Genomic DNA, 55935 nt, shown 5'->3' on the forward strand with positions numbered 1-55935 from the left:
GCCGCGCTCGAGGTCTGGAACCTGCACTACAACTATCACCGTCCCCACGGCACGCACGGCGGACAACCGCCAGCTTCCGCGACGCCGGCACGTGTCAACAACGTCCTGGCCTCGTACAGCTAGGTCTCCGACCCTGCAGGTTCTGCGGAAGGCCGCCCGTTCTGCTGGTAGAGGTGCAAGCCTTGGGCTCCCAACTTCGCCCAGTCCCGACCCATGATCTGACCAAAGTTTGAGAATCGCATGCGCGGAGACTGAACTCGCTGTAGGGTCACTCCAATCTCCGGCTTCGGAGGGGTGGAGCGGCCGTGTGGCCGCCGGTGGGCGAAGGAGCCTGCGATGTTCTTCCCTGTTCTCCGTGGTCGGCCTCTGTTCTGGATCTCCTGGTGCGTGAGCGTGCTGCTCGTGGGCGCGTTCATGGGCGTTGCGGCATTGAGTCCTGCCCGCGCGGAAGGTCCGGCGGCGCCGCCCGCAGCTCCTGCGGCTCCCGCCCCGCCGGAGCTCGTCGACTTCCCGTCCGCCCGGGTGCAGGCGAAGGCCACGGGGAAGAAGGTTGAGGTCACCGCAGAGAAGACGGACACGTCCTCGACGTGGGTGAATCCCGATGGCACGGTGACGACGGAGCAGTTCTCGGCTCCCGTGCGCTTCCAGGACGAAGCCGGCACCTGGCAGAGCGTCGACACGACGCTGGTGAAGCAGTCGGACGGCACGATCGAGCCGAAGAGCGTGGATGGCGGCGTGGAGCTCGCTCCTGCTGTGGCGGGCGCGGAGGGTGACCCGGCCGAGGTCGCGTCCCTGGAGGCGCCGGATGATGCCCCGTGGAGCGTCGCGCTCGGGTGGGAAGGAAAGCTGGGGGCACCTGCCCTCAAGGGGTCCACTGCGACGTACCCCAATGCGTGGCCGGGTATCGATCTGACGGTTCGGGCATCGCGTGACGGGTTCGAGCAGTCGTTCGTCGTCAAGGACCGTGCCTCGGCGGAGGCTTTCGCGAGCACGCAGACGGGCCCGACGGTCCTATGGGAGCTTCCGATCCTGGCGCAAGGCGTGAATGCCCGCGAAGTGGATGGGGAGCGGATCGAGTTCGTCGACCGCAACGGCGCAGTCGTCTCGACGTTCGAGGCTCCCATGGCGTGGGATGCGAAGGTCGATCCGGCCTCGCGGGAGCACGTGAACCATGCGGCGATGGGGGTCGCGATCACGAGCCAAGGCGATGGTGTTGTGACCTTGGGGCTCACCGTGGATCGAGGCTGGCTGCTCGCGTCCGATCGTCATTTCCCGGTGACCATCGACCCTGTCTACGCAGCAGCGTCGGCGACGGCGACGTTCGATGCCTACGTGCAGTCGGGCATCACCGCTGATCGTTCGAGCGAGCAGGAGCTGAAAGTCGGGACGTATGACGGCTCGACCGTCGCGCGGTCCTTCGTCGGTATCCCGAATGCGCAGTTCCAGAACCAGCAGATCATCTCGGCGACCTTCAACGTCTACGAGACGTGGTCGTGGTCGTGCACGCCCTCCGTGCTCGAGGTCTGGAGCACCGGCCTGGCGAGCTCGTCAGTGCGGTGGACAAGCCAGCCGAACTGGATCTCGAAGGCGGGCTCCGCGAATGTCGCCAAGGGCGGTTCGAGCGCGTGCGGTGCTGGATGGGTGAACATCGATATCACTGCGATGGCGCAGGGATGGTCCTCGAACCCGGATCCGCGGATGACGATCGGCCTGAGGGCGGGGTCGGAGACGTCCACGAATGGCTGGAAGCGGTTCGCGTCCATGGAGTCGACCACTCCTCCGTCGGTGACGTTCACGTACAACCGCAAGCCCGCGGCTCCTGAGATGCCGACGATCTCCGGCTCGATGCAGTTCGGTGATTCGCTCTACGTGGGCGACGCCGCTCCTACGGTCACGGCAATCATCTCCGATCCTGACGCGAACGACGTCCGCTCGGTGATCCAGGTGTTCACAGGGACCGATGCGACGACCAAGGTCGCGGAATGCGTGACCGGCTGGGTCGCATCCGGCCAGCCAGCATCCTGCACGCTCAGCGCCCTCCCCGATGAGCGGACCCTCTATGTTCGAGCGTCTGCGCAGGATGGTAACGGCCTCTGGGCCGGGGCCGCGTCCCCGTGGCGCTCCATCAAGACCGCGCAGGCGACCCCCGTCGCCCCCTCGATCGCCTGCCCGGCCCTGACGAGCGGGAAGTGGGCAGCAGCTGTGCCCGGCTCCGACGTGGTGTGCACGGTGACCGCGCCCTCGAAGCAGGGCAACAACCAGGCCGTCCGGATCGACTACCGCGTCGATGGGCAGGCGCTCGGCACTTCCGTGGCGGTGACCCCGGGGCAGTCGTTCCAGGTGACTCTCCCGAAGGCAGAAGGCGGGCATCAAATCCGCGCCCGAGTGTTCACGGCATCCGGGAAGAGTGATGTCGGCGTATTCACCACCGGCTGGGGCGGCCCCTCCGTCATCTATCCCCAATCCCTCGCGGCCTCGAACGGGAAGTTCGCCGTCAAGGTGCTCGCACCCCCTCGCATGGCCGCAGAGACGACCGTCAGCGCGCAGATGAAGTGGCGCCCGGCCGGCACGCAGAGCGCGTGGACCAACGCGGGCAGCGCCACCAACGTGACGACCGCCCCGGGCACGGCGATCGACTTCAACACCACGTTCGATGCTGCAGCAGCCCTGGCCGCAGCGAGCAGCACCTCCCGTGGCGCACAGCGACTGGAGTTCCAGGTGTGCTTCGCCTACTCCGGGGTCGAAGAGCTGTGCACGGGCCAGACGCGCCCGACGACGCTCGTGCGTGTTCCCCACGCCTTCGGCAGCGGATACCCCACCGCCGAGGTGGAAGCAGGCCAGGTAGCTCTCTACACCGGTGAATTCCAGGCCTCAGCGACCGACGCGACCGTGCCGGGCTACGGCTCGGACATCACCGTCTCCCGTTCCCATCTGTCCTACACCAACACTGGGTCCGGCGGAGTGAAGGAGTGGCCTTCGGATCCGGTGACCGGAGTGTTCGGACCCGGGTTCACGGCGAACCTCGAAGGGGACAGCGCCGTCGGCCTGGCGGGACTGCAGGTGGTGGATCGCCGCAAGACCGACGCGACGCTCTCCCTCGTCGCAGAGGACGGCGATCCGCTGGTCTTCATGAACCCCGACGGCGCGCTCGGCACCCCTTCCCCGGCGACTCTGCTCCCCGCTACGGATGACACCGCTACCTCAGGTATCACGGCCGCGATCGTCGCCGGTCCCTCAGGGCAGCTCTTGGAGGTGAAGGAGGACGACGGCACCATCACCCGGTTCATCCCAACCGCCGCCGCTCCCGCCCCGGATCTCGTCTGGCGCCCCCTCGAGATCGCTGAGCCGGGCCAGGTGGGAAAGACGACCTTCGGCCACGATGCGAACACGGGCGCCGTCACCCGGATTGTCGCTCCGCTGCCGGATGGTCTCGAGGGCACGGCATGCGCGACCGCAGGCCAGCTCGCGCCGGGATGCCGCGCATTGGACCTCACATACATCTCCGTCACGGGACCGGATGGCAAAGCTGCACAGCGGGTCTCGCAGATCTCCGCGGTGATGTTCAACCCCGCAACGGGTGCAGTCGAATCCAAGCCGATCACCTCGTACACCTACGACTCCCTCAGCCGCCTGAGCGTCGTGACCGACGTGCGCTCCGGACTGAAGACGACGTACACCTGGGAGGGTGAGACAACGCGAATCTCCACGATCACCCCCTCGGGGCTCGCACCCTACGAGCTGCACTACGCAGCGAACCCGGATCCCTCCGTGCCCACGCAGATGCTGAAGAACGTGCAGCGCGGGCCGCAGACGGCAGGGGCGAACAATGTGCAGCTCGCCTCGATCGTCTACAACGTCCCCGTCTCCGGCCCGGGGCTCCCTGACCTCTCGGAGAACGCCGTGGGAGCGTGGGCTCTGGAGGCGAAGACCTCCACCGAGTTCATCGGGCAGAAGCCCGTCACCGGATACGCAGTCTTCGGATCGGATCACCCCGTCTCTGCTCTCCTCGGCAGCGAGCTGACTGCGGACGACATGCAGTACGCATCCCTGCAGTACGTGAACTCCGAGGCGTACACGATCAACTCCGCGGTCTACGGGGCCGGCACGTGGAACATCACGGCCAGTCGCTACGACGCGCTCGGCAACATCACCCGGACGCTGGACGCGAAGGCGATCGCGACCATCACCTCGCGTGCTGCAACGACCACCCCCCTCCAGGCCGGGGAGGTGGATGCGATGTCGACGCAGAGCGTCTACAACGAGGACATCAAAGACGCGGCAGGGAAGGTCCTCACTCCGAAGGGCACCCTCATCACGGACACGTACGGCCCCGCCCGCACCGTGTTGCTCGCCGATGGCACCACGAAGACGCGCGCTCGCCCGCACGTGCACACCACGTTCGATGAGAAGGCTCCGAACGGGGGCATCAACCCGGCGACGGGCGCCCCGTACCGGCTGCCGACGACCGTCGCGACCGACCTCGTGGACACTTCGCTGGTCTCGGGCCAGACCCCGCCGGCCGTCATCGAGAAGCTCTCGGTCACGACGAGCGGATACGACGCGATCGACGGGAAGCCGGCGACAGACCCCACCTCGGGGTGGGTCCTCGGGGCCGCGACCACGTCGACGGATGCGGTGGGGCGAGTGACCTCTCAGCGCTTCGATGCTCGTGGGAAGGTCGTGGAGCGCCGCCAGCCCGCTTCGAACGGCTCTGATGCGGGGACGACGCGGACGATCTTCTACACCGCGGCAGCCAACAGCGAGGATGCCGCCTGCGGGGCCAGCGCGCAGGCGAAGGCCTGGGCAGGACTGCCGTGCCGGTCGTTCCCGGCCGGACAGCCGAACCAGGGTCCCACCATGCCCGATACGCGAGTGACGGGATACGACTACTGGCTCGCACCCACAAGCACTGTGGAGACCAGCGGCGCGGCGACACGCACCTCTCAGATCCGCTACGACGCCGCGGGGCGACCGATCTGGTCGAAGATCTCGACGGCCGGTCTTGCGGGGTCGAAGGCTCTCGATGCGACGTTCACGCAGTACAACGCCACCACGGGCCTCGTGGATGCCGTGGGAGTGTCGAACGCGGAGGGCACTGGCATCGCCGGCGCCAAGCAGATGACCACCTACGACCTGTGGGGGAAGCCGATCAAGGAGATCAACCAGCTCGGCGACATCACCACGACGACCTATGACGACAAGGCCCGGGTGACCAGCGTCGCTGATGCGAAGGGCACAACGGCCTTCGAGTACAACGGCACCGATGCGAACGGGAAAGCCGAGCGGCGCGGCAGCGTCACGAAGCAGACCGTGTCCCGTGCGGGCACGACGCCCCTGGTCTACACCGCGGCCTACGACGCCAACGGCGCGATGACCACCGAGAAGCTTCCTGGTGGGATCGTCGCGACACATGTCGTGGACGAGGCCGGGGAGGAAGTAGGCCTGTCGTACGCGGGTCAGGTCGCCGCGGCCGATGGTACGAAGAGCACGGGCGAGTGGTTCGCCTGGTCCCAGGTCAACGACGGCGCGGGCCGCGTGCGCACGGACTCCGCGACATACACCGTGGCGGGTACTCCGGCACCGCGTGCAGCGAGCGCGGACAGCTTCGACCATCGGTACAGCTATGACGCTGCGGGCGCTCTGGTGAAGGTGGAGGACCGCACCGGGGCACCGGTGGCGGGCAGGACGGTCAGCCCGTTCACGACGCGGGAGTACGCGTTCACGAAGAACGGGGCGCGAGCCTCGCTGCGGGAGTCGGTGCGGGCTGATGGGACCGCGACCGGGCGTGCGGTGGCGGGGGTGTCGCAGGATCTGGTGTACGACACGGCTGATCGTCCGGTGGGCGGGTATGTGTATGACCTGTTCGGTCGGCAGACGACGCTGCCGGCGAAGGATGCTCCGTCTCCTGCGGGCGGGGATATCGCACTGGGGTACTTCGACAACGATCTTCCGGCTTCGGTGTCCCAGGGCGGGACGTCGACGGTGTTCACGCTGGATGTCGCGAAGCGGCGTCTGGTGCAGTCGGCGACCACGGCGGGGCAGACGACCACCACCACCCGCCACTACACCGACGGTTCGGACAACCCCTCCTGGATCGAAGTTACCTCCCCAGCCGGGACGGTCTCGACGACCCGGTTCGTCTCCTCGATCTCGGGGAGTCTGGGTGCGGCGATCACCTCCGATGGGGTGACGCGGCTGGAGCTGTCGAACATCCACGGCGACATCGTGACCACCGTGGAGATCCCTGCCACCGCGCAGTCGGATGTACCGGCGACGGGGATCACGGGGTGGGCCGCGTACACGGAGTACGGGACCCCGATCGACCCGGCGCAGGCGAAGAACGTGGGGACCGCAGCGGGGTACGGGTGGATAGGTGCGAAGGGGCGCTCGACGACGGATGCGACCGCGCACCTCACGCTGATGGGGGCACGGTTCTACAATCGAACCACGGGCAGTTTCAGCGGCCCGGACCCGATTCCCGGCGCCAACTCTACGTCATTCCAATATCCTACTGATCCGATTAACGTTTGCGATGCAAGCGGCCTCAAGCCTCAAGCCTGCAATGGGATTCGTACTTTTGTTATAAGTCGATCAAAGTCGAAGACTTCAACCGGTTCGTGGCAGCCTCAGGCGCTCACGGCGGCACTTGTCAACCTCTTGTGGTCCAAATTGGGGTTCTGGTTGGCAGATTTCCAAATTCAAAGTGCCTATAAGCAGAGCAGGACAAGGACGTGGACCGAAGAGCAGTGCGCCTATGGGCGACGGGTCACGGTTCACTTTTGGGCAACAGAAGATCGCTATAAGGCTACGTACACTACTGGCAGTGGAAATCAACCTTGGTTGGAGAAACGGCATACCTCTGTTTCGGCCTGGATAGTCCGCGGCACTTCCCATTGGTAAACCCCTTTGTTCGATTCCGGGCTTACCCCCGAATAGGTGCACCGATGACCGAGTTTTGATTAAGCCTCTCGGAGGTGGCGCACTCGGCATTTGAGGATCGCATAGGCTTAGGGAGGCGCCGCCGCAGTGCGGGTCTCCCCATAGGCCTCCTTGGCGAATGACTACTGACACCACAAGGAGAGAGTCCCTAGGTGGCCCATATCTGACAAACGCGAAAGCGTGCAACCCACTACCGACCCACGTTCATTTAAAATGGAGCGAAATGAAATCTTCCGAGACGGACGGCAATTATTCCCAGAGGATTCGCAGGAATATTTGGATAGCCGCCGCTGCAGCCTTGCTGATTGGTGGAGTCCTGCCGATATTGGTGCTGTTTTCGGCCTTCGGTTCACTCGGCGACAACCCTCGCCGAGCAGAGGAACTCACCCATGTCGCCTGGCTCCTCATTGTGCTTGAATTGGTAGCCTTCGGGATATTTTTATATTTACATTTTAGGATGTAGTTCATTGTGGGAATGATTGAGTTTCGAGATTGCATGATATTCCAGTTGTTGGCGCCGGGGCCATAGCGTCGTAGCAACATTTAAGATTGGGGGGGCTGGAGAGGTAGGGCGGGGGATGAAGCCTCCCGCAGGACTGGCGGACAACGACAAGTCAGAGATCTCAACCGGCGCCTAGCGCGGCTAGGTGAACAGCGTGATGATGCGCATGTCTTGCCCGGTGGTCGGGAGACTCACGCCGATGTAGAAGGCCCGGCGCATCCAGATCACACCGCAGCGCGCCGCACGGATCCGCGAGGCAGAGCAGATGCTGGGCGCCACGATCCTCGGCACCCTCGCCGGCCAGAACCACGAGCTTCGCCGCGGAGACTCGGTGATCCTCCCGGAGCGCCCGACGGAGACGGGACGTCCCCGCTCGGCGACGTTCGCGAAGGCACTGGCCGAGCACGCTGGTCTGAAGGTTCCGAAGCTGCGCCTGTCCAAGGCAGTCCATGTCGTCCCCGACGTCGATCCTGCGCCCGAGGACGCAGAGTGGAAGTTCGTGCGGGAGAGCGCGTTCTGGACGTTCGCGAGGGGTGCCGTCCAGAGCTGAACCACGGTGGATGCGGAACCAGCGGCCTCCGAGGCGCGCAGCGGACGGACTCCGGTGCGAACGCGCGGGACATAGCAGGGCATGGATCAGCCATCAGCCCCTGCCGCCGTCCCCACCCGCCGCATTAGCCTTGAGTACCACCTCCACGTCGCCCGCGGCCGCACGCGCGAGAAGTACGTGCTGCTGCGTCCCGTCGAGCTCTCGATCATCGACGCCGCCCCCTCGGATTAGCGCTACGCAGACACGGGAGTGCGCGTGTCGCCGAGCGGCACCATCTACCGCGGAGGCCGGCTCCTGTCGGGGACCAGCGAAGAGCAGGTGCGGCATGCGACCGCAGACGGCTTCGAGCTCGAGCACGTCCTCACTCCCGGCGGGCGAGTGCTCTCGAGGAAGCTCGTGTCGGCCGGGGCCTGATCCCGGCGATCCGGTCCAGCATCGAGACCAGCGCACCGCACCCGACGGCAGTTCCTGCGCCCACGAGAATCCAGGCCGCCGCGAAGATCCCCGGAAGGGCGATCGCGCAGATGATCAGCGCGAGGCCGGCGATCGCTAAGGCCAGGGCGATGTGCGCGAGGATGCTGCGCAGACGCCGATCACGGCGCCTCGCGGAGCACATGCGGCCGCCGCTCAATCTCCGTCGCCGCCGTTGTTCTGCGCGATCGGGGTGGCCTGCACCGACTGCACCTCGTAGCGCCCGGAGTCCCCGCGCTTCCACGTCACCGTCACGTCAAAGGACCCGAAGTACGTGGGATCGTAGGCATCGACCCAGGAGCCGAAGAACTGCGCCTGCGGGTCGCCCTCGGCGGTGGCTCCGGTGAACGCCATGCCCGTGGTCTCCACGGTCATCGCGTAGCCGCCGTCGCGCGAGGCCGGCGGCTGGATCTGCATCGCGGGGCCGGTGTCCTTCATCAGCAGGGCGAGACGTGCGGCACGGGCCTGCGGCGTCTCGCCCGGCACGTAGCGCAGCACCTCGTGTGCCACATGGTCACCGGTGGTCACCATCGCGGTCACGTCCGTCGAGCTCATCGGAGCGACCTTGCCGTACAGCGGGCCGGGCGCGTCGACGTCGCCCAGCATCTCGGGGCCCCAGTCCAGCGCGTAGACGCGGCATCCGCCGCCGGTGTGCCCCTCCTCGGCCGGCAGGCACTGCACGTACAGCTCGTAGAAGGCGCTGGTGCCGGTCGCACGGACCGTGAAGCGGGTCGCCTGGCCGAGCGCGTTGTCGTACGTCTCGCCGAAGGACAGATCGAACCCGGTGGCGCCGGTCAGCGGCGTGCGATCAGCGCCCTCGAGGGACGCAGCGAACTCACCGGTCGCGAGGTCCGCGGTCGCCGCGCGCAGATCAGCGACGGACAGATCCCCGAAGGTGTCCGCGAACGCCTGCGCCACCTCCCGAGGAGCCGATGCGTCGAAGCCCGAGACGTGAGAGGGCTGCGCGGCGGGATCGGAGCTCGCCGCGTCAGGGGAGGGCTCGGCCGAGGGGGACGCGGAGGGCGTCCACTGCGCGGCCGGACCCGACGGCGCCGGCTCGACCGTGTCCTCCCCGGCGCGCAGGCCATGCAGGAGGAGCATCACGATAGCTGCGATCACCGCCGCGGCGATGACGGCGATGACAGTGAAGCGTCCGCGGTTTCTCATGACGATCAGCCTCGATACTCGGGAATGCCGCGCTTGGCGGCGTTGGAGGGGATGAACTCGATGTGCCAGAACTCCCCGTTGTGGATGTACATGCCGTGCTTCAGCCCGAGGTCCCGCAGCTGGATCCAGCGCTGTAGGCCAGGGCCGGAGCCCGGGTAGTAACAGGAGTTCTCGGGCGTCTGCGTCGCGCCGCAGTTGCCGCGCTCGTAGCTCGGCTGGAAGCCGCCCATGTCGAAGGCCATGCCGAACTCGTGGTTGGACCAGCCGGGAGGGGCCGCGTTGCCGGTCCGCGCCGCCAGGACGACCTGCTCCTGATGGGTGCGCCACGTCGAGTTGATCGACATCTCCAGGCCCATCGCCTTGCCCTCGGCGTAGAACGAGAGGAACTGCGAAGCGATCGTCGCGTTCATCTTGATCGGGCGGCCGCTGGTGTCGGTGACACCGTCCATGCTGCAGATGCGCACCTGGACCGGGTTGCCCTCGATGTACGCCGAGTGAACCCCCGCGTCGCTCGTGCCGGCCGGGCAGATCAGGCTCGCGCTCGGCGCCGTCAGGGCCGCGAAGTTCACGCACCCCGCCGGCGACCCGTCCGGGCACGGGGTCACGCTGCCCGCGGCGATGGTCCCCGGGATAGAGCTTCCGCCGCATGCGCTGGCGGCGCCGCCCGCCGGGATGGTCGCAGTGCCCGCGATGATGGAGGACAGGTCGAGCCCTGACATCGCCGCGACCAGCTCCCGCGCCTTGGCGAGGTTGTTCGTGTAGACGAAGTTCGTCTCGGCGGTGTTGCCCTGGATCTTGTGGATCAGGTCCACCGGGTCCATCGACTTCCAGTTCGGGTAGCTGGAGAGCGACTTCATGGTGCCGGCGTGGGTGGTCACGCCGTTCAGCCACGCGGTCGTCGACCACACGGGATCGCGCACCTGGGCTTCGGTGCCGTAGTACGCGCCGTCGCGCTCGATGACGCGCATCTGGTACAGGCCCGTGTCGCCGTCGCCGTTGATCTGGTCCATCGACGACTTGTCGGCCCCGAGGGTGGACTCGCCGATCGCCGTGGTGATCGCGAGGATTCCCGCTTCGTCGGGGTAGCCGAGGGCGCGCGCGGTGGCGAGGATCGTCGCCGCAGTGCGGACCTGCTCGGCGGAGAAGCCTGCGACCGCGGGGATCGCCGCGACGACGGTGGAGCCGTCCGCCGCCGGGGGCACGACCGCTGACCCGCCACCGGGGGTGTAGACGGGCGCCGGGGCCGCGGGAGCTGCGGGAGTGGTGGGAGTCGTCGCTGCGGGAGTCGTCGCGCCCGTGCCGCCCGGGCCGTACAGCGCCATGTACTTGCGGGCGTTCTCGAGGCGCCCGGCTTCGTTCGCGTAGTCCTTGTGGGGCCGCTCGTACTTGTTCATGAACGAGCGCGTCGCGCCCTCCACAGTGGTCTGCGTCTTGAGGTCGGCGCCGGCGGCCTTCTCGTTGGTCTGCAGCTCCATGATGATGTAGCGCATCTGGAACAGCACCAGGGCGTCGATGTCGTCCTGGGTCATCGACGCGGGCATCGTCTCGTAGCCGGGGGCGGCGATGTAGAACCGCTGTCCGAGCGATGGGTCGGCGATCACGGCGTCGCGGATCTTCAAGTGCCGGTCAGCGGTCCACTGCACCAGGCCCCAGCCGCGGGAGGTGTTCGGAGTGGATGAGAGACCCTCCGTGAGGAACGGATTGAACTTGCTCTCCTGCCACACGTTGCCCATGACGCCGGCGGTCTGCTCGGGGGTGTAGCCGGCTCCGATCATGTAGTTCCAGACCTTCTCGTCCACGGAGTTGCCGACGACGGTGCCCGTGCCCGCGGAGATGGTGCTTGGCTGGCACTCGTCCTCCTGGCTCACTGAGAACATCGAGGTCAGCAGGACCGAGGCCATGATGACGTTGAAAATGCCGAGCATCGCCGGCAGCGACAGCAGCAGCGCCATGATCGCCAGGTTCCGCTTGAGGTTCTTCGACCCCACGAACCTCGTCGCGACGTCGCTGGCGACCCCCGCCGCAGCGCCCGCGCCCACGGCCGTGAGACCAGCACCGACCGCGGCACCCGCTCCGAGTGCCGCGGCCTGCTGTGCCTTCTCCTTGATCCCGCCGTCTCCGGCAAGGAGTTTCCCGGCAGCCTGCGCCTTCGCATTCTTCGACCGGGACAGGGCCTCACCGGCGACCTTCGTGGCCGCCTCCGACTTCGTCGACGACGACGCCACATTCCGGGCAGAGGATGCCGCCCCGGAAGCCGCGGCCTTCGCGCTCGCGGCCTTGGCCTTCACGGAGCTGGCCTTGGAGGGGGCGGAGCTGGCGGCGGCGGAAGCGGCGGGGTCGGAGGTGGAAGCCATGGACTCGGCAGTGCCGCCCTTGGCCGAGGTGCTCGAGGCAGACGCCGTCGCTGAGACCTTGCCTGCTGCGGGCGCCGCGGGCGCTGTGGATGCGTCGGGCGTGGGAGTCGCCGTCGAGGCCTGTGCAGGATCAGAGGCGGGGGAGGATCCGCCGGGACGGAGGCTCTCCCCGTCGCCGGCGGACCGGTTCGAGCTCGCCGGGCTCATCGGCCACCGCCCTTGCCTCCGCTATCGCGCTCAGAGCCGCGAGACTGGCCGGGCTCGAGCGGGCGCGGGGACTCACTACCGCGGACACCCCCGGCACCGCCGCCGAGGGCTCGAGCGCCCGGCACTGTGTCCGCACGGCGTGCGCCCGCCCGGCCGGCATCCGCCGCGCGCGCAGTGCCGCGGGCCCGGTCGACGCGGGGCTCGGCCGGCCGCTCCGGAGCGCGCGACGATGCGGGAGCGGGTGCCGGACGGTCAACGGCCGCGCGGGCCGGGGGAGTCCGGTGAGTCTGAGGACTCGGGGCGGGCTCCAGGTGCACGGGTGCGGGAGCCGAGACCGGAGCGGGCGCCGGTGCAGGTGCGGGAGCCGGGAGGGGTGCTCGAGGGGGCTCGTGTGTCCGGGCGGGCTCGGGTGCCTGACGCGGAGCCTGAGACTCCACCGCTGCTCGCTCCGAGGCAGGGCGCTGCGGCTGCGCGGGCAGCGGGGTGCGCGCGGGCTCGAGATGGACCGGGGCGGGCGCCGACACCGGAGCAGGAGCCGGGGCGGGCGCAGGAGTACGAGAAGCCTCGATCGGGGCGGGGTCAGTGGGCGTCGGGGCCGACACCGCGGGTGCGGGTGCGGGGGCCACCGGGAGCTCCGCCGAACGCTCGGACCCGAGATCCACGCGCGCCGAAGCCTGAGGGGCCTCCACCTGAACGGCTTCATCGAACCTCGGCGCGGGGATCTCCGCCGCCGGAGCCGACGGCACAGCCGGAACCTCAGCGACACGAACCGGCTCCATCCGTGCAGGCTCCACTTCCACCGCGCCGCTCATGTCCGGCACGTCATGGCGCATCGGTGTTCCGCCCAGCTCCAGCTGAGACGGGGAGGAGTGGGCGGGCGGAAGCGCGGACTGGTGGGCAGGAGCGCGCTCGGCGACCTGCCGGGGTTCGACATCCGGGGCGTACTCGCCCGGATCCGGCATCGGAGGCTCCAGCATCGGGTCGAACTGGGGCGCCTGAGCCTCATGCTGAGCGGCCAGAGCGTCGAAGGAGCGACCATCGGGTCGGACGATCTCGGGCGTGGCAGACGACTGCTGTCCCACCTGCGATGCGGCGGACTGCTCGATCTGCTCGACCCGTCCGGAGCCCTCGCGCTGGACGGGCGCCCCGCCCTGGCCGGACGCTGCGATCGCACCGGACGCGAGGCCCGCTCCGGCCGCGAGGCCCGCGCCGCCAGCGGCAACCGCGGACGACTGCGAGTTGATACGGTCCGACAGGAGCTGCGCAGTGCGAGTCCTGCCGCCGAGCAGACCCTCGCCCGGCGCAGACCTGGGCGCACGTGCCCGCACGCGCTCGGCCTCGCCGCTGGCGCGCTTCGCATCCGCGGTCAGGCCGCGCTGATGCTTCGAAGCGGCCGAGTCGAGCTTGGCCTGCACCCGCTCCTGGACGGCGCCGCTGCCGATTGCGCCCTGCGCCGCCAGACGGCGAGTCTCCAGGCGCGCGGCACGGCGGTTGTCCCGCTCCAGGCGCGCATCGGCGCTGCTCGCGCGAACGCCCGCCTTCGACAGATGCCACCCGGCCGCCGTCGCACCGAGCGCCGCCGCCGCGGGCAGGCCGACGCCCGTCAGCGCCAGAGCACCAGCGCCCGCGTACATCGCGGCCTGCTTCTTGTGGTCCATGGCCCAGCTCGCGGCCTTCGCCGCACCGCGCACGCCCGCACCGAGACCATCGCGCACACCAGGCGCAGCGATCCGCGCAGCATGAGCGGCCGAACGAGCACCGCCCAGAGCTGCACCGGCGCCCGCGCCCGCCTGTCGGCCCAGCGCCCGCAGATCGCCCGTACGCGCGCTGTGAGCCGCCATGCCGATGCCAGCGGTTGCCGAGGACAGGCCAGTGCGAGCGGCCTTCGTAGCTGCAGCGGTGCGCTCCGAGAACGCTGCCCGGCGCTGCTGGGCGAGGGCGAGCTTGTCGGTGCGCTTGACCTCGGAGAGCTCGCGGGTGACCTTTCGGCGATCCTCGGCCGACATCGCATCGAGCTGTCCGCGCGTGACGGCCGCGCCCTTCTTGTTGTAGCCGATGACGCGGCCCGCCGCGATGCTCTTGGAGCTCGCGCCCTCCTGGAGGGCCGCAGCAGAGGCGCTGCGCTCCGCCTCCAGCTGGGCACCGCGCATCCGGCGCCGGCCGCCACGAGAGGCGAGACCGGCCGCCGCCGCAGCCGCGCCTGCACCCGAGAGCGCCTGCTCGCCGCCCTCTGCGCCAGCGACCGCGCCCTTGGCCGAAGCATCGCTCGAGACGCTCATACCCTGCACGCCGTCGCTCTTGCCGGTGCCGCCGGTGACCTTGCTCCCCGCGCTGTTGTAGGCATCGCCCTTGCTGGCGAGGTTGCGGACTCCCTGTCCGACGCGGCTCATGCGCGAACCGACAGCCCCACCGAGCGCGCCGATTCCCGCCATCATGCCCGGCGAGAAGCCGGAGGAGGCCATCGCCTTCGCGCCCTGGATCGTGAACGGGCTCGCGCCCATGAGGGACTTCGCGCCGAAGTGCAGCAGCAGGATCGTCAGCAGGGGAGCGGCCGCCGCCCAGATCGCCATCATGCTCGAGCTCGTGAAGAACGCGCTCCCCATCCCGACGATGATCATGCTCAGCACCGCGATGACCACGAAGATCGCCTGCGCCGCCGCGGTGAACAGCAGCACCCCGAAGGTGCGATTGCCGAAGCGCTTCAGCCGCGAGGCCGAGTCTGCCCACATGCCGATGATCAGCGCGCCGAGCAGGAACAGCCCGAGGACCACCGCGCCGAGCTTCGCGACCATGATCACGATCGCGATCAGGCCGTAGACGAGCAGGGCGACGAAGCCCGAGAGGGCGAGCGCGAGCCCGGAGGACCACGACGGCTCGCTCGGCGCGTGGATCTGGAGGAGAGCCTCGCGCAGGTCGGGGTCAGCGACCTCGAGGATGGTCTTCGACTTGCCCGGGTCGATCTTCAAGGCGCTCGGGACCGCGTCATCGCTCCACCAGCTTGAGCACGTCGCATTGTCGACGTTCGGCAGTCCGCCGTCGCCCGTGGCCTCGGGGATCGCGGTCCATGCGCCGTCGGCGCCCGGCCGGCAGATCATCCAGCCCACCAGCGATGCGTCCTCGTTCTCGAGGGTCTCGCGTGCGTCGGCGCCGCCCCATGCGAAGCGAGGCCCAGGCCCCGCATCCTTCACATTGGCGAGGGGAGCGCCGCTGGTCGAGTAGAGCGTGAACTCGGGCGTCGGCGCGGCGTTCAGCACGGTGTCGGTGTAGAGGCCGGCTTGGTAGTCCTGGAGCCGGCAGAAGGAGGCGAGCCCGATCGAGTTGTCGCCGGAGCCGTACTGCGAGTCGACGTAATAGCGCAGGCCGGGCTTCTCCCAGAGGGTGGAGACGGCGCTGATCGCGGGGCTGCCGCCGGGCTGGAGACGCCACTGCGCCATGCTCTCCGAGCACGATCCGTTCTGGTCGGAGGCGACGGCCTCACCGGCCGACTTCGGGGTCAGGTCGTCCTGGAGGTACATGACGCCCTGAAGCGGGGCGTTGGCGATCGCTGCCAGGGCGTCGGAAGACTTCGTCATGATCCAGCCGGGGCTCATGAAGCCCGGCACGTACGGGCCGTCGTCGCTGGCACTCGCGGGAGTGGAGGACATCGCGCCGTTGGTGACCATGACCAGGAGCGCACCCATGAGCACCGGCATGAACAGGGACTTCGCGCCCTGGATGAGCGACCCGGGACCCATGCGGGAGGCGCGCACCATGCGCAGCACGACGAGCACGAGCGTGATGATGAGCAGGAGCGCGCCGATGCCGCTGTCGACGACGGTGCGCCCGATGGTCGCTGCGAAGCGGTCGATAGGGGGCCCGGCCTGCCGCAGGGGGCAGAACTCGATGGAGAAGCCCACCAGCTGCGCAGACCAGCCCCACATGGACTGCCCGAGCGCGCCCGGCATCTCCGTGGCGACGGAGCGCGCGGATGCTGCGACGTTCTCCGCGGCCTTCAGCCATCCGTCATCGAGGAGCTGGTGGTGCTGGTCGATGGACTCGGTCCAGCGCACGAGCGGGATGAGGTCGTTGTCGCTCGCGGATCCGCAAGCGATATTCGCGGTCGGATCGGTCTCATCGCCCACCTGGACCGGTCCGGGAGGAGCCATCGGCGCCATCGGAGCGAGGGCGTAGGTCCCTCCCTGGGAGACGACGACCCCGCCGATCTGCAGCGACCCCTGACCCGCGGCGATGGCCGTCGACGGGATGAGGATGGACAACGCCATCAGGAGTACAGGCGCGATGAGCGCGATGATCCGCCGCGACAGCCGGCTCCGGCGCACGCTGCGCACAGTCGCCTGCATCAGGTCGCGGTCGATCCCGGAGTCCTGCTCCTGGTGGTCGTGCATGTGCTGGTCTCCTCCGGTGGCGCGAATGCTCCTGGTGGGGACCATGCGCACTTTCGAGGCGATCACCGAGCAACGGGTGCCGCGATCGGAGAGGTGGGCGCTGAGGCTCACCGCCGACGCTTCACCGGATCCTCGAGCGTGCCCACGACACGGGACTCCAGCCATCGCTCGATGTCCTGCTCGCGGTAGCGGACTATCCGTCCCTCGCGGATGAAGCGCGGGCCGCGCGCAGCGGAGCGCCAGGAGCGCAGAGTCTTAGGTGCCACGCCGATGAGCTCGGCGGCGGTCTCGGTGTCGATCGTCAGGGGGGTTGGCATGACCTCCTATGTCCCGCGCGATGGAGGTCCAGACCGGGCGAGGGTGGAAGGCTCTCTCGGAGGAGGCTCGGAGGCGGACCGGACTGGAACCGGTGCCGGCGGTACATGCATGAGTGCGGGCGCTTCGGATGCCCGTGATGCAGGTCAGCAAGTTTGGGCCCCGCGTGAGCGGGGATGAGCCCGTGGCAGCCAGTGCTCGCTCTGTCGCCACCGATTGGGCCCCGCGTGAGCGGGGATGAGCCCGTCCGGGCCAAGTCCGGGATGAACCGGGCGATGTAGGCCCCGCGTAGCGGGGATCTCGCTGATCGCCGCCGCTTCGCCCGCCCATGCGCGAGCGAAGCGGAGGTGCATCCCAAATCCACCACCAGAACGCTGTCCGTAGCAGGACAGCACACCCGTCCCACCCTGAGGAGTAGCGATGTCGACGAAGCTCACCTCCGCCGAGAGGAAGGCCGACCGATCGCTCTGCCCGGTCCCCATCTCCAGCAAGCTCGACCTGCGCGTGCACGATGTCGCCGAGGCGATGCGCGCGGCCGGCGAGACGCAACAGCTCACCATGGACGACCTGAAGTCCTGGCGCCGGGACCCCGAGTCTGTGCCTGCGTGGCTCGTCGTACTCGAGGCCGAGCGCGAGCTCCGTCGTGCTCGAAGCAGTGCCAAGGCTGAGGCGCGCAGGGAGCGGGAGGCTGCACGGACGTTCGAGCGGAAACATGAGCGAGTCATCCGCACTGCCCACGTCATTGAGCGGCTTGAGCGAGGTGCCACGCGATTCCGAAGCGAGCTGGACCGGGAGATCGTCGAGGGCCTGGCCTTCGAGGTCTCGAAGGAGCTCGTGCGCGGGACGGATCCCTCGGAGCTCGACGCTGCGGCCGTCAACGCCCTCAAGGCCGTCGGCGTGAGCGCCTTCAAGCACAAGGAGTGGATCGTCCATGCGGGAGGGTGCGAGGGCACCGGTCGCACGTGCATGGACGACGCGATTGCGCGCCTCCAGTTGGGGAAGACAGACGACCTACCCTAGAGCCAGGCCGCGAGATGCTTGCGCCAACGGGATGAACTTCCGCCCGGTGGAGAAGCCACGGGGCTGCGGGAAATCCTGGCGAGAGGGGGTGGCCATGGGAGACCTGGACGGCGCTCAGGACGGCCTGCGCAATCTGCGCCGATCGCGCCCGCTGGAGGTCGAGACCGTGGTCCTGCCCAGCGGCAGCGAACTGACGATCCCGACGCTGGACGAGTGCCTGCGGGTGAAGGGTTTCCAGGTGTGCCAGCGGAACCAGATGCGGGATTACCTGGATGTGGCCGCCATGGCTTCCTTGGACATCGACGGTGCAGCCTCTGCTCTGCGCAGCATCGACGACTTCTACGAGGAGGAGACGAAGACCCGCGGTTCCGTCGCGACCGACCTGGCGGAGCGCCTGGCCGATCCGTCCCCGCGGGACCACCGCACGATCACGGGTCTCGCCCAGTACAAGGGGCTCGCGCCACGATGGCACGACTGGGATGCGGTCGTCGAGACCTGCCGAGATGTCGCAGAGAGGATGCTGGGACGATGACCATCAGTCGGCACATGTTCCGGAACGTTTCCACAACCCCGGACGACCCGGTTTCCACCTGGCCCCATGAGGTCGTGCGCGCGGCGATCGAGTACGGCCAGATCACCGACTGGGATCCCATCGCGGCCGAGGTGCGCCAGCAGCCTTTCGGGGCGATGGCGACGACCCTCGAGGAGACTCTCGAGTTCGTGGATCCCTGCGGCGCCGCGACGATCCTCCGGCGCGTGCTGGAGCGGGCGCGGCGGGAGGCGAGTGCGGCGGCCGGCGAGCGGTAGGTAGGTGGGCACCGGGCGCCACAGGTCACGGCTCTCGGACTGGCGCGTTGTCCCGCCTGGATGGACACCAGATGGCTAGAATCGAGGGCAGTAGCACCGAGCTGATCGCGCTTCAACGGTGCAGCCGCTTCGGCGATGATTCAGGTGAGATGGGGTGATGCAGATGCTGGTCTTCCAGATCGCGCGCCAGCAGGCGAAGAGCCTCCTCGAGACAGCCTGGGACGGGGAGTTCCCCGTGAAGCTCGGCGGCATCTCGCAGACCCTCGATGCCGAGGTCCTGCATGATCACCTGCCTCCGGAGCTGTCCGGCTTCATCGTCAAGCGCGAGGGCGAGGACACGGTGCACATCATGCTCAACTCGACCGAGTCGACTGAGCGCCAGCGGTTCACATGGGCGCACGAGCTCGGCCACCTCATCGAGCGCGCCACCCTCGCGGGAGACGATGACTACTCGTTCGTGGAGACACGGATGCCCGAGCGCTACGACCTCCACGAGTTCTTCGCCGACGAGTTCGCCGGGACCCTGCTGATGCCGGCACCCAAGATCCGGGAGCTCCAAGCTCGCGGGATCACGGCGGCTGGGATGGCAGCGTTCTTCGGGGTCTCGTTGAAGGCCATGCGCAAGCGGCTTGATCGCCTCAAGAAGCAGCCTGATGCCGACTGACGACTTCGACAAGGTGGACTCGGACGACCTTCCATCCATGGATGAGACCGCGGGCGCGGGAGAGTCGGTCTCGGATCTGACAGACCCGCCATCTACGAGTGCGGAAGAGGCAGCGCGGACACCGAGCGTCCCGGCTCCTCGCAGGGCGCCTCGGGTCCGCGCTCGCACCTCGCGGTCAGGCTATGCGGCGGATGTGGCGGCCGATGATCACGTGTCCAAGCTTCTCGCGCAGACCCTCCAGGATCGCAAGCAACGCTTCGACCAGCGGGCCAGCGTGTTCCGATGGGTGATGCGGATCGTGCCCAGTTCGCTGGTGGCTACCATCGCCCTAGTGGCCTGGCTTGCAGTCCACGGCAAGGTCGGCGATGCCGTCTACATCGCGTTCATCTCTGCGATGGCCGCGCAGTCGTTCGCGCTCATCCTCACGCTCGTGACCAGCCTGTATCGGTCCGAGCAGCAGGCGGCAGCGAAGGCGGAGAAGACTCCGAAGTAGGCGTCGCGGCACCAGGTTGACTAACGCGGTTAGCCTATCCCTTACACTACGCTTCACCAGCTCATTGCCCAAGAGCGTAAAGCTCGGCACCGTGCGAACTCTCAACAATCGAGGGTTGGCAAGAGTAGGCCTGTCATGCCCAACAGTGAGCAGTCGCGGCAAACACTGAAGTCGACCCCTATAAGGGTAATGAATCGTGCCGAACGACTTGGTATACCAGATCGGCTGGGATTTGGAATATGGCTAAGGCTAGAATAGTAACTCCGATCGAAACGCCCGCAACAGCAAACGAATGAGACCCCGAAGTCGAACGGAAGCTGGCAATGCCAAAACTAATCGCCACTAATGAAAGGACATAACTGAGCGTTGGCGCTAAAAAACTGGGCAGATCTGAGACGGGGTGCCCGGCGTTCATTTCGATCGCATCGACAAAAGACACGAAAAGGTCGGCGGAAAGCATGGCGATGATCGCTCCCACGCCCGCTCCGACGGAAATCCGGCCGGACGCACTCGCGAACCTTTTGTCCTTCAATTCGTTTGTTTCCATGCCGCTATCATAGCAGGCCGGAACTCGCCATCCGGTCGCCGACTACTCGTAGCCGCCCTTTGGGAAGAGGCGCGTCAGGGGAGTTCCCCTCCCGGGGGCTTCACGGGATACCCCTGACCCCTTGCGCCTTCCGGGTAGTGTGTGCTACATTACAGCATAGTATGTAGCAAAGACGCACACACACAGACACAGGAGAAGACACGTGGTTTCGATCCTTCCCAGGAATAACTGGACTTCTATCCCGAGCCAGGCACCCGCCATTAAGGCGAGTCAGACTGCTGTCTACCTTCATTACCCTAGTGCCTGGATGGCAATCGGTCTGGAGTCTAGGCAGGGGGTGATCGCGCGACTTCAGAGCATCCTCGATGGCCACATGAATCACCCGACTGAGCCATATGTTGACATTGCCTACAACTGGGCTGTCGATCAGGTCGGTCGCATTTGGGAGCTGAGGGGAAAGAGGCAGTCGGGCGCAAATGGCACCAGTGAATCAAATCGCGTGGGCCAGTCAATTTTGTGTCTCGTGGGGAACACGGAAGCCCCCACAACTGAATTGGTGGCTTCGGTTAATCATCTGATCACATACATTAGGGAATGGCAGCCTTCCGCCCTGTCCGTTTTCGGTCATCAAGATTCCGTTCCAACTCAATGTCCCGGTCAGCAGATCATGAAGCTCATTGCCGCGGGCGCATTTGGGGGCGTTAGCCCGATCCCGAAGTTCGATGATGGGAACATCGGAGTGCCGATTCCGGAGATCCCTGGGATGCAGGTGGGAATCAATGTGGATGGGCGCCTCGGTGAATGGACCGTGAAAGTTCTCCAGCGACGCCTCGGCATTACGGCCGACGGCAGGGCGGGTTCGGGTACTTGGCGAGCCCTCCAATCATTCCTTGGTACGCCTAGTGACGGCATTGTTGCGAATCAGTCGTACACGGCAGATGAGCTCGGCAATGGCATTAGCGGGGGCTGGCAGTTCACTGGAAGGAATTCTTCAGGATCGAGCATGGTCCGAGCGCTCCAGGCATATATTGGTGTTTCTGTGGATGGCGTGTGGGGTGAAGGCACCACAGCGGCATTGCAGCGGTATCTCAATAATCACGAAAGCGCCTTTACCGGACCTGGTGTTCTCAGAACAGAGCTTGGGATAACTGTCGATGGGCGATTTGGTCCATCCACTGTCAGGGTCTTGCAGGCGCGACTTGGGGTGGTGTCTGATGGGAAAGCTGGTTCAGGGACGTGGCGTGCCCTACAGTCGTTCCTCGGCACCTCGGTCGACGGTGTTGTGTCCAACCAGTCATACGCGGCAGAAGAACTCGGGAGCGGGATTACCGGTGGCTGGCAGTACACTGGTCGAAACTCTTCCGGTTCAAGCATGGTGCGAGCGCTTCAGGCATATATCGGCACAAGTATCGATGGAGTGTGGGGCACGGGGGTTACTTCCGCGCTGCAAAGGCATCTCAATCGATACGACTCGGCATTTCGTTGAGGATTGAGGGGTGGGTGCCGGGAGGGGTGTCTACTATGGGGCTCCCGCTGTCGCAACTTTGCTGAGAGGCGCACCTCGCTAGGCCGCACTTGGTCGTCAGTGCGGCATTCCAATGACCCGGCCCTTCGCGGTCGGGTCATTGGTCTCTAGAGCCCAGCCCGACGCCGCATGTCCGCCAGGTTCGTGGGCCTTGTACATCCGCCCTTGGGATGGGCGTACATGTCGACCCAGATCTGGAAGGCCTCCTGGTGGAAGGTATGGCCCCGCTCCACCATGAGTTCGCACAGCACATCGACCGATGTCATGGCGCGGATACTCCAGAACTCGGCGAGCTCGCACGAGTCCACGTCATCCGATAGCCACACTGCACCTCGAAGCGCGGAACGCTCCCGCAAGACGAACAGTGTGTGCGCCTCGCCAAGGTGATCTCTCGGCCTTTCCTCCGTGCCGCCGAGCCGGTTTCGACGGATGTCCTCGGCGGCATCGCTCTCCGTCCGGCTGAGCTTGATCGGCACGCCGAGGGCGTCGATGAGGTCGCGCATCTCCTGGTGCTCTCCGACGTGGTCCTTCATCTCCAAGTCAACGGCCTCGCAGACCATTCCCCGGTCTCGGATCCACTCGAGCAGCAGGTCCATCTTCCCGACGATGGCGAAGTCGATCGCCACGGAGTTGTCGGGGAAGACTGCGGTCACGCTGCGGCCGACTGGGAGATGAGTGCTCGCGCGCGGCGACGGGCATCTTCCATGTCGTCGATCCCGGCGACCTGGGCGAACGGACGAACCGTCGCCTCGCCGGAGGTGTAGGCCTCCGCGAGGTCGTGGAGTAGCCGGCGGGGAGGCCGCTCCACGCAGTTCTGTGCTTGCCAGGCATCGTAGGTGGTATCTGCGGTAGAAGCAGGCCATGCTTCAGCGAGGGTTCCGAGCTCAGCCTGATACTTCCGGGCCCGCACTCGTGCGGCGAAGGTGGAAGGTGCAACGCGGAAGCGATGGGCTTCACCACGGATCTGCTGGGTGCTCCATTCATCGCGCAGCGGGATACGTGCGCGCGGTATCAGGATCATGCCGGCGATCTCGTTCGCCCGTCGCTCGATGCCGCTCTCGCCGTCGAGATCCACGCGGTGGGGCTCGTTGGTGGTGTCGTCGCCCAGCACAAGGTGGGCGAGCTCGTGAGCGAGAGTGAACCGGATCCGCTGGGCCGGAACCTTGGAGGTGGCGACGATGCCGTGGACACCGTCTGCCGCGGCGTGGACGCAGTAGCCGTCGATTCCTTCGGGGAGGGGCCTCACCCAGACGTCGACTCCGAACGCCTTCTCGATGGCGGATGCGAACTCGTCGACCTCCGTCATGACCCAAGGACCGCCTTGCGCCTCGTTCAGCGCGGCGACGATGCGATCAGCGATCGCCTGGTCCGATGCGCAGTCGGAGATGTCGGGGAGAGCGCTGGGGCTGCCGACGTCGAGCTGGTGCAGTCCTCGGCGCCGCTCGTAAATGAGCCGGGCGATGTCGCTGACCTCCGCGTTCACGTGAGCATCGGCCGTGCTGGTCGCACGGGCTGCGGCCATGAACGGGAGTGTCTGCGGGCGCCCGATGAGCCCGTCGACGCTGGTGCCGACGAGGTCCGCGATCCATGCGAGTTCGAGGAACTTGAACGCCCGCTGGCCTGAGAGGGAGCGCGAGAGGGCGGCGGTGTCCATGTGGACTGCGCTCGCGACGTCGGCCTGCGTACGGCCGGAGTCCTTGATCGCCTGGCTGACGGCGGCGCCGATGCTCTTGTCGTCCATGAGTGCGATCCTACGGAAGATTGCGCTGAGCGCAATAGCACGGACCGTCTGGAGCGCAGTGAGGTGATGAAGCGCGGGAGCAACAGCCTGAGACGAATAGCAGCGAACACGCCCTTCATCGCGTCGAAGGGCTCGAGCCAGTCAGGTTGAGACTCCGGCAACATGAGGCGCACCCGCGCGAGTCGGCCTCCAAGGAATCCCGGTCTGCGCCCCTCATCCGCGGGACACTCCACGGTGTCTGCACGACCGCCGTGCCGCCCGCGAGCCGAAGGAGTCCGCCCATGCCGCCCCTCGATGACCGTGAGCTCTCCGTGGAGCTCGCTGCGATCCGACACATCGACGCAATGGCCGAGCGCGCCCGCCAGAAGGCCATGGTGCTTGAGGCCGCCCGCGAGGATGGGATCCTGCGCCTGGTCGTGGAGTCCGGCTTGTCCCACCGGGAGATCGCGGGGATACTCGAGGTGACCCCTTCGGCCGTCCGCAGTGCTGTGGCGGCCGCTCGCAAGCGCGGGACGGCCCCGAAATCCTTCGTCGACCCCGTGACGCAGGGCGCCTGGGTGCGGGAGTTCCGCAAGCGCGCAGGCATCTCCACAGCCGAGCTCGAGGACCGGGTCGGCGTGCCTCGGGGCTGGGTCCGCGAAGTCGAGCGAGGCATCACCTCGCGGCCCGGCAAGCTGCCGGTGCTGTTCGCCGAGCTCGGGATGAACCCGCAGAGCATCGCGTCGAGCAGATGATCCGCGCGCTCGACATCTGGCGGGGCGGCCGGCACGATGCGACGCTGTCCATCGCCGCATCCGGTGAGGTGGCGATGAAGTACACGAGCCCCGATGCGCCGCGGATCTCGGCCTCCCTGCCGAACGACGGCATGCGGCCGAGCCCCGAGACGGTCCGCCACTTCTTCGAGGGACTCCTGCCGGACAGGGCGGAGGTCCGCTCAGGATGGGCAGACGTCCTCAGTGAGGGCTTGGGGGCGCCGGTCGATCCCGCGGACCCATTCGCGCTCCTCCGGTACCTGGGGAGCGATGTCGCCGGCGCGCTGCAGATCCTGCCCTCAGGCGAGACCCCGGGCCGCGTCGATCCGCTCGTGCGCGTCGATGACCGGGAGATCGCCTCGCGTCTGCGTTCCCGCAGCGTGTCGTCCGCATCCACAGCGGGTGCCCGCGCATCTGACCGGAGCAACGTGGGCTGGTTCGCCCTCGCCGGGGGACAGTCCAAGCTCGCGCTGACCAGCTTCGACGGCGGTAGCTCCTGGTACGAGTCCACTGACTGCGCTCCGAGCACGCACATCCTCAAGCCGTCGGCGGCTGGTCACCCCGGGCAGGCGCTGATCGAGCACCTGAGTCTCGAGGGTGCCGCGCGCCTCGGGCTGGACGTGGCCCGCAGCGAGTACCGGATCTTCTACGGGACCCCCGCGCTCATCTCCGAGCGGCACGACCGGGCCGTCGCCGACGACGAAATCATGCGTCTGCACCAGGAGGACCTCTGCCAGGCCCTCGGTGCCGCGCCAGCCCGCAAGTACGAGTCCGACGGAGGCCCTAGAGCGCACGAGTTCGCTCGACTCATCCTCGATGATGCCGGCCACCACGATGCCATGCAGTTCGTGCGCTCGTTGGCTTACAGCGCCGTGATCGGGAGCGCTGATGGCCATGCGAAGAACTACGCGCTTCGCCATGGCGAGGACGGATCGGTAACTCTCGCGCCGCTCTACGACGTCTGCTCGTTCCACCCGTGGGCCTCCAGCCGAAGGCCAACGGGGACTGAGCTTCCAGGTCTGCACCTCGCCTTCGCGGTCGGGAGCACGAGCCGGATCGAGAGCATCACAGCGGGGGACTGGGAACTTCTCGCGAGGAGGTCAGGTCTCGAGGAGGGCGAAGTCGTGGCGGCGGCCGCGGAGGTCATCGCTGCGGCGCCGGACGCGATCGCGGATGCGGTGAGGTCCGCTCGCGGGAGCCTGCCGGTCACGGTGGAGGACGAGCGGCGGATGGCCCGGCTGGTCGGTGGGACTGCGCACCACGCCCGGATGATGCGGGCGGGGATCCGAGGCGGGGCCCAGTGAGAACGGGCGCCGAGCATGAAGAACGGGCACCCAATCCGAAGGATGGATGCCCGCTTCGCCTGACTCTACCAGTTCTCAGCGCTTCTTGCGCCGCGCGTTCGCCCGCTCGTCCTCGAGGTCCCAGACTGCCTCGGACTCTGCCTTGTGCCGGCGGGTCGTGAGGTCGACGCCGGAGATCTGGCTGGAGAGCCGGGAGACGGCTGCGGTCATCTCGCGGCGCAGGGCCTCGATGTCTTCGCGCTCGAGCTCGGCGGTCGTGGCGAGGGCCCGTTCGCGCAGGGCGGGATGGCGGATGCCCCAGAAGTCCTGGAACGCCGCGACCGTGGTGGGGTTGCGCTCGGGATTGAACTTCACGGGGGAGGACCGCAGCTCCTCGCGCTCCTGCTCGGGGAGGTCGCGGGCGTCCTGAGCCATGCGCATGACGCGGACGGCGGTGCGCAGGTAGGGGCGGGGGAGCGACGGACGCTGCGAGCGGAACTCCGCCTCGGCTGCGGCGCGAGCGGCCTCGTGGGCGTTCGACTCCTCGAAGAGCATCACCTCTTTCGTGGGATGCGTCCGATCCCAAGCCGCCAGTTGCTCCTGCACGCTCTGCTCGAGGTCTGCTGCGTAGCACCGCTCGTAGGCGGTGATGGCGACGTCGGGCACGTGGACGGTCGCCCAGAAGGCCCTGACCTGCCGGGCGGACCGGGGCACCGGCGGATAGTCGAAGGACCCGCCGGCGTTGTACTCGTCATCCGGCAGGTTCGGGTCGTCGGAGAGCTCGAAGGCGATGGGGTTCACAGCCACAGGGTAGGGGACCAGATGCACATCGGAGCGCATGTGGGCCTGCTCAGCGAAGCGTCCGCGCGTGTCGCGCTCCACCTGCTGCTCGTCGAAGCTCGTGGTCATGCCGCCGCCCCTTCCATCCGAGCCCCCGTATCCGCCCCGCCCGCCCCGCCCGCCCCGGGCACCGGCAGCCCCATCCGCTCGGCGCGGACCCGGGCGATGTGCCCCTCATACCAGCGGGCGTAGTCCTGCTGTTCGCGCATCTGCTGCCACTGCATCGCATCGACCTCGAGGAGGCTGCGGCGGGCGTGGATCGCGCGTGCGCTGAGACCGCCGGATGCTGTGCGGGAGGCCGCGGGCACGTAGGTGCTCTCCTCGGCCGGGGCGAGCTCGAAGTCGACGCCTGCGAACTCGCGGCCCTCCTCGGGCAGGAACCCGGGGATGTCCTCCACATCGACGCTGCCGCGGGTGATGGTGCGGATCTGCACCTCGAGCGGATCGTAGAGGCGGTTGCAGTGCAGGAACAGGCCAGTCGTCTGGCCGGCCTGGAGACGGTCGATGGTGCGCCGGAGGTAGGTGACCTGGAGGCCGTGCCGGGATCGCCCGCGGACCAGCCACGTGATCAGCGGCGTGCCGGCCAGTGGGATCAGCAGCGCGTACCCGCCGATCGGCAGGACCGACCAGGCGATGAGCGCGGTGATGATCGTGAGGATGAGGGAGACGATGAGGACGACCGCGGTGCGGTTGTTGACGTCCGTGGTCGCGATGACCGTCTCGCGGGACTCCTCGGCCTTCTTGCCGATCATGTCCGTGAGCGTGAACATCATCATGGGGCGCTGCTGGTCGGCGGGCGCCTCGTGGATCGCGGTCATCGTCGTCTCCTTCCTTGGTCCTGGTCGTGCTCAAATGCCGGTCCCACGCGCCCGGGCCCGCCCGAAGGCTCACCCGGGCGCATGAGGATCAGCCTCGCGAGGTGCTGTTCACCAGGGCGATGAGGCCGTTGGCGACCCAGTCGATGATGCGGAGGATGCCGGGGATGATCGCGCCGGGAGCCGCCATCACCGCGCCGATGAACAGCACGACGAAGACGCCGCCGAGGCCCTGCATGTTCGCGCCGCGCCGCTTCTGGTAGATCCAGGCGAGGACGGAGAAGAGCACCATCAGCATGCCGATGACGGTGAGGAGGGTAGCGACGCCGCCGAGCTGGCCGCTGACGGCACCCCAGACGGTGTCCCACCCTCCGGCGAAGTTCACCTTCGTGTTCATTGCAGACCTTTCAAGTCCTGACCGTCCGGTGCGTCCGGACGGAAGTCGTTCACGGGAGACCATGCGCATTTGCGCGAGGCCTCAGCGCACCGCTTTGTCGTCACGCCGTGCCCTGGGGGCTGGGAGTGGCGAGGAGGCGGTGCATGTGCCCCTCGAAGGGGGTCATCTGGCCCCACAGTCGGGAGAGGGCGCTGTCGGTGAGCGCTCCCTCGAGGACGGTGGTCTCGGGTTCGACGTCCACGCCGCCGAAGCCGTGGAGCTGGCGGGCGGTTCCGTCGAGGCGGCCTCGGGCGCTGGGCTGCGAGTAGTCCTCGGTGAGGGCTCGCGCGGCGCCGTCTCCGCCGAGGGTGACGTCGGCCCGTTCGGAGGGCCACGTGGAGAACCGGCCGTCGGTGGCGCGGGGCTGGTCGCCGGCGCGCGCGGGGCCGCGGGATCCGCGCGGGGTGCGTCCCTTCATGCTGCCCTCCTTCCGAGGCCGTGGCGCCGGCCTGCTGCCGGAACCTCCTGGACTGCTATGTGCCGCACCTTCGCGAGATCGCTGGTGGCGGTGATCTGTGGCACCTGTGCCCGTGCGTTGTGCCTGCATGACGGCATCCGTCTCACACCTCCGCCAGCACGGACCGCAGCTTCTCGTGCGCATCGGACGCATCGGTGCGGGCCATGGCGACGGAGGACGTGAACAGGGTCTGGGCCATCTGGGAGCCGTACCGGTCAGCGGAGTCGACCAGGAAGTTCGCGACGAGCTCGCGCTGGTGCTGATCGGCATCGGGGAACGCGGCGAACAGGGCCTCGGTCTCCCGCTCCGGCAGGTTGCCGTCGAGGTAGGTGCGGGCCACCGTGTCGGCGCCGCCGGCCTTCGCGACCACCGCGATCAGGCGAGTGGAGCGACTGCCGGAGAGGCTCTTCGGCTGCGGCTCCGGGATCTCCTCCCGCCACGGCTCGCTGAGGGAGACGACGCGGCTGACGCCGAACCACGGGCGCTCGCGCATCGTCCGCGCGGACAGCTCCCCGTTCTCCAGTGCCTGCTCGATGCGATCGACGGTCTGCTCGATGCGGCGCTCAGATTCCGTGGTCAGCGACCGGTCGAAGGGGTCCGGCGTCGACATGGTGAGGCTGTCTCCCTCAGAGGCGTCGATGGAGAGCGCTGGAGCGAGGCGATGGAAGCCCTCGGAGGGGCGGTTGCTCACGGGCATCGACATGCGCACCTCGTGGGCCAGGTTGTCCTCCTGGACGCGGGTGAGGCTGTGCCCGAGCCGGGCCTCCTCCTCTGCGCGGCGACGTGCGTACTCGGAGCGGCCGGTGATGTTCCGGCTGGCCTTCTCGCCGGTGGAGCGAACCGCCTTCGCGTGCATGATCGTGCGTGCGAAGGAACTGGCGACGTGGCCCGTACCCGCCTCCACGAAGCCGCGGTCTCCGCGCGCGATGCGCTGGTGGATCTCGACGGCGGCCTCGGAGACGAGATCATCCGCATCCATGGCGGGCGCCATGGGGACGCTGCTGGCCTCCACAGCGGCGACGCGGCGCATGCGGGCGATGAAAGCGGGGGTGAAGACGTCCTGGTCGTAGGCGTTCTCCCGCTCGCGCAGGTCGGAGATGGAGGGCAGGGATGCCAGGCGCCGGGCGCGAGCTTCCGCGCGAGCCGCTTCCTCCGCATCCGGCCGGCTGTCATCGGCGTCGTCCTCGCCGCGGCGCTCGGGGATCTCGCCGAGTCCCTCGTCCTCGAGGATCGCCGACCACACTTCGACCTCGTCGGCCATCTCGCGCGCACGGGCCGAACCGGCGGCGCGCCTGGCGGTCTCGACCTGGAAGTCGCGCTCGGCCTCGGCGACGGCCATGCGCTCCCGGGCCCGCTCGAGGGCGATCGGGTCGACGGCGGGGGTGTCCTCGCCGAGCCCTATCCAGTCGTCGGTCCCGTACAGGTCGACGGCGGAGCCCGCGGATCCCGCGAGGTCGACGGCGTCTGCGCGCTCGTACTCGTAGCTGCCGAACTTCCCATCGGCCTTGCGCGCGGACTCGCGGGCGGAAGCTGCGCGTGCGCTGATCTTGGTGCTCATGCACGGCTATGTGCCGCGCGTTCGCAGGAGGGGCGGAGGGGGCTGGATCAGCGGATTGCGTAGCGCCTCAGCGGAAGCAGATGCGCACGATAATGAGCACTGAAAGGTCTAGGGTTGTTCTAGCTGACACACAGAGGAGGCCGATGTCGTGTGATGATCCGTCCTGAAGCCCAGAGCACGCTCGAAGTGCTCGGCCACACCATCGAAGTGGCCCGCATTGAGAAGCAGTGGACGCAGCAGCACCTGGCCGCAGTCCTCGGCGTCTCCCGGGCTACAGTCGCCGCGATCGAGAAGGGCAGCGGATCCGTCGCCATCGGCACGTTCCTGAGTGCAGCCGACGCGCTCGGGATCAGCCTGCTCGGCACCGACGACATCGGGCGAGATGCCATCCGATCCGTCCTGCGCCGCGAGCTCCAGCTCATGCCGTCGCGAGTCTCACGTAGGCGGAAGGACCGCCGGGACGACGACTTCTAGGCCTCACCGCGTGGGGATGACCGCCCCGGTCATGTAGTCGATGTTCCAGCCGTTCGCGGTGTTCGAGACGATGACGCGCTCGTCGATGGCGTGGTCGCAGCTCATGATGTCCACGGTGACGGTGCGCGGCAGGAGCTCGCTCCCGGTGTAGTTCGGGGTGGCCGCGTAGTAAAGCGGGCACTCGGCTCCCTTGCCGGACGCGAGGTACTCGCGAGCCATGCGTTCGGTGTGGGCCATGCCGCCGGCGTACTGGCCGCCGATCTGCGTGGTGCCGACGTTCTGAGTGCGGGTGCCGGTGACAAGGTTGCCAGCGACTTCGGGGCCTCCGAGGGAGTCGGCGATCAGGTGGCTGCGGTTCATCATCCAGCCCTTGTACTGCTTCGACCCGTCCACGCCGTCGGAGGCGAGGATGGTGACCTTCGCGTTGTTCTTGGGCCAGCCGGCGGGATCGGGGAGTTTGCCTTCGGAGTCACCCTTCGCAGGGGCCGTGAGCAGTCCGTAGGCGCACTGCGCGCGTCCCAGCGAGTCGAGGTCGCAGGTCGTCACCTGCCCGGAGACGGGTGTGCGCTCGACGACGGCGGTCCCGGTGATCGTGTAGTAGTCGCCGACCACTGCAGCAGAGGACCCCGGGCTCGCAGGCGCAGCGTTCGCAGGCGCGCTCGATGCCGGCCCGGCCGTCGACGTCACAGCAGCCGAAGGCGCAGCCGTGCTCGGAGCGGCCGGATCGCTGCTCGGCGCCGGCGCGGCCGTGGGCAGGCCCGGGATCTCGGGGAAGCCCTCGGGGAGGTGCTCGCTCGCCTCGATCATCCACTCCCGCATCTGGGGGCCGGCGGGGGAGTAGGCGTACACGATCCCCATGAACAGGCCTATGATCACGAGGCCCAGGAGGGCGCGCATGATGCGGGAGGGCAGGAGGGAGATGAACTCGGCGAGATACTTCATGACCGGGTATGTTCCGCGCGGCGGCGGGTGAGTCCGGGCAGCCAGCTCACCTCCGCCGCAGGTCCTCCCGCATCCGGTCTCTCAGGGTCCGGTCGAAGTCGTCGATGCCTTCGAGAGAGATCTCGGCGATGATCCCGCGGGTTCTGGCGCGGACGCGGTTCACGGCGGGGTCGTAGCGGTCCGCGGAGCCGAGGAGGTCGACGAGGGCGTCCAGGGCGATGAACAGCCCAGCCGCCGCGCACATGATTCCCGCCGCGGCGCTGCCGATGTAGGCGAGCACCTGGTGGAGCTTCCCACCGCCGAGCATCTCGCTGACGATCCCATCGAGCGGGGTCTGGCCGATGGGCCGGCAGAGCAGGAATGCGCCTGCGCCGACCAGCATCGCGCCGGCGAGGAGAAGCGCGCCCTTGCGCACCAGGACTCGCAGGAGCACGGATCGCGCGGACCGGCGCACTGCGAACGCGCGCCCCGCGACGATGATCGCCGTGTCGTGGGCGCTGGCCTCAGCCGGCATGGACGGGAGTCAGAGCAGGCGAGACGGGCTCGAGCTCGGGCGCAGAGCGATCCTCGGGCTCGGCGCCGGCGTGCTCGGCATCCTCCAGCTCGAGGATGTGCTCCTCGAACGTCTGCCCGGAGTAGCCCATGTAGTCCTCCGATCCGAGGTGGACGCCGCAGGTGCATCCCCACGACGCCTCGGCAGGAGTCCAGTGGGTGCCCTCCGTGCGGCCGGTCAGGACGCGGGCATGGGAGACGCCGCCGATCATGCGCTCATCGCTGCTGGGGATGTCGTCGGCGTACTCGAGGTCGTGCGCGCCGCGGGGCTCGTAGTCGTCGTATGCCATGGGGTGCTCCTTCGGAGGTCGGTGCTGGTGCAGGTCTGGAAGGGGATGCGGGCGCGGCCGGGTCAGCCGGCGTACCACTGGCCGGGGATGCGCGCGGCCTCCTCGGGGAAGTAGTGGGCGCGGCGGCGGGTGATGCGGCGCCGGGTCCAGGAGGAGGGCATGCTGGCGCCCTTGGACGTGTTGTGGCGCGAGCAGGCGGCGACGAGGTTCCGCATCGACGTCGCGCCGCCGCGGGACCACGGCCAGAAGTGGTCGGCGTGCTGCGCGGGCCGCTGGCAGCGGAGGATCCCGAAGGTGGACATCTCGCATCGGTGCCCGGCGCGGTCGAACCCTTCGCGGCGCTGCTCGGCGGAGTACATGCGCACCGGATCGCGCATGCCCTCCCCGGGACGCAGGGCGCTGACGGCGGCCGCGATGGCGACGGCGGCGATGAGCAGCGCGCCGATGAGGACACCGGGGTGCTCGAGGAGGAACTGGATCAGCCCTGGCATGCGGCACCGCTGGAGGACCAGTAGAGCTGGACACTGGAGGGCGCTTCGGCCCTGGCGTGGAAGGTGCCGCTGCCGGACACGGTCACGGAGCCGCTGCCGCTCCCGGAGGCCGCCCCGCTGACGGAGATCGACCCGTTCGAGGTGAACGTGACGCGAGCGTCGCCGCTGCAGGTGACGCTGAGGCTGGTGGTCGCGGTCTGCACGGGTGCGGGCGCCGGCGCGGGAGCGGGCGCCTGTGTGGTCGCAGGAGCGGGCTGCGGAGCCTGCGTGGTGGCCGGCGCGCGCGTCCGGGTCGGCTCGGGCTCCGGGGTCGGCGAAGGCTCCGGCTCCGGCTCGGGCTCCGGCTCGGGCGCAGGCTCGGGCTCCGGCTCGGGGGCGGGCTCTGCCGGCGCCGGGGACGACGGAGGCGTCACCTCGATCGGCGGCTCCGGGGAGAGGTTCGGGTCGGAGCTCGGTTCGACGCTGCTCCCGGTGGCAGGTGCCATCGTCGTGACGACCACGACCTGAGGCTCCTGCGTGACGCGCTGATACACCGTGAACCCTCCCCAGGAGATGCCCGCGAGGACCACGACGGCGATGAGCGCGACGACGACCCGGGCCCGGGCGAAGACCCACCAGAGCAGCGAGCCCCGGCGGCGCAGGAGAGGAGAGCGGGCGGTGCTGCGGGCGCGAGAAGACCCGGAGAGCTCGGCCGGCCGGTCCATGGGCGCTCGAGCAGGTCGACGCCGTCGTCCCGCATGCGCTGCTCCTTCATCTAGGGGAGAGGGCGCCCCGCCCGTGCGGACGGGGCGCCCTGTTCATGGATGGGCTCAGAAGCCCTGGCCGCCGAAGCCGCCCTGGCCCTGCTGGGCGAAGGCGTTCTGCTGGCCCTGGGGCTGGCCGAAGCCGCCCTGCGCCTGCTGGCCCTGGTCGAAGCCCTGCTGGGGCTGGCCCTGGCCCTGCGGCTGACCGAAGCCCTGCTGACCCTGGGGCTGCCCCTGACCGAAGCCGCCCTGGGGCTGGCCCTGGCCCTGCGGCTGGCCGAAGCCACCCTGCTGACCCTGGGGCTGGCCGAAGCCCTGCTGGGCCTGCGCCTGGCCCTGGGGCTGGCCGAAGCCACCCTGCGGACCCTGGGGCTGGCCGAAGCCCTGACCGCCGGGCGCGCCCTGGGCATTGTTCCCGCCGCCCTGGTACTCGATCTTGTTGACGGACGCGGTCGCGAACGTCAGATCCGGCCCGGTCTTGAAGACGCGGAACTGCTGGGTGGAGATGTTCACGGGGCTGCCGTCCTGCTTGAAGAACTGCTGCTTCTTCGCGGTGTAGCCGCCGATCGCGATGACCGCCATGCCCTTGCGATACGTCTCCAGGACGTTCTTGGACGTGGGCTCGTAGACCACGCAGTCCACGAACATCGCCTCGGGAGCCGGGTCGTTCGGGCCGGCGTCCCGGCGCTTCGGCGGGTTCACGGCGATCGTGAAGTAGGCCAAGACCTTGCCGTCTTCGGCGACGAACTTGCGGGGGTCGCCGGTGAGGTTGCCCGAGTGCGTGATCTGATTGAGGTCCATCAGGGTGCTCCTTGCAGTGCATGTCGTGTCGTGCGCGGGGTGCCGCCGGATGCCCGGCGACGGAAGATGTGCAGAGGCCCTGCACGGGGTTCACTCCGAGTACGCGGCCGATCGCCTGCCCAGGAAGATTCCCGGGAGCGACGGTCGCGTGCTCAGGAGCTCTGGATCCCTCCCCGCTTGAGAGCCGCATAGGCGCTCAGGTCGTCCAGGAGGGGGTGCGAGCTGGTCGGGGCACTCCTCGGGGCGATGTGCTCGCCCCTCGGGATGCCGAAGGTGGAAGCCGGGTTCTCGGCCGCCGGAGCGACCGGGCTCTCCGGCCGGGTCTGCACAGGGATGTCCCGCCCAGGAGCGGTCCAGACCGCTGCGAGCGCCCCGGGCTCTCCGCCGGTGCGAGCGGCAACCTCGAGCGGCGCCGCGACGGGTGCTGCGGCGGCAGGCAGGGACGGCGGAGGCGCATCCGGCATCGGGGTCTCAGCGGAGCCGTCTGGGTCGGCCGGAAGGGCCAGGGCGGCAGCTTCCTCCGCCCGGTCGGGAGCCTGGACAGGGGCCTGCGCGTGCGGGCCGGGGCCGGCGGGCGGTGCGGCCTCCGCCTTCCGCCCAGCGCCCTGCCCCTCGGCGACTCCAGGGATCTCCGACTGGGACTTGGTCGCCCGCTTGCGCTGCGGCTTCTTCGCCTCCTCGGCGCCCTGGAGCTTCGCCGTCATCCCCTCGAAGACGCTCTGAACGCTCACGCGCGGCGGCAGTGCCGGGCCGTGCTCAGGAGTGGCGGTGCGGACGGTGCTCACCTGATCGGCTGCGATCTGCAGCTCATCGACAACTTCCTCCACCTTCACGGCGCCCTCGGCATCCGGGTCATCCCCGGCCTGCGCGTCGGAATCGGCGTCCCCGGTGCTGACGATCGTCGTGCGCCTGCGACGCTCGACCTTGCCCGTGATGACCACGAGGTCGCCGAGCCCCGGAAGGTCGGCCGGCTCGATCCTGCGCAGCACGCGGTTCCAGATCGCCACCTCGATGGTGTCCTCTCCGTCCTCGATGACAGCGAAGGCGAAGTTGCCGGTCTCCCGCTCGATCAGACGCCAGCTCGAGAGGATCCCCGCGACCGTGACCGCGGCGTTCGACTCCACGTAGGAGCCGGCCGCGCAGATGCGGCGCACGATGCCGTCGCCCCGAGACCCGTAGGAGGTGTGAGGCGACCAGGTGCCCAGCAGGTCGGCGACCTCCTGGGTCTGCATCGGATGCTGTCCGAGCGCGACGCGCAGGACTCCCATCTGCCGGGCCGAGCGCTCCACCGGCGACCAGTCCAGGCCGGGCAGCACCGTCACGTCCTCGGTGGTCAGCGGGATCGGGGAGGCAGTCTTCGTCGGGGCGACGTACCCGCCGATCAGGCGCGTCATCTCTCTGCGGGGCCCGAAGGCGTCCAGTCCGCCGGCGGCGATCAGCGCGGCGATCTCCTTCGCAGGCACAGAGGGGCGCACCTGCGTGCCGCTGCCGTCCTCGATCTCGCCCGCGCGGGTCAGGCGCTCGGCGGCATCCGCGAACGAGCGGAACGGTCCCGCGTGCTCGCGCTCGGCGACGATCGCCGCGGCCGACTGCTCGGAGACGCCCTTCACCTCGGCGATGCCGAAGACGATCCGGGACTCCTCGGCGAAGGTGTGAGGGCCGGCGATGTTCAGGTCAGGAGGGAGGACCTCGGCGCCGGAGCGTCCCAGCTCCGAGAGCATCGCCCGGCGGGCCTCCACCTTCTCCGTGCGCACCAGCAGACCGGCGGCGTACTGCAGCGGCCAGTTCGCCTTGAGGTAGGCGGTCTCGAAGGCGAGGACCGCGTAGGCGAAGGAATGGGCCTTGTTGAACAGGTAGTTGCCCGACGCCTTGAACGTCTCCCACAGGGCGACCAGGGTCTGCCGCTGGAACGCGGGCGAGGTCGTGCCGTCGGGCCGCTCGAACTGCGAGACGCCGCCGGGGACGATCTCGACGCCACCGTCCGGGAGGGCGAACTCGCCGCCGTCGATGAACAGGGTCTCCAGCTTGTTCAGCTCGGCCATCTGCTTCTTGGAGACAGCCTTCTGCAGCTTCGACTTCGTGTACGGGCCGAAGCCGGAGATCGACTGCGCCAGGAACATCAGCTGCTCCTGGAGGACGATCACGCCTTCGGTCTCATCGAGGATCTCGGCGATGACCGCCTGCTCGGTGGGGTCCAGAGTGAACTGCGCGTACGAGCTCGTGAGGGTGCCGGCCTTGATCGCCGCCCACGTCTCGTGCATCCGCTCGCCCATGGGGCCCGGCCGGTACAGCGCGATAATGGTGGAGAGGTCCGCCATCGTGGGCGCGAGACCGCGTCGCAGGAGGCCGCCGATCGCTTCGACGAGCAGGCGCGTCATCCCGGCGCTCTCGAGCTGGAATACGCCGGAGGTGGTGCCCGCGGCGAGCATCTGCCAGGTGCGCAGGACCCGAGGATCGGAGACGTCGGAGGCGTCCACCGCGTCCAGGTCGATGTCTTCGCCGGCCTCGCGCAGCAGGTCCTCGCAGTAGCGGGCGATGTCCAGGTTCCGCAGGCCCAGGATGTCCATCTTGAGCATGCCGAAGTCCTCGAGCTCCGGGCCTTCCCAGCGGGTCACCCACGATTGGACGCCCGTCTTCTTGTCGGTGTGCAGGCGCAGGGGGATCAGATCCACCAGCGACTCGGGGGAGACCAGCACTCCGCAGGCGTGGATCGACTCGCTGGCCTTCACGCCCTCCAGCGCCTGTGCGAGCGCGAGGACTCGCTGGGCGCTCTCGCCTTCGGTCGCCACGAACTCGCGCAGGTCTCCGCCGTGCTCGGAGCCCTCGGGGACGAACTGGGCGAAGGGCCGGGGCTTCGGACCGACCATCGGCACGAGCTTCGCCATCTTCTCGCCCAGGTCGCTGAGGCCGAGGGTGCGGGCGGCGGCCTTGATCGCCCCCTTGGAGAGGAAGGGGTTGTAGGTGCCGATGAGAGCGACGTTGTCGCGGCCCCAGCGGCGTCGCAGGAACTCCTGGACCTCGCCGCGGCGCAGGTACTCGAAGTCGGTGTCGATGTCCGGCATGCCCTTGCGGTCGGGCGCGAGGAAGCGCTCGAACAGCAGGCCCGCCTCGATGGGGTCCACGCCCACGATGTCCAGGCAGTAGGAGACCGCAGCGCCGGCGGCGGAGTTGTGCACGACGAAGGAGTCGGTCATGTACGAGTGGTCGTCGGGGACTTCGATGTCGTAGACCCGGCTCTCGCAGATCCCCGTTTCGACGGCGCGGACTCGCTGGTAGACGTAGCCGTCGTCGACGAAGCCGATCGAAGCGCGCATGTTTGTGCCGTCGAAGCCCGGGCTCGTGCGCACAAGCCACGACGGAAGGGTGTTGGAGAACTCGATTCGAGAGTCCTTCCGCGTCGCCAGTGAGGCACCGGCGGGGGCGCCCACAGCCCAGAGGAGATCTCGCACCTGATGCGCGAGGCGGTCGGAGACGGTCGTGTATCCCCAGCGTCCGTCGCGGTCTACGCAGCCGTCGCCCCACCACAGTCCGCCCAGGAGCGCACGCTTCTGCGAGGCATCGAGATCGGACACCCAGGCAGGGAGGTGCTTCGTCTCAGCACGCTGGCGGTAGGCCTCGGCAAGGTGCTCGAAGAGGGAGCAGATCGCGGCGCTGCGCACGATGAACTGACGGAGATCATGCGTCGCGTGATCGGCGGCGTGGGGCTCGATGCCCCAGACGGACTTGATCTTTGCCGCGATGGTGCCGTCGTCCTTGGAGCGCTGGGTCGCCCATCCCGTCACTCGGCCGGAGTCCGTGCGGGTCCAGCCGTTGGATGCCCACGCACCGAGGACGAACAGGAAGTCCGGCCCGATCTCGATGTAGCGAGGGGTGCTCGTCGTCCGGAACCGGTTCTCGTCGAGATGCTCGATCCACGTCTTCATGCTCGGGAATCCGGCATCTCGCAGATACTCGAGCAAAGTGGCCCGGGTGCGCATCTGAGTCGTGAGGCGCTTCTCCACGAGAGTCCCCCAGCGGGTGCGGGCGATCCCCTTGAGCTCTTCGTCGTCGGTGATTCCCGCACGGGTGTTCGCTATGGCTGCCTGAACCGCGTTCCGGGAGACTCCGGACTTGACGGACACTTCGCGGATCGAGTGTGCGTAGGGCCGGTTGGTGGCGACCTTCTCGATGATCTCCGTCTCCGTCACCGTGTAGGCGGTTCCGTCGGGCGCGGGCCCCAGGAACGGTGCGACGTCGATCCGGGACGGTGCCGAGCCCGGCGATGTGGGGCGGGGGATGCACAGCAGGTCCCCGACTTCGACATCGTCCGCGGGGATCCACTGACGCTCCAGCCTCTGGCTCGGCGCCCACCTGTATCCCTGAGCCAATCGGCCGGGCTCAGTCTCCCTAGCCGCCTTCACCGCGAGGACCTTGTGGTCGCCGGTCATGGTGGCGCCGTCGGCGCCGTCGTAGAAGGTCCGGAGCTTAGTCAGGGGTTCGTCGATGTCGTAGGCGAAGGTGTTGGCGACCTCGCGCAGCGCGCCGGTGTGCGTGCGGACCGTGTCGCCGATGCGGATGTCGCGCAGGGCCTTGTAGCCCTCGGGAGTCCAGACACGAGCGTCGCCGGTGAGGCACCCTCGGCCGGGTCCGGTGGAGATCGGCTTCTTCCGCTCGCGGTCCGGTCGGAGAGCCATCCCCTTCTGCATGGCGATCCAGTCGTCCGCCGTGTAGTCGCTGGCACACCACGCGACGACATCCCAGAGGATCAAGAAGTAGTCGGCGAAGCCCTTGTCCAGGACCACTCCGATCTCGTGCTCAATGCGCTCGATGATGGCCGCCGGCAGGTTCCCATCGGCATCCATCTGCTCGTGGAACTTCTCCTTAGCCCCCTTCCACACGAGATCGGTGAACAGCTCGGCGCTGGTCATGCCCTCGGGTGCCGGGAACTTCGGCAGGCGCATCTCGGGCTCCGGGATCACGTCCGCATCCACCGCATCCGCGACGATCTGCGTGTTCGCACAGGCCTGCTGCCAGGACGCGCGCAGGGGATCGCCCTCGGGGAAGACCTCCAGCATCTCGGCCTCGGACTTCACGTGGTAGCCCTGGCCGTTGAAGCGCCAGCGGTGCGGATCGTCCAGCAGCTTCTTCGAGCCGATGGCGAGGAAGGCGTCCTGCGCGTACTCCTCGTGCGGCTCGACGCAGTGCGAGTCGCCGGTCGCCACGCACAGGAGCCCGAACTCGTCTGCGAGAGCGAACAGCTCGGCGAGGATCTCCCGCTCCCGGTCGATGCCGTGGTACATGACCTCGACGTGCACGTTCTCCTTGCCGAGAGCGTCGATCAGACGCTGGAGGTTCGTGCGGGCCTCGGATCGTCGGGCGGCAGCGGTCTCGCGGGCGACCTCGGCGAGGCCACCCTGGCTGTCGGCGTCCTGCTCTGCGGCCTGGGCTGAATGATTCTGCGCGGCGGCCTCGCCATGTGCGGCCTGAGCCAGAGCATCCTGCTCGAGCGCGGCGCGCGCGGGGCCCTCGGCCATGTCCTCCCGCCCCTGCTGGGAGAACTCCTCCGCCTGCGACTTCAGCCGCAGGGACTGCTCGGCGTGCTCGCCCGCGGACCTCTCGAGCTCTGCGGCCCGGGCGGTGTGTTCCGCAGCGGCCAGCCTGCGGGACTTCTCGCGCGCGTCCCGCTCTGCGGCCTCCCGGTCGGCGCGGATCGCGAGGCTCAGAGGCGCCTGCACGGGCCCGCCGAGGCACCCGGTGAGCACGGCGATGCCGTCTCCGAACGCTTCGAGCGCGGGGATGCGCAGCTTCTTGGCGGCCGCCTTGGTGGCGAGCATGTTGTAGTCGATGAACGGCGTCCCGTACCACTGGGCCTCGTATCCGCGGTTGTGCAGCTGCATGAGGTTGCCCCAGCCCTCGCGGGTGCGGGCGAGGACCGTCAGGTGGTGGTAGCGGCGGGTCTTCGTGCCCTTGGTCGTGCCGAGCCCGTCGGTGTCCGCCTCATCGCGGGGCACCTCCTCCTCGTGGCGGTCCATGCGGGTCATTCCGGGGCGCGGGCACAGCGCGAGGTAGGCCTCGAACGCGGGGATCGGCTTGATGCCGGCGTCCTTCGCTGCCTCACGCAGCGCCCAGATGCCGCCGAGCGATCCGTGGTCGCTGATCGCCACGGCGCCCTGGCCGTCGGCCGCGACCTTGCGCACGATCGCGGGGATCTTCGCGATCGAGTCCTTGGGGCTGTACTCCGAGTGGACGTGGAGGTGTGTGAAGGCCATGCCTCCCGGTACGCGGGGCCTCCCGAGCCCAGGAACATCCGGCCCCAGCTGCCCCTGCGTGCTCGGCGCCGAGAAGATGCGCATGGTCAAGGGCATGAAGACCCACGAGTTCCTCGCCGCACCCGGCGACGCCCTGACGCCCGCCCGAGACGTCGACGAGCTGCACGGCCGGCTCGAGGAGATGTCCCTGCTGACCGGGCTCCCGCCGAACCGGATGGTGCTGTCCTACCTGTCCTCAGTTCCGATCCCGCGCTATGAGACCCTTCCCGAGGGCGAGAGCCGCTGGGCCGGCCTGAAGGCGGAGGCGCTGAAGAGCCCCCTGTTCCTGCTGCCCGAGAACGTCCACGACCGCTACCCGGTCGCCGACGGCGAGGGCGGCCAGCGGCTCGAGACCGACGACGAGTGGGCGCTGCGCATCTGCCTGCTGGTGATCTCCACCGGTCTCTACGATCCAACGACGGGGCAGTGGCGCGACATCCTCGCCTCCCTGGGGTACGACCTGGACGACGAGAGCGTCCGCGCGCGCATCCAGGACTGGATGAACGGCGCCGAGGATCCCGAGCTCGAGGCGCTGGACCTGGATGCCCAGTTCCCTGACACCGACGAGCTGATCCGCGTCTACGACGTCGCACAGGAAGCCTTCCCGGGCATGTTCGCGCTCAGCCGCTGGATCACGTTCCGCGGGATCTCGGAGATGATCGACCGCACTCAGGCGGACCACGATCAGCTCACCTTCGAGGACGTGCTCGAGCAGATGCGCTACGTCGTGGTGCTCGCACGTCATGCTGCGCGACCGCTCGGGGACGTGGACCTGGACGAGCTGATCGACGACGCCGAGTCCAACATCGAGGTCAGCCGCACGACAGAGGAGCTGATCGGCTTCGCGATCGTCGAGCTCGACCAGGCGCTCGAGGAGGTCATCGCCCGCTTCGAGCCCGAGGCGATGAAGCTCGTGGACGCCGGCGTGGAGGCCCTGGAGGGTGCCTCGCCGGATCTGCGAGACGCCTCCGAGCAGACGTCCGCGCCCGAGCAGTCTCCGGCGCCCGAGGCCGCACCCTCGCCCGAGCGCCCGACGGTCTGAGCGCACGGCGCGCGGTACATCCCAGGCCGTGAACGCACTCCAGGACAGCGAACCCCAGGACGCACAGCAGGCCTTCGAGTCGGCGGGAGACTTCGACGCGCATCAGCGCGCCCGCTCCGCCGCGGCGAACGTGCCAATCGAGCGGCTCTCGGCGATCCCGCTGTCCCCGTTCGCCTCCGAGCCGGTGCTCGTGTTCGCCCAGCGGAACCTCCACGGCTTCGACTACGTCGTCACCACGGGCTCCCCGGTGCGTCACGACATCGCAGGCTTCGCCGCGGAGGTGCTCTACTCCGCGCTCGGCCCCGGGGTGCAGACCCGCATGGTCGAGGCGAAGGACTCCGCCGGCCGCCGCATCGAGAAGCGCATCACCGGCACCTTCGAGTTCTGGTCCAAGCCCGGCGAGCCGAACCCCAGCGGCGGCGCCCGCCCCTCCTCGAGGATCGCGCTCGAGGAGGCGGAGCGCCTCACCCGGACGCCGGCGCCCTACCGCGGGGCGAGCCCCATCGTCTTCGACACGCCCCGCACGCACGCCCGGGCCGTCGAAGCGCTGCGAGACTGCGGGGACCCCATCGGGCGCGTGGCAGCGAGGATCCTCCAGATCGGCGCATCCCTCACCGTGTGCCCGCAGGTGGTGCTGTTCACGCGCTGCGCGTCGCTGCGCTACTTCATCCCCGATGCCCTGCCGGTGAACGCGATGTCCACGTGGCTGGCCGCCTTCCAGATCCCGGCGTCCACGCCCGCCGACGACCTCGCGGACGCCTGGGCCCGCCTGGTCTCGACGAACGCGACGCCGAGCGCCGTGAACTCCAAGCTCTTCGTCCAGCTCGCGAAGGCTGCGGACCGGGCGCTCTCCAACGGAGCCATCGCCTCCGGTGCCTCGGCGATCCGCGCGAACGCCCAGTGCGAGTCCGCAGGCGCGATCTTCTCGATGATCGAGACGATGGACCCGAACCTGCGCGAGCGAGCCCTCGCCGGCGGCGACCTGGTGCGCGCCCACATCGCCTACGGGGTCCCGGGCGGTGAGGAGGAGCCGGTGAACGTGGTCATGGACAGCCAGACCCTCCGCTTCAAGAAGGGCGACCGCTTGCTGCTGCGCTTCGAGGAGCGCGATGCCCGGGAGATCGCAGTCAGCGTCCGCGATGTCGCCCTCGAGGATGCGGGGGAGGTCCGTCTGGCCCTCACTCCGTCGACCAGGCGCAGCCGGAAGGAGCCCTACTCGGACGAGGAGACCTTCTCGTACCGCTGGGTCGGCAACGACATCGCCTCACTGGACCGCGCCGACAGGAACGGCGTCCACGTCCTGCTGTCGAAGTCGGTGATGAGCCCGTTCGCGATCAAGATCGAGAACAAGCGATGGCTGCGGGGCACGGAGCGCCCGCGCATCCAGCATGCGATGCCGCAGGCCGTCGCCGCGGCGATGCGCTGACGACGGCCTGTTGGGTGGACCGGAAAGCCGGTCAGGAGCGCTGGTCGCTGAGGTCCAGCTCTCTGTCCAGGGACGAGTCGCGGCTCGCGGCGCGGACCTTGCGCGCGTCCCGGCCGAAGATCGAGAGGACCCCGGCGAGGATCCCCGAGCTCTGTCGCTTCTGATCGAGCATCGGATCGGCGAGCTCCCGGGGACCCGTGTACGCCGAGCGCATGCAGATGTGAGTGCCGAAGGACGGATGGTAGACGGCCTGGCACTTCTCGCAGGTCTGCGCGAGACCCAGAGGCGGCGCCGAGCGGATCCGCTCGTTGTAGAACCGCCCCTGCTCGGGGCCGCTGAGAGCCGCGATCTCGCGCAGGTTCGAGACGACAGCGTTCGCGTAGACCTTGTCGCGGATCTTCGTGAAGGTGACGCCGGCCGCGGGGTTCACCGCGAAGCCCTCCATGAACCCGCCCTCCGAAGGGATCACGCGAGCGCCCGCGCGGCTGAGCCGGTTCAGGCGCCGCTCATCGAGGCTCTCCACCCCCGACAGCGCCGTCGTGACCCTGCGCGCCTCGAGGACGGCGCTCACGGCCTCCTGGATCTGCGCCTGGCGCCCGTGGAAGTCGAGCCCCTGCGTCATCCACAGGCCGTCCTCGGTGCGCCGGCAGCGCACCCACCCGGAGACCGTGCCGCCGGGGAACGCGGCCTCCACCGGCACGTCGAAGGACTTGCCGTCCTGCGTCTCGGCGAAGGAGCGGATCGACGCGGCGCTGGGCATGCGCATGGAGATCCCGTTGCCCTTGTAGAGCCGACGGTAGGTGCGCCGGTGCCCCGACAGGGAGTTGCCCGCGGCGCGGTTCGGTGTCCAGTCGTCGGGCATCTGCGGGATGCCCTTGTCGGAGTCGGTGTACTCGGACTGCATGCGGCGCGTGTCCCACCACTGCTCGAGCTGGGCCTGCCCACCGGTCTTGCGGGGGTTGTAGTAGGCGCCCTCGGCGATCGCCCGGACGAAGCCTCCCTCCTCGAGCTCGCGCGAGCGCTGGTCAAGCTGCTCGGCGGTCGCATACATGGGACGCCCGTCGATGCTGGCGTGCGACTTCGCGTTCAGGAAGGCCATGAAGCGGCCCTTGGAGTCGCGGATGACGTTGTCCTCGGCCCACTGGCGGCTGCGCAGCGAACGGGGACGTGCGGCGCCCTTGGCCGGCGCGGTGCTCTTAGTGCTCATGCACCCCTATGTGCCGCGCGCTGCCAGCTCTCGATCCCGGCCCTGCTAGGCCTTCTCGCCGGGAGCGAGCGGCCAGGGGTAGTCCTCGTGGTCGAGCGCCTTGGCGATGTCGCGGACGAAGACGCGGAACCGCTCCTCCCGCCACAGGGGCAGGTGGACATCGAGCTGGAGTCCCCATGCCTCGGGCATCCAGCCCTTGACGTCACAGCGGCGCATGGCGGCGAGGAACAGCGACAGCTCGCGCGCCTCGGCGTCGTCCATGGCCCGAGTGGGGAGGGTCCTCTCGCGTCGGATCCACGCGAGGTAGCGGATCAGGTGGTCGTGGAACCACAGCTCGCTCTCGTGCCGCCAGGAAGGGGAGACGCGATCGAGCGCCAGGCCGCGGTGCCGGGGGAGGAGTCCGATCTGGAGGGCTTCGCGCTGCGTCGCCAGCCACTGGTCGAAGCGTCCGATCCACTCCGTGCAGGCACGGTCCTGGACGGTGGCGCGCCACCCCTCGAGTGCGGAGTCGAAGACGCGCTGGGAGCCGAGCCAGGAGGCCCTCGTCGAGCTCGCGCGCGCCGCGGACAGGTGCTGGCGCATCTTCTCCTCGAGAGGCCGGCGGTCCTTGCCGTCGGTGGCCGGCGGGTTCTGCCACCCGGGGGCGTGCTCATTCAAGGACCTGGCCTGCTTGAACGTGAGGTCTCCGTTCTCCCGCGCTTCTCGCTGACGGGTGAGCCATGCGGCGAGGACCGCGTTGTCTCCGAGCGTCGGGAGCCCGCCGTGCTGGGCGACGTGCTTGCTGACGGCCTTCATGTACGCGCCCCACGGCACCTCAGGGCTTGCGATCACCGGACGCCGGCGCGGCTTGAACGCGGTGTACGGGTTGCTCTGGGGGCCGATGCCGAGGGGTGCCTGGCGAAGCTCCTTGCGCACCGCCGCTGAGCGACTGCGACCCTCGGCGCGAGTGGCTGAGACCGCGAGCACATCGGGGATGGAGCCGAGCATGTCGAGGCCGGGACGCCCGGAGCGGACCGTCTCGCTCATGCCGCCGCCCCCGTGGTGGCGCGCGGACGGGAGGCGGAGACGGCCTGGGCGTACGCGGTCCATGCCTGGGATGCGGCGCGCAAGTCGTCGAGCGCATGGGAGGCCAGGGAGGTGTAGTCGATGGTGCTCGGATCGTCGCCGCCGCGAGGGGTCGTGCCGCGGTGCTCGTAGGCGTCCAGCTGCTCGGCGCGGGTCTCCACGTCGAACGGCCAGTCGTCCTCATGGGCGGCGATGTCCCCGGCCTCCTCGCGCTCGAGGCGGGTGATCGCCTCCGCCAGGCGGGACAGGTGCGCGATCAGCTCGGCGTGCTCGCCGTCTGCGAGCTGCTCGAGATGGGGGCCGGGGCCGTGGATACGGTCCAGGAGCTGGGATGCGCGCGCGGCCGCCGCAGGGATCTCCGGCGGAAGCATGCCGATGGGATCCTCCGGGGAGGGGAGCACTTCGCCGAGGTCGGCTGCGCCGAAGGGCTTCCCCATCACCAGGGAGGTGCCGGCGGCGGCGGTGCGCGTGGTGGTCGTCGGTTCGCTCATGCCGGGGTATGTACCGCCGTCGCCGCGATCGGACCGGTGGCGCGTAACGACCGAGGCAGGCAGCGGCACATAGGAGGCCATGAGCACCAAGATCAGCGGCCGAGCCGCATCCGCGCGAGAGAGCGCCAGGAAGTCCGACGGCAAGTTCGGCGAGCAGGAGCACGGGCGCGCGGACGGCGTGAGCCTCGGCGATGCGTCCTGGGACGCCGGCGCCGACGATGCCCCCGAGCCCGAAGCACCGGAGAAGATCCCCGGCTTCGCAGCCGACGAGGACCGCGACTTCACCCAGGAGGCGAACACCGACTCCGGCCGGCCCGCCTGGGGAGCCGTGAACCACGTCTACGACATCGCCCCGGGCATCGCGGAGGTCTCCTGCGAGGGACACGGCGGGGTGAAGCTCTCGCCCGAGCGCAACAGGCTCGTGCCGGCGCCGCTGCGACGTCCCGGCGGGTGGTACGAAGAGGACTGCGAGTACAAGATCGCAGTCGCCACGTTCCCGAGCGCGTTCGCGAACGATGCCTCGGAGAACACGCACTGGAAGCGCCTCGGCCGCGATGGCTCCGAGCAGGATGCCCTCGCAGACGTGCGCAACTGGTTCCCCGACGAGTACGAGCAGGCGACCGGAATCCCCGTCACCGCCGAGCAGTCCGGCAAGGTGCGCGAGCGCGAGTTCGCCGAGAAGCACAAGGACTCCTTCCGCGTCACCGGCGCTTCGACGGCGGAGCGCGAGGGCTACGTCAGCCTCACCGCCAAGCGGGAATCCGACGGCGCCGAGACCGTGTTCCTCATGCCGAAGGACCAGTACGACAGGGAGCGGGAGAAGCTCCCCAGCGGCACCTACGGCATCCCCATCAACGCCGAGAACACCGAGCTCGACACGAAGAAGATCGTCGAGCGCGAGGCGCAGAAGGCAGAGCGCCAGAAGAAGTGGGAGGAACGCGCGGCCCGCGCCCAGACGGAGTTCTGGGGCAACCGCGACGCACTCACTCAGCGCGAGCAGGACCGCCTCGAGCAGTGGGAGAGGCAGCTCGTCCGGACCGAGGAGGGCGAGATCGTCACTCAGGCGGAGTCCTTCCAGCGCGAGCCGGTCCACAGCGTCCAGCGCATGGTCGACGGCACCAAGGTGAAGTGGTACGCGAACCTCCTCGGCGATCCGGAGCACTCCAGCTACATCCGCGAGATCCCCGCCGTCGTCGCGAAGGCAGCGACCGTGCCCGACGAGACGCACGAGTCGACGAAGCGCTGGATCGAGGAGGACCGCGCGGAGAAGAAGGCCGAGCGCGAGCGGGCGAAGGAGCGCAGGAGTCGCTGGGGCTGGTGACGCGGAGACCCCGCGCACCTGGGAATCTCCCTGGGGCGCGGGGCTCTCGCGTACTGGGAGGGTGACCGATTCCAGCCCATCCACCGTCCGTGCCGCCGACCCCATCGCCGAGGCTCACCGCCTGCGCGATGCGCTGTGCCTATCCGTCGACGAGCCGGAGCGCATGATGATCGACCTCGGAGGATCCCTGGCGTGCCTCATGGGCGATGTCTGCCGCCTCGCCGAAGGTCTGCGCAGGCACGATCTCGCGCAGACCAGCGGCGGAATCCTCCTGGCGGTGCGGCGCATCCACGGCATCTTCGCCGCGCTCGGACAGTTCCCGGAGCTGATCCCCGCCTCGCCCCAGCCGTCCCGTGGCGCCGAGGCAGCCCTCTCGCTGCTGGATCTCGCGATGAGCCTGGTGAAGGACGCCCTCATCGACTGGGCTTCGAGCGCGGATGTCGCCCCAGGCCTCCAGGTGCCGTCCGTCGTCGGGCGCCTGCTGTCCGCCGAGCGCACGCTTCGTGAGATCGCGGGGATCCTCGACATCCCGCTCGAGCGGATCCTCGCCGCCTCCTGGCAGATCGAGCCCGCCGAGCTGGACGACGACGGCCTGCCGCACAGGCGAGATGCCGAGGACCTGATCTGGGACGTGCTGGCAGCGCCCCGCCCGGTCTGACCCTCCCGCCTGCGGGACATCACCCCCTGAGCGCACCTGCGCACGACCACGAGCGAAGGAACACATGATGGCCGACGACACCGACGAGGCGAGGATCTTCGACGCCTCAAGCCTGGGGCTGGTGACGCCCACCGGCGACATGCGCTTCACCCAGATGGTCGGCGACGTGCCCGCCTCGCAGCAGGGCAGCCCCCAGCTCGTTCCCGGCTCCGTCGCGGCCGCCGCCCTGCACTCCGTGTTCGAGGGCCGCCCCGTCACGATCGTGAACTCGCCGCCCGGTGCCGGGAAGTCGTCGCTCGTCGCAGAGCTCGTGAACTGGCTCCTGAAGAACTCCGAGCTGACCGTCCACATCGTCGCGCCCACCAACAACGCCTGCCTCGAGCTCGCGGCGAAGATCGTCTCCGTCGCCGGCCCCGCCACCGCGAAGGTCAAGGACATGGACCGCGTCGTCCCGCCCGGGGTCATCACCGAGAAGGACGACTTCCTGGTAGGCCCTGACGGGCGGATCATCCAGCCCGAGCGGTTCGTGGAGGTCACCACCGTCCACTCCGCCAAGCACTCCCAGCCGCTGGTGGACGTGATGATCTCCGAGGAGTCCTACCAGACGACCTACGCGAACCTCCTCGAGGCGGCTGACGCTACCCAGCAGCTGATCCTGGTGGGCGACCCCGGCCAGATCGGCCCGGTGATCCAGCACGATGTCGCCCCCTGGCGCGGCATCGAGGACGCACCTGCGGCCCGGGCGCCCGAGGTGTTCGCCCGCATGGACGCCCGCATCCTCACCCTGCCGTGCACGTTCCGCATCGGACAGGAGTCTGCTGCGGCGATCGCCCCGCTGTACCCATTCCCCTTCCACTCTGAGCGCCCGCCGAAGCGGATTGAGGGGCTCGCGGAGATCGAAGCGCTGGAGATCGGCGCCGACCTCACCGCACCGCAGCAGGCGGAGATCCTCGCCCGTCGCGCCGCGTCGATCGTGGGCGCGACCCTGCACGAGACGCAGCGGGACGGACAGGTGATCGTCCGCCCGATCCAGCAGAGCGACGTGTGCATCGTCGCCGCGCGCAACGAGATCGTTGCCCGGGTGAGCGCTCTGCTCGGTTCGGCCGGCTTCGGGCGGATCGTCGTAGGCACCGCGGACTCCCTCCAGGGCGGCCAGTGGCATGCGGTCATCGCGATCGACCCGCTGTCCTCTCTCAAGCAGGTCTCCGCGCACGCGCTCGACAACGGCCGCCTGTGCGTGATGACGTCCCGCCACATGAGCCACCTGACGTGGGTCTACGCGCCGGGCTGGGAGCAGCGGATCACCGAGTCCAAGATGTCGCCGGCGGAGGCCGACAAGGGCCTGCGGGTGCGACGGACCCTCACCTCCAAGCCGAAGGCAGGCCCGCGATGACCACGTTCCAGGTGACCCTGTACGAGCTGCTCGGCGTGAAGCCGGACGCCGATGCCGCGGAGATCAAGAAGGCGTATCTGCGCCTGTCCCGCAAGACGCACCCGGATGCGGCGGGCGAGGCGATGGCACCGGTGTTCATGCAGATCCAGAACGCCTACCAGGTGCTGTCGGATGCGGACAAGCGCGCGAGCTACGACCACGAGATCGGCGTCTCCTCTACGCCTGCTGGCTCCGACTCCAGCACTGCCGGCGGGACGGGCGCTCAGGGCGGATCGGGCTCGCCGTCCTCCGGCCCGGGAGCTCAGGCCGGCGCAGCGCCGCGCGGCGGCCGCGCATCCTCCGCCCCCTCCGGCTGGGCGGTGCAGGTGCCCGAGGCCATGTACGACGGTCCGCTGCCGCGCGAGCACGTCGACATCGAAGGCATGCCGTGGCTACGAAAGGCAGAGGGTGCTGAGCCTGCCGAGCTGATCGTCGCCCACCCCGGTGTGCGCGTGCGCGCGTGGTGGATCCTCGGCGCCGTCGCGATCGCGCTCGGGGTGGTCGCGACGATGATCCTCCCCGCAGCCGGGATCATCGCCGCCGGCGTCCTGCTCTCGTGCCTCGCCTCCATCGCAGGTCGGGGAAGCCTACGCTTCCGCCTGGGACTTGCAGCCGCGGCGATCATCATCGGCACGGGCGCCGTGATCCTCACTCCCGGCGCGGAGGTCGGACCGTCGGTCGTGTCCTCCCTGCTGCTTGCGTGGGCGAGCGCGCTGGGGATGCTCCTCGCGAAGCACGGCATCGTGTGCTCGCGCCGGTTCGTGCCGGCCGGGTCGCTGCGCGAGTTCGTCTCCTGGGGCGACCCGGGCGCAGGCCTGAACGATGCGATCGAGAAGTTCGGCTACCAGCAGGTGATGGACGGCATCGAAGGCGAGCGCCTGACCGCCGCGCAGATCCAGTTCTACCTCCAGGGCATCCCCGGTGTCCGCACGGTCAACGGCCTGCGCTTCCCCGGTAGCGCCAGCGCCGACGTCGACCACGCCGTCGTCTGCGGGGACAAGGTCGCCTTCATCGACTCCAAGGCCTGGGCCAGCGGCTCCTACGCGATGAGCGCAGACCTCGAGAACGTCGCCCAGCGCTCCGCCGGCGGGACGGCCTTCGCGCACCGCCCCGTCCACATGCATACGGCCGTGACCTCGTACGCCCAGATGATCAAGCATGAGCGGGGACTTCGCCGGGTGCGGGTGCGCGGGTATATCGTCGTCCACCCCAAGGACGGCCGGCCGGTGGATCTCGACGCCCGGCACTGCACCGACAAGAACCGCCTGGTCACCGCCCAGCAGCTCATGCAGGAGCTCGGGGAGTGGTTCACCGAGGACGAGACGCAGGCGCGCACCGCGGACCGGCGCCTGGTGTCCTTCCTGCTGCGCAGCGTCCGCTGAGCGCGCAGCGGGCGAACAGCACGCCCCAGCCGCACCCGCGGCACATCCATGAGGACCACCGCCTGCAGCACCAGACCCCGAGGAGCATCATGAGCGACCACTTGAAGAAGAGCGTCCAGGCCATCAACTGGAACCGGATCCCCGACCCCAAGGACCTCGAGGTCTGGGACCGCCTGACCGGGAACTTCTGGCTCCCCGAGAAGGTGCCGCTCTCCAACGACATCCCCTCCTGGGGCCGGCTCAGCGAGCTCGAGCAGACCCTCACCATGCGCGTGTTCACAGGCCTGACGCTCCTGGACACCGTGCAGGGGACCGTCGGCGCCGTCTCCCTGATCCCGGATTCGATCACCCCCCACGAGGAGGCGGTCTACACGAACATCGCCTTCATGGAGTCGGTGCACGCGAAGTCCTACTCGCAGATCTTCTCGACGCTGTCGACCACGAAGCAGATCGACGAGGCGTTCCGCTGGAGCGAGCACAACGAGGCGCTGCAGAAGAAGGCCCGCATCGTCATGGGCTACTACCAGGGCGATGACCCCGAGAAGCGCAAGGTCGCCTCCACGCTGCTGGAGTCCTTCCTGTTCTACTCGGGCTTCTACCTGCCGATGTACTGGTCCAGCCGCGGCGAGCTGACCAACACCGCCGACATCATCCGCCTCATCATCCGCGACGAAGCGGTCCACGGCTACTACATCGGATACAAGTTCCAGAAGGCCATGGAGCAGGCCTCCCCCGAGCGCCAGGCCGAGATGAAGGACTACACGATGTCCCTCCTGCTCGACCTGTACGACAACGAGGAGGAGTACACCGAGGACCTCTACGACCCGGTCGGCTGGACCGAAGACGTGAAGACCTTCCTGCGGTACAACGCGAACAAGGCCCTGATGAACCTCGGCTACGAGCCGCTGTTCCCTCAGGACCAGGTCCAGGTGAACCCCGCGATCATCGCCGCGCTGTCTCCGAACGCGGACGAGAATCACGACTTCTTCTCCGGCTCCGGCTCGAGCTACGTCATGGGCAAGGCCGAGGAGACCGACGACGAGGACTGGGACTTCTGAGCGCTCGGCGCGTCCGCTGAGAACGTGCACGTCATGCGCGCAATAGCATGTCGGACATGTCGAGCGCCGGGATCACGCAGTGCCACCACACCGTACTGAGCTGCACCGCTAGCGCCTGGTCGTGGGGAGTGGAGGGCCCGATCTCCTCGCCTGCGATCCACCTGCGCGTCCTGGAGCATCACCCGCTGTGGGTCATCGCCGCTCCCCGGGAGGACGAGGCGCTCGTGCCGGTCGGCCGATACCTGCGGGAAGTCTCCACCTCGAGGTTCATCAGCGCCCTCACGAGCGCATCCGAGGTCGCCATGGCGGCGATGTGGAGCCCCGAGACCAGCATCCATGACGCCTCCGCCATGGGGGAGCGGCTCGTGGGCATGCGCGAGGTGACCATCTCGAAGCACCTGCTCGGCAGAATGGTGGAGGTGGGGAGCACACGCGACTTCCACCTGCTCCTCGGTCCGCGCCGCATTCCTCTGACCGAGCTCGAGGCGGCGAGGATCAGCTCGCGGATCATGCTGCGCGCGCAGGGAGTGTCGGCGCTGGCTCGGCATGGCGGGTTCTCGGGCCTGGCGGATCCGCAGGAGCACTCGAGCATCGCTCATGCTGCCGCGGCGGGGCGCCCGTCCGCTCTCTCCGAGATGGGCAGGATCTGCCGGTCGGCTCTGGGCGACGTGGACGCGGCGCTGATCCCGGTGCACACCGACACCACTGCGCTGCTGGGACTGCTCATGGACACGCTCGACGAAGCCGCGCGGAGCCACCGGGCAGGGGCGCTGCGCGGGTCTGCGATCGGCCGGCGGCTCCAGGCGAGCTGATCGCCCCGGACTACTTGAGTGCGTCCTCGAGCGCGTCGATGAGGACTTCGCGGATCGCACGGTCCTCCTCCACGGAGCGCATCTTGAGCCGGCGCATCAGGTCGGCGGGGATCTCCGCAGACAGGCGCTTGGTCGGCGCGTCCGGGGCATCGTCACGCAGGGTGCGTGCCACGGTGGGAGTGGCGGGTGCGGTCTTCGCGGGGGCTCGGCGGCTCATCTTGGATGCGAGGTCGTTCATGGTTCTCTCCTGGTGGTGCGGGTGCGGATTCCGGGTCGGTCGTGGGCGGCGGGGCCCTCAGGGGGCGACGCGGCCGCCCTGCTCGAAGGCGTCGTAGGTGAACGGCATGGCCTCGCGGAAGAAGGCCTCCATCTGCTCGGCCACCATCTCGATCTCGCGCTGCGGGAAGGACGGGAAGGCCGACCCCTCGCGCGCGGTGCGCAGGGACAGGAAGTTCATCAGCGCCCGCGCGTTCATCGTGACGTACATCGAGGAGTACAGGTTCAGCGGGAGCACGGTGCGCGCGACCTCGCGGGCCACCCCTGCCTCGAGCATCTCGAGGTAGGAGGCGTACGCCGCCTCGGACTGCGCGCGCACGGAGCGCTCCACGAGCGCGTGCTGCTCAGGCGAGCCCGGCTCGAAGGTGTAGGCGCCGGGCTTGCCGACCTGCACCAGGCGGCGCTCGGGGCCGGGCACGTAGAAGACAGGGCGCATCATCCGGTAGCGGCCCGACTCCTCGTTGTACGAGGCGACGCGGTGCCGCATGAACTCGCGGAACACGAAGATCGGCGCCTCCACGAAGAACGTGAACGAGGTGTGCTCGAAGGGGCTGCCGTGGCGATCGCGCATGAGGTAGCGGATCAGGCCGCGATCGCGGTCGGACGCCTCGCTCCCCGCGGTCTCGAGGGTCTTCTCGCCCTGGGTCGAGACCCGCGCGGCGAAGACGACATCGCCGTCCTGCGCGGCGGATCGGACCAGCTGGACGGTCATGTCGGATCGGAAGGTGATGTCCGGGTGCAGGGTCGTGCTCATGGAGGCTCCTTGCGGTTCAGGTCAGGACTGCGCGTCGGGATCGCGCTTGCCATCGAGGGCGATGCCGAGCGCGCCGGTGAGCTCCGCGAGGACCTCGGCGTACCCGTGCAGGCGGTCCGCGCGCAGCGGCGAGCCGTAGGCGGACTTCACGGCCTCGCGGCGCCGGATGACGGTCTCGAACATGGGCGCGCCCTCGTCGACGATCGCCTGAACGGCGGAGCGGTGCGAGCGGGTGTGCGGGAGCGACTTGGTGATGAGGATGACCCGGGGCACGTCGCCGGTGCTGTCGATCGTCTGCCACATGCGGGCCATGTCCATGGCGCTCGCCTCGGTGGGGACGATGACGACGTCGCTGGCGCGGATGGCCGCGTCGATGACGCTGCCGTGCCCAGGAGGAGTGTCGATCACCAGATGCTCGGTGGTGACGCCCAGCCCCTTCGCGGCGCGCTCGAGAGTGCGAACGTTGACCGGGCGGACAACGAAGTCCAGCTCCAGCCCGTCGTCCTCCACGGTGGAAGCCCACTCGGTGGCGCTGCCCTGGGGGTCGGAGTCCCACAGCTCGGTGGTGCCGTGCTGCGAGAGCGCCTGGGCCAGGTGCATGGCCGTGGTCGTCTTGCCGGGGCCGCCCTTCGTGGACGCGATCGCGATTCTCATGGCACGAGCCTCACACATCCGCACCGATGATGGAATGCGCGTATGGGGGTTCGCACGGAAGCCCCGGTTATCGCGCTGGGCGACGCCCGGAGTGCGTATCCGCGCACATGAGCAACCCCAGCAAGAACAAGGGCGATCGGGCCGAGCGCGAGTACCTCGCCTACTTCGCCCGCGAGCACGCCGAGCACATGCGAGACGACGCGATGCGGCACCTCGGAGCGGGCCGGAGGGACGACGTGGGCGACGTGCGCCTTATGCACGGCGTCGCCACGCAGGTGAAGCACTACGCGAACCCCTCCACTGCGATCCTCCATGCCGTCGACGGCGCCCGCAGGCAGCGCGAAAACGCCCGCGACAGCCTCGGCGTCGGCATCGTGAAGATCCCCCGGGCCAGGGCCCCGAGGCCCGTATGGCTCGCCTGCGCCTACCTCGAGGACTTCCCGCAGCTCCGCGCCGGCGAGCTCGAGGAGATCGGCGAGGTCTTCCGCATCTCCGGGCGCATGCTCACCTGGCTGGCATCTGCCGATGAGCCGAAGACCATCGCCCAGGCGCGCGCGGCCGCCACGACGAAGGCGCAGCTGCGCGCGCTCGGCCCGGCTCCTTGCTCTGATCTGCTCCAGCGGATCGCGCTGTGGCACATCGGCGGGAGGATCATCGCCGTCGCGCCCGAGCCGGCCTGGGTACTGCGGGCCGCCGCGCACCTCGCACGCGGAGACGAAGCGCTGGGGCTCGCGCAGGATGCCTCCGTATCGGCGCCGACGGGCCTCGTCGCCTGAGCCGCGTCCTCACACGAGCGAGGCGCCTCCGGGGAATCCCCTGAGGCGCCTCGCGCTCTCTGCTCTCGCGGACGGCTCAGCCCGCTTCTGCTCCGACTCCGTGGTGGAGAACAGCGACGTCATCGGCATCCACGAGCCCCGCGGCAGCAGCCTCGCGCGCTGCGAGGTCCCACCGGAGCCCCGAGCTCGCCATGCCCGCGCTCACGCCCTCGAGGGCGGAGGCCTTCCCTTGGATGATCGAGCGCACCTGTGCGTCGATCTCGATGCCGAACGGCGAGCAGGACGACTCGAGCGTCGCGTCGAGAAGCGCCTGTCGTGCCCGCTGGACCTCCGGCTTCTCGCAGGCCTCCGCCGTCCGGCGCGCGATCTCCCGCAGATCATCGGCATCGAGCGCGCGGCGTGACTTCGCCTCGGCGCTCATGCGGCACCGGCGGGGGAGAGCTCCCGGAGCGGCTCGGGATCGAACGGGCAGACCTGCCAGCCGCGAGGCGCGTTCGCGGCCTCTGCGCTCTCACCGGCAGGGATCAGGACGTCCTGGAGGTCCGGATGATCGAGCAGGGTCTCGGCGAACAGATCAGCCATTGGCGATCGCCTCCCACGGAGCCTTGAGCGCGGTGCGATGGCGGTCCTCCAGCCCCTCCTTCGAGGCAGCGCGAGCGTACGTCGCGCAGGTCGCCAGGAAGTAGCGGGAGGAATGGGGAAGCTCCGGCACGTCCTTCGTCAGGGCGGAGGTGACGGCGAAGTCGGGGGCGCCGACCAGGCCGGCGGCGCGCTCGGCCGAGCGCATGGGGATCCCGTTCTTCTCCATGGCGCGGTGGCCCGCGGCGAGCTGATCGGGGGTCAGAGATCGAGCGAGGGCGCTGACCTCCTTCAGTGTCGGGCTGGTGGTCACTGGTTCTCCTTCGAGACGCAGGGGTGTGTACTCCTGGTGTTACGCGCCGCCGTCGCTGCCCAGAGACGTGCCGTCCACCGCAGACTCCATCGCCTCGATGACGATGTTCTTCTGGGACTTGCCCGCACTGCGCTGGAGACAGGTGACGATCAGGAGCTTGCCGGGGATGTCCGCCCAGATCTCCTGATCGCCCGCGAGGTCGCCCTTCAACTCCTCGTGGACCACCGTCACCTCGAAGCGGCGATCCCCGATGAGGATCACGTCGCCCGGGGAAAGGGTGG

At 68.7% G+C, this 55935-nt stretch carries 52 protein-coding genes and 1 pseudogene (1 of these 53 only partly in view); 24 read left to right on the forward strand and 29 right to left on the reverse strand.

Going from position 1 to position 55935, the window contains the following annotated elements; all coding sequences use genetic code 11:
* From Bequi_RS13300 to Bequi_RS13325, 6 genes and pseudogenes are all read left to right on the forward strand, one after another.
* Window positions 1-123 (forward strand): annotated as a pseudogene (locus tag Bequi_RS13300) (IS481 family transposase); the annotation flags it as partial.
* Window positions 124-336: 213 nt separating this feature from the next.
* Window positions 337-6900 carry a DNRLRE domain-containing protein gene (locus Bequi_RS13305; RefSeq protein ID WP_249738424.1) on the forward strand — a complete coding sequence of 2188 codons (6564 nt, stop codon included), beginning with the start codon at window positions 337-339 and terminating at the stop codon, window positions 6898-6900.
* A gap of 262 nt (window positions 6901-7162) precedes the next feature.
* Window positions 7163-7402, forward strand: coding sequence for a hypothetical protein (locus Bequi_RS13310; RefSeq protein WP_249738425.1), 240 nt, complete (start codon window positions 7163-7165; stop codon window positions 7400-7402).
* A 304-nt stretch (window positions 7403-7706) separates the two neighbouring features.
* Window positions 7707-7991, forward strand: coding sequence for a hypothetical protein (locus Bequi_RS13315; RefSeq protein ID WP_249738426.1), 285 nt, complete (start codon window positions 7707-7709; stop codon window positions 7989-7991).
* Between the two features lie 81 nt (window positions 7992-8072).
* On the forward strand, window positions 8073-8222 hold the full coding sequence (locus Bequi_RS13320; RefSeq protein WP_249738427.1) for a hypothetical protein: 150 nt from the start codon (window positions 8073-8075) through the stop codon (window positions 8220-8222).
* 24 nt (window positions 8223-8246) lie between these two features.
* The gene (locus Bequi_RS13325) at window positions 8247-8405 is read left to right on the forward strand and encodes a hypothetical protein (protein WP_249738428.1); all 159 of its coding nucleotides are present in this window, start codon (window positions 8247-8249) and stop codon (window positions 8403-8405) included.
* 213 nt (window positions 8406-8618) lie between these two features.
* On the opposite strand, the gene Bequi_RS13330 is transcribed toward Bequi_RS13325, so the two are convergent.
* From Bequi_RS13330 to Bequi_RS13345, 4 genes are all read right to left on the reverse strand, one after another.
* The gene (locus tag Bequi_RS13330) at window positions 8619-9629 is read right to left on the reverse strand and encodes a hypothetical protein (RefSeq protein ID WP_249738429.1); all 1011 of its coding nucleotides are present in this window, start codon (window positions 9627-9629) and stop codon (window positions 8619-8621) included.
* A 5-nt stretch (window positions 9630-9634) separates the two neighbouring features.
* Window positions 9635-11983, reverse strand: a complete 2349-nt coding sequence (locus Bequi_RS13335) for a phage tail tip lysozyme (RefSeq protein WP_249738430.1) — start codon at window positions 11981-11983, stop codon at window positions 9635-9637.
* Between the two features lie 203 nt (window positions 11984-12186).
* Window positions 12187-16686, reverse strand: a complete 4500-nt coding sequence (locus Bequi_RS13340; RefSeq protein WP_249738431.1) for a hypothetical protein — start codon at window positions 16684-16686, stop codon at window positions 12187-12189.
* Window positions 16683-16892: a helix-turn-helix transcriptional regulator gene (locus Bequi_RS13345; RefSeq protein WP_249738432.1), complete on the reverse strand. Its 210-nt coding sequence runs from the start codon at window positions 16890-16892 to the stop codon at window positions 16683-16685. Before Bequi_RS13345 ends, Bequi_RS13340 begins: the two co-directional genes overlap by 4 nt.
* A 418-nt stretch (window positions 16893-17310) precedes the next feature.
* Between Bequi_RS13345 and Bequi_RS13350 the strand changes: the two genes are divergently transcribed.
* From Bequi_RS13350 to Bequi_RS13370, 5 genes are all read left to right on the forward strand, one after another.
* Window positions 17311-17910, forward strand: a complete 600-nt coding sequence (locus Bequi_RS13350; protein WP_249738433.1) for a hypothetical protein — start codon at window positions 17311-17313, stop codon at window positions 17908-17910.
* Between the two features lie 94 nt (window positions 17911-18004).
* Window positions 18005-18442, forward strand: coding sequence for a hypothetical protein (locus Bequi_RS13355; RefSeq protein WP_249738434.1), 438 nt, complete (start codon window positions 18005-18007; stop codon window positions 18440-18442).
* A complete protein-coding gene (locus Bequi_RS13360) occupies window positions 18439-18717 on the forward strand; it encodes a hypothetical protein (protein ID WP_249738435.1) in 279 nt (92 codons plus the stop codon). Before Bequi_RS13355 ends, Bequi_RS13360 begins: the two co-directional genes overlap by 4 nt.
* A gap of 157 nt (window positions 18718-18874) precedes the next feature.
* A complete protein-coding gene (locus Bequi_RS14300; protein WP_283775029.1) occupies window positions 18875-19381 on the forward strand; it encodes an ImmA/IrrE family metallo-endopeptidase in 507 nt (168 codons plus the stop codon).
* Window positions 19371-19874 (forward strand): hypothetical protein, encoded by a 504-nt coding sequence (locus tag Bequi_RS13370; protein ID WP_249738436.1) that lies wholly within the window; start codon window positions 19371-19373, stop codon window positions 19872-19874. The genes Bequi_RS14300 and Bequi_RS13370 overlap by 11 nt, the downstream gene beginning before the upstream one ends.
* 178 nt (window positions 19875-20052) lie before the next feature.
* Here the strand turns inward: Bequi_RS13370 and Bequi_RS13375 are convergent, their stop codons facing one another.
* The gene (locus Bequi_RS13375) at window positions 20053-20421 is read right to left on the reverse strand and encodes a hypothetical protein (RefSeq protein WP_249738437.1); all 369 of its coding nucleotides are present in this window, start codon (window positions 20419-20421) and stop codon (window positions 20053-20055) included.
* A gap of 307 nt (window positions 20422-20728) precedes the next feature.
* Between Bequi_RS13375 and Bequi_RS13380 the strand changes: the two genes are divergently transcribed.
* Entirely contained in the window at window positions 20729-21907 is a 1179-nt protein-coding gene (locus tag Bequi_RS13380; protein ID WP_249738438.1) for a peptidoglycan recognition protein family protein, read from the forward strand.
* Between the two features lie 146 nt (window positions 21908-22053).
* On the opposite strand, the gene Bequi_RS13385 is transcribed toward Bequi_RS13380, so the two are convergent.
* Together Bequi_RS13385 and Bequi_RS13390 are read right to left on the reverse strand one after the other, a co-directional pair.
* On the reverse strand, window positions 22054-22599 hold the full coding sequence (locus Bequi_RS13385; RefSeq protein ID WP_249738439.1) for a hypothetical protein: 546 nt from the start codon (window positions 22597-22599) through the stop codon (window positions 22054-22056).
* Complete coding sequence (locus Bequi_RS13390; protein WP_249738440.1) at window positions 22596-23687, reverse strand: ImmA/IrrE family metallo-endopeptidase; 1092 nt, start codon at window positions 23685-23687, stop codon at window positions 22596-22598. Before Bequi_RS13390 ends, Bequi_RS13385 begins: the two co-directional genes overlap by 4 nt.
* A gap of 281 nt (window positions 23688-23968) precedes the next feature.
* Here Bequi_RS13390 and Bequi_RS13395 point away from each other — a divergent pair, with 281 nt between their 5' ends.
* Both Bequi_RS13395 and Bequi_RS13400 read left to right on the forward strand, forming a co-directional pair.
* Window positions 23969-24421 (forward strand): helix-turn-helix domain-containing protein, encoded by a 453-nt coding sequence (locus Bequi_RS13395; RefSeq protein WP_249738441.1) that lies wholly within the window; start codon window positions 23969-23971, stop codon window positions 24419-24421.
* On the forward strand, window positions 24418-25743 hold the full coding sequence (locus tag Bequi_RS13400) for a HipA domain-containing protein (protein WP_249738442.1): 1326 nt from the start codon (window positions 24418-24420) through the stop codon (window positions 25741-25743). The genes Bequi_RS13395 and Bequi_RS13400 overlap by 4 nt, the downstream gene beginning before the upstream one ends.
* Before the next feature lie 75 nt (window positions 25744-25818).
* Here Bequi_RS13400 and Bequi_RS13405 read toward each other — a convergent pair whose 3' ends face one another.
* From Bequi_RS13405 to Bequi_RS13425, 5 genes are all read right to left on the reverse strand, one after another.
* A complete protein-coding gene (locus Bequi_RS13405; protein WP_249738443.1) occupies window positions 25819-26631 on the reverse strand; it encodes a hypothetical protein in 813 nt (270 codons plus the stop codon).
* On the reverse strand, window positions 26628-27380 hold the full coding sequence (locus Bequi_RS13410) for a hypothetical protein (RefSeq protein WP_249738444.1): 753 nt from the start codon (window positions 27378-27380) through the stop codon (window positions 26628-26630). The genes Bequi_RS13405 and Bequi_RS13410 overlap by 4 nt, the downstream gene beginning before the upstream one ends.
* A gap of 88 nt (window positions 27381-27468) precedes the next feature.
* Window positions 27469-27774 (reverse strand): hypothetical protein, encoded by a 306-nt coding sequence (locus Bequi_RS13415; protein ID WP_249738445.1) that lies wholly within the window; start codon window positions 27772-27774, stop codon window positions 27469-27471.
* A gap of 100 nt (window positions 27775-27874) precedes the next feature.
* Window positions 27875-28231, reverse strand: a complete 357-nt coding sequence (locus tag Bequi_RS13420; RefSeq protein WP_249738446.1) for a hypothetical protein — start codon at window positions 28229-28231, stop codon at window positions 27875-27877.
* Window positions 28232-28373: 142 nt separating this feature from the next.
* A complete protein-coding gene (locus tag Bequi_RS13425) occupies window positions 28374-29828 on the reverse strand; it encodes a hypothetical protein (RefSeq protein ID WP_249738447.1) in 1455 nt (484 codons plus the stop codon).
* 153 nt (window positions 29829-29981) lie between these two features.
* Here Bequi_RS13425 and Bequi_RS13430 point away from each other — a divergent pair, with 153 nt between their 5' ends.
* Window positions 29982-30302 carry a helix-turn-helix transcriptional regulator gene (locus Bequi_RS13430; protein ID WP_249738448.1) on the forward strand — a complete coding sequence of 107 codons (321 nt, stop codon included), beginning with the start codon at window positions 29982-29984 and terminating at the stop codon, window positions 30300-30302.
* A 3-nt stretch (window positions 30303-30305) separates the two neighbouring features.
* On the opposite strand, the gene Bequi_RS13435 is transcribed toward Bequi_RS13430, so the two are convergent.
* The 7 genes from Bequi_RS13435 to Bequi_RS13465 all read right to left on the reverse strand — a co-directional run bounded on the left by Bequi_RS13435 (window position 30306) and on the right by Bequi_RS13465 (window position 40369).
* Entirely contained in the window at window positions 30306-31244 is a 939-nt protein-coding gene (locus Bequi_RS13435; RefSeq protein WP_249738449.1) for a DNA/RNA non-specific endonuclease, read from the reverse strand.
* A gap of 46 nt (window positions 31245-31290) precedes the next feature.
* Window positions 31291-31758 (reverse strand): hypothetical protein, encoded by a 468-nt coding sequence (locus tag Bequi_RS13440; protein ID WP_249738450.1) that lies wholly within the window; start codon window positions 31756-31758, stop codon window positions 31291-31293.
* Window positions 31748-32086, reverse strand: a complete 339-nt coding sequence (locus Bequi_RS13445) for a hypothetical protein (RefSeq protein ID WP_249738451.1) — start codon at window positions 32084-32086, stop codon at window positions 31748-31750. The genes Bequi_RS13440 and Bequi_RS13445 overlap by 11 nt, the downstream gene beginning before the upstream one ends.
* A gap of 62 nt (window positions 32087-32148) precedes the next feature.
* The gene (locus Bequi_RS13450; RefSeq protein ID WP_249738452.1) at window positions 32149-32577 is read right to left on the reverse strand and encodes an HNH endonuclease; all 429 of its coding nucleotides are present in this window, start codon (window positions 32575-32577) and stop codon (window positions 32149-32151) included.
* Window positions 32565-33281 (reverse strand): hypothetical protein, encoded by a 717-nt coding sequence (locus tag Bequi_RS13455; RefSeq protein ID WP_249738453.1) that lies wholly within the window; start codon window positions 33279-33281, stop codon window positions 32565-32567. Before Bequi_RS13455 ends, Bequi_RS13450 begins: the two co-directional genes overlap by 13 nt.
* 105 nt (window positions 33282-33386) lie before the next feature.
* Entirely contained in the window at window positions 33387-34121 is a 735-nt protein-coding gene (locus tag Bequi_RS13460; protein WP_249738454.1) for a single-stranded DNA-binding protein, read from the reverse strand.
* A 152-nt stretch (window positions 34122-34273) separates the two neighbouring features.
* The gene (locus tag Bequi_RS13465; protein WP_249738455.1) at window positions 34274-40369 is read right to left on the reverse strand and encodes a PHP domain-containing protein; all 6096 of its coding nucleotides are present in this window, start codon (window positions 40367-40369) and stop codon (window positions 34274-34276) included.
* Between the two features lie 82 nt (window positions 40370-40451).
* On the opposite strand from Bequi_RS13465, the gene Bequi_RS13470 reads away from it, so the two are divergent.
* Together Bequi_RS13470 and Bequi_RS13475 are read left to right on the forward strand one after the other, a co-directional pair.
* Complete coding sequence (locus tag Bequi_RS13470; protein WP_249738456.1) at window positions 40452-41450, forward strand: hypothetical protein; 999 nt, start codon at window positions 40452-40454, stop codon at window positions 41448-41450.
* A 28-nt stretch (window positions 41451-41478) separates the two neighbouring features.
* Complete coding sequence (locus Bequi_RS13475) at window positions 41479-42876, forward strand: hypothetical protein (protein ID WP_249738457.1); 1398 nt, start codon at window positions 41479-41481, stop codon at window positions 42874-42876.
* Window positions 42877-42907: 31 nt separating this feature from the next.
* On the opposite strand, the gene Bequi_RS13480 is transcribed toward Bequi_RS13475, so the two are convergent.
* From Bequi_RS13480 to Bequi_RS13490, 3 genes are read right to left on the reverse strand one after another with little or no spacing between them, the layout of a single operon-like run.
* Window positions 42908-44083 (reverse strand): hypothetical protein, encoded by a 1176-nt coding sequence (locus Bequi_RS13480; protein ID WP_249738458.1) that lies wholly within the window; start codon window positions 44081-44083, stop codon window positions 42908-42910.
* 45 nt (window positions 44084-44128) lie between these two features.
* Window positions 44129-45109 carry a helicase associated domain-containing protein gene (locus Bequi_RS13485; RefSeq protein ID WP_249738459.1) on the reverse strand — a complete coding sequence of 327 codons (981 nt, stop codon included), beginning with the start codon at window positions 45107-45109 and terminating at the stop codon, window positions 44129-44131.
* Window positions 45106-45639 (reverse strand): hypothetical protein, encoded by a 534-nt coding sequence (locus Bequi_RS13490; RefSeq protein ID WP_249738460.1) that lies wholly within the window; start codon window positions 45637-45639, stop codon window positions 45106-45108. Before Bequi_RS13490 ends, Bequi_RS13485 begins: the two co-directional genes overlap by 4 nt.
* A gap of 79 nt (window positions 45640-45718) precedes the next feature.
* On the opposite strand from Bequi_RS13490, the gene Bequi_RS13495 reads away from it, so the two are divergent.
* From Bequi_RS13495 to Bequi_RS13520, 6 genes are all read left to right on the forward strand, one after another.
* Window positions 45719-46960, forward strand: coding sequence for a DUF7007 domain-containing protein (locus Bequi_RS13495; RefSeq protein WP_249738461.1), 1242 nt, complete (start codon window positions 45719-45721; stop codon window positions 46958-46960).
* Window positions 46961-47021: 61 nt separating this feature from the next.
* A complete protein-coding gene (locus Bequi_RS13500) occupies window positions 47022-47618 on the forward strand; it encodes a hypothetical protein (RefSeq protein WP_249738462.1) in 597 nt (198 codons plus the stop codon).
* Window positions 47619-47685: 67 nt separating this feature from the next.
* A complete protein-coding gene (locus Bequi_RS13505) occupies window positions 47686-49011 on the forward strand; it encodes an AAA family ATPase (RefSeq protein WP_249738463.1) in 1326 nt (441 codons plus the stop codon).
* Entirely contained in the window at window positions 49008-50432 is a 1425-nt protein-coding gene (locus Bequi_RS13510) for a J domain-containing protein (protein WP_249738464.1), read from the forward strand. Before Bequi_RS13505 ends, Bequi_RS13510 begins: the two co-directional genes overlap by 4 nt.
* A gap of 62 nt (window positions 50433-50494) precedes the next feature.
* On the forward strand, window positions 50495-51490 hold the full coding sequence (gene nrdF, locus Bequi_RS13515) for a class 1b ribonucleoside-diphosphate reductase subunit beta (protein WP_283775030.1): 996 nt from the start codon (window positions 50495-50497) through the stop codon (window positions 51488-51490).
* Between the two features lie 56 nt (window positions 51491-51546).
* Entirely contained in the window at window positions 51547-52302 is a 756-nt protein-coding gene (locus Bequi_RS13520) for a hypothetical protein (RefSeq protein ID WP_249738466.1), read from the forward strand.
* 10 nt (window positions 52303-52312) lie between these two features.
* Here the strand turns inward: Bequi_RS13520 and Bequi_RS13525 are convergent, their stop codons facing one another.
* Genes Bequi_RS13525 through Bequi_RS13535 form a run of 3 tightly spaced genes read right to left on the reverse strand, consistent with a single transcriptional unit; the run spans window position 52313 to window position 53986 of the window.
* Window positions 52313-52540: a hypothetical protein gene (locus Bequi_RS13525; protein ID WP_249738467.1), complete on the reverse strand. Its 228-nt coding sequence runs from the start codon at window positions 52538-52540 to the stop codon at window positions 52313-52315.
* A 57-nt stretch (window positions 52541-52597) separates the two neighbouring features.
* Window positions 52598-53332 (reverse strand): FAD-dependent thymidylate synthase, encoded by a 735-nt coding sequence (gene thyX, locus Bequi_RS13530; protein WP_249738468.1) that lies wholly within the window; start codon window positions 53330-53332, stop codon window positions 52598-52600.
* 21 nt (window positions 53333-53353) lie between these two features.
* Window positions 53354-53986 carry a ParA family protein gene (locus Bequi_RS13535; protein WP_249738469.1) on the reverse strand — a complete coding sequence of 211 codons (633 nt, stop codon included), beginning with the start codon at window positions 53984-53986 and terminating at the stop codon, window positions 53354-53356.
* A 107-nt stretch (window positions 53987-54093) separates the two neighbouring features.
* Here Bequi_RS13535 and Bequi_RS13540 point away from each other — a divergent pair, with 107 nt between their 5' ends.
* Window positions 54094-54762, forward strand: a complete 669-nt coding sequence (locus Bequi_RS13540; protein WP_249738470.1) for a hypothetical protein — start codon at window positions 54094-54096, stop codon at window positions 54760-54762.
* A gap of 76 nt (window positions 54763-54838) precedes the next feature.
* On the opposite strand, the gene Bequi_RS13545 is transcribed toward Bequi_RS13540, so the two are convergent.
* The 4 genes in view from Bequi_RS13545 to Bequi_RS13560 are tightly spaced (at most 39 nt apart) and all read right to left on the reverse strand, a layout consistent with a single transcriptional unit that may run on beyond the window.
* The gene (locus tag Bequi_RS13545) at window positions 54839-55183 is read right to left on the reverse strand and encodes a hypothetical protein (RefSeq protein ID WP_249738471.1); all 345 of its coding nucleotides are present in this window, start codon (window positions 55181-55183) and stop codon (window positions 54839-54841) included.
* Window positions 55180-55344 carry a hypothetical protein gene (locus Bequi_RS13550; protein ID WP_249738472.1) on the reverse strand — a complete coding sequence of 55 codons (165 nt, stop codon included), beginning with the start codon at window positions 55342-55344 and terminating at the stop codon, window positions 55180-55182. Before Bequi_RS13550 ends, Bequi_RS13545 begins: the two co-directional genes overlap by 4 nt.
* A complete protein-coding gene (locus Bequi_RS13555; RefSeq protein WP_249738473.1) occupies window positions 55337-55654 on the reverse strand; it encodes a hypothetical protein in 318 nt (105 codons plus the stop codon). The genes Bequi_RS13550 and Bequi_RS13555 overlap by 8 nt, the downstream gene beginning before the upstream one ends.
* Window positions 55655-55693: 39 nt before the next feature.
* Window positions 55694-55935, reverse strand: the end of a protein-coding gene (locus Bequi_RS13560; RefSeq protein WP_249738474.1) for a class F sortase. Its footprint extends 460 nt past the window's final position; only the last 242 of its 702 coding nucleotides appear in the window; its start codon lies off the right edge, out of view; it ends in the stop codon at window positions 55694-55696.

The sequence above is a fragment of the Brachybacterium equifaecis genome (genome assembly GCF_023509525.1).
Taxonomy (GTDB): domain Bacteria; phylum Actinomycetota; class Actinomycetes; order Actinomycetales; family Dermabacteraceae; genus Brachybacterium; species Brachybacterium equifaecis.

Bases quoted from the DNA above. Each gene is read 5' to 3' on its own strand.
- Bequi_RS13320 (WP_249738427.1), top strand. From the start codon at position 8,073: ATGGATCAGCCATCAGCCCCTGCCGCCGTCCCCACCCGCCGCATTAGC.
- Bequi_RS13460 (WP_249738454.1), bottom strand. From the start codon at position 34,121: ATGGACCTCAATCAGATCACGCACTCGGGCAACCTCACCGGCGACCCC.
- Bequi_RS13440 (WP_249738450.1), bottom strand. From the start codon at position 31,758: ATGCCGGCTGAGGCCAGCGCCCACGACACGGCGATCATCGTCGCGGGG.
- thyX (WP_249738468.1), bottom strand. From the start codon at position 53,332: ATGAGCACGACCCTGCACCCGGACATCACCTTCCGATCCGACATGACC.
- Bequi_RS13430 (WP_249738448.1), top strand. From the start codon at position 29,982: ATGATCCGTCCTGAAGCCCAGAGCACGCTCGAAGTGCTCGGCCACACC.
- Bequi_RS13465 (WP_249738455.1), bottom strand. From the start codon at position 40,369: ATGGCCTTCACACACCTCCACGTCCACTCGGAGTACAGCCCCAAGGAC.
- Bequi_RS13400 (WP_249738442.1), top strand. From the start codon at position 24,418: ATGATCCGCGCGCTCGACATCTGGCGGGGCGGCCGGCACGATGCGACG.
- Bequi_RS13405 (WP_249738443.1), bottom strand. From the start codon at position 26,631: ATGACCACGAGCTTCGACGAGCAGCAGGTGGAGCGCGACACGCGCGGA.
- Bequi_RS13395 (WP_249738441.1), top strand. From the start codon at position 23,969: ATGCCGCCCCTCGATGACCGTGAGCTCTCCGTGGAGCTCGCTGCGATC.
- Bequi_RS13445 (WP_249738451.1), bottom strand. From the start codon at position 32,086: ATGGCATACGACGACTACGAGCCCCGCGGCGCGCACGACCTCGAGTAC.
- Bequi_RS14300 (WP_283775029.1), top strand. From the start codon at position 18,875: ATGCAGATGCTGGTCTTCCAGATCGCGCGCCAGCAGGCGAAGAGCCTC.
- Bequi_RS13540 (WP_249738470.1), top strand. From the start codon at position 54,094: ATGAGCAACCCCAGCAAGAACAAGGGCGATCGGGCCGAGCGCGAGTAC.
- Bequi_RS13380 (WP_249738438.1), top strand. From the start codon at position 20,729: ATGGCAATCGGTCTGGAGTCTAGGCAGGGGGTGATCGCGCGACTTCAG.
- Bequi_RS13355 (WP_249738434.1), top strand. From the start codon at position 18,005: ATGGGAGACCTGGACGGCGCTCAGGACGGCCTGCGCAATCTGCGCCGA.
- Bequi_RS13360 (WP_249738435.1), top strand. From the start codon at position 18,439: ATGACCATCAGTCGGCACATGTTCCGGAACGTTTCCACAACCCCGGAC.
- Bequi_RS13305 (WP_249738424.1), top strand. From the start codon at position 337: ATGTTCTTCCCTGTTCTCCGTGGTCGGCCTCTGTTCTGGATCTCCTGG.
- Bequi_RS13410 (WP_249738444.1), bottom strand. From the start codon at position 27,380: ATGACCGCGATCCACGAGGCGCCCGCCGACCAGCAGCGCCCCATGATG.
- Bequi_RS13525 (WP_249738467.1), bottom strand. From the start codon at position 52,540: ATGAACGACCTCGCATCCAAGATGAGCCGCCGAGCCCCCGCGAAGACC.
- Bequi_RS13535 (WP_249738469.1), bottom strand. From the start codon at position 53,986: ATGAGAATCGCGATCGCGTCCACGAAGGGCGGCCCCGGCAAGACGACC.
- Bequi_RS13370 (WP_249738436.1), top strand. From the start codon at position 19,371: ATGCCGACTGACGACTTCGACAAGGTGGACTCGGACGACCTTCCATCC.
- Bequi_RS13390 (WP_249738440.1), bottom strand. From the start codon at position 23,687: ATGGACGACAAGAGCATCGGCGCCGCCGTCAGCCAGGCGATCAAGGAC.
- Bequi_RS13505 (WP_249738463.1), top strand. From the start codon at position 47,686: ATGGCCGACGACACCGACGAGGCGAGGATCTTCGACGCCTCAAGCCTG.
- Bequi_RS13470 (WP_249738456.1), top strand. From the start codon at position 40,452: ATGGTCAAGGGCATGAAGACCCACGAGTTCCTCGCCGCACCCGGCGAC.
- Bequi_RS13435 (WP_249738449.1), bottom strand. From the start codon at position 31,244: ATGAAGTATCTCGCCGAGTTCATCTCCCTCCTGCCCTCCCGCATCATG.
- Bequi_RS13550 (WP_249738472.1), bottom strand. From the start codon at position 55,344: ATGGCTGATCTGTTCGCCGAGACCCTGCTCGATCATCCGGACCTCCAG.
- Bequi_RS13480 (WP_249738458.1), bottom strand. From the start codon at position 44,083: ATGAGCACTAAGAGCACCGCGCCGGCCAAGGGCGCCGCACGTCCCCGT.
- Bequi_RS13345 (WP_249738432.1), bottom strand. From the start codon at position 16,892: ATGCCAACCCCCCTGACGATCGACACCGAGACCGCCGCCGAGCTCATC.
- Bequi_RS13485 (WP_249738459.1), bottom strand. From the start codon at position 45,109: ATGAGCGAGACGGTCCGCTCCGGGCGTCCCGGCCTCGACATGCTCGGC.
- Bequi_RS13315 (WP_249738426.1), top strand. From the start codon at position 7,707: ATGCTGGGCGCCACGATCCTCGGCACCCTCGCCGGCCAGAACCACGAG.
- Bequi_RS13455 (WP_249738453.1), bottom strand. From the start codon at position 33,281: ATGGACCGGCCGGCCGAGCTCTCCGGGTCTTCTCGCGCCCGCAGCACC.
- Bequi_RS13545 (WP_249738471.1), bottom strand. From the start codon at position 55,183: ATGAGCGCCGAGGCGAAGTCACGCCGCGCGCTCGATGCCGATGATCTG.
- Bequi_RS13490 (WP_249738460.1), bottom strand. From the start codon at position 45,639: ATGAGCGAACCGACGACCACCACGCGCACCGCCGCCGCCGGCACCTCC.
- Bequi_RS13450 (WP_249738452.1), bottom strand. From the start codon at position 32,577: ATGCCAGGGCTGATCCAGTTCCTCCTCGAGCACCCCGGTGTCCTCATC.
- Bequi_RS13375 (WP_249738437.1), bottom strand. From the start codon at position 20,421: ATGGAAACAAACGAATTGAAGGACAAAAGGTTCGCGAGTGCGTCCGGC.
- Bequi_RS13350 (WP_249738433.1), top strand. From the start codon at position 17,311: ATGTCGACGAAGCTCACCTCCGCCGAGAGGAAGGCCGACCGATCGCTC.
- Bequi_RS13420 (WP_249738446.1), bottom strand. From the start codon at position 28,231: ATGAAGGGACGCACCCCGCGCGGATCCCGCGGCCCCGCGCGCGCCGGC.
- Bequi_RS13335 (WP_249738430.1), bottom strand. From the start codon at position 11,983: ATGGCTTCCACCTCCGACCCCGCCGCTTCCGCCGCCGCCAGCTCCGCC.
- Bequi_RS13495 (WP_249738461.1), top strand. From the start codon at position 45,719: ATGAGCACCAAGATCAGCGGCCGAGCCGCATCCGCGCGAGAGAGCGCC.
- Bequi_RS13330 (WP_249738429.1), bottom strand. From the start codon at position 9,629: ATGAGAAACCGCGGACGCTTCACTGTCATCGCCGTCATCGCCGCGGCG.
- Bequi_RS13425 (WP_249738447.1), bottom strand. From the start codon at position 29,828: ATGAGCACCAAGATCAGCGCACGCGCAGCTTCCGCCCGCGAGTCCGCG.
- Bequi_RS13520 (WP_249738466.1), top strand. From the start codon at position 51,547: ATGTCGAGCGCCGGGATCACGCAGTGCCACCACACCGTACTGAGCTGC.
- Bequi_RS13415 (WP_249738445.1), bottom strand. From the start codon at position 27,774: ATGAACACGAAGGTGAACTTCGCCGGAGGGTGGGACACCGTCTGGGGT.
- Bequi_RS13510 (WP_249738464.1), top strand. From the start codon at position 49,008: ATGACCACGTTCCAGGTGACCCTGTACGAGCTGCTCGGCGTGAAGCCG.
- Bequi_RS13310 (WP_249738425.1), top strand. From the start codon at position 7,163: ATGAAATCTTCCGAGACGGACGGCAATTATTCCCAGAGGATTCGCAGG.